At 29.3% G+C, this 56,175-nt stretch carries 66 protein-coding genes (2 of these 66 only partly in view); 24 read left to right on the forward strand and 42 right to left on the reverse strand.

The window, feature by feature from the left end; all coding sequences use genetic code 11:
• The 3 genes in view from DAD81_RS09770 to DAD81_RS09780 are tightly spaced (at most 20 nt apart) and all read left to right on the forward strand, a layout consistent with a single transcriptional unit that may run on beyond the window.
• Positions 1 to 348: the 3' portion of a phosphatidylserine decarboxylase family protein gene (locus DAD81_RS09770; RefSeq protein ID WP_111708080.1), read on the forward strand. The gene continues 303 nt to the left of window position 1, outside the view; 348 of the gene's 651 nt are visible here — the last part of the coding sequence; its start codon lies off the left edge, out of view; its stop codon occupies positions 346 to 348.
• A gap of 20 nt (positions 349 to 368) precedes the next feature.
• Positions 369 to 641 (forward strand): acyl-CoA-binding protein, encoded by a 273-nt coding sequence (locus DAD81_RS09775; protein WP_111708081.1) that lies wholly within the window; start codon positions 369 to 371, stop codon positions 639 to 641.
• A gap of 1 nt (position 642) precedes the next feature.
• Positions 643 to 1,263: a YceI family protein gene (locus DAD81_RS09780; protein WP_111708082.1), complete on the forward strand. Its 621-nt coding sequence runs from the start codon at positions 643 to 645 to the stop codon at positions 1,261 to 1,263.
• Positions 1,264 to 1,315: 52 nt separating this feature from the next.
• Here DAD81_RS09780 and DAD81_RS09785 read toward each other — a convergent pair whose 3' ends face one another.
• The 5 genes from DAD81_RS09785 to DAD81_RS09805 all read right to left on the reverse strand — a co-directional run bounded on the left by DAD81_RS09785 (position 1,316) and on the right by DAD81_RS09805 (position 7,529).
• On the reverse strand, positions 1,316 to 3,277 hold the full coding sequence (locus DAD81_RS09785) for a DUF349 domain-containing protein (RefSeq protein WP_111708083.1): 1,962 nt from the start codon (positions 3,275 to 3,277) through the stop codon (positions 1,316 to 1,318).
• Positions 3,278 to 3,386: 109 nt separating this feature from the next.
• Complete coding sequence (locus DAD81_RS09790; RefSeq protein ID WP_111708084.1) at positions 3,387 to 4,145, reverse strand: shikimate dehydrogenase family protein; 759 nt, start codon at positions 4,143 to 4,145, stop codon at positions 3,387 to 3,389.
• Positions 4,138 to 5,160 (reverse strand): DUF368 domain-containing protein, encoded by a 1,023-nt coding sequence (locus DAD81_RS09795; protein WP_111708085.1) that lies wholly within the window; start codon positions 5,158 to 5,160, stop codon positions 4,138 to 4,140. The genes DAD81_RS09790 and DAD81_RS09795 overlap by 8 nt, the downstream gene beginning before the upstream one ends.
• Before the next feature lie 6 nt (positions 5,161 to 5,166).
• Positions 5,167 to 6,096, reverse strand: coding sequence for a DUF368 domain-containing protein (locus DAD81_RS09800; RefSeq protein ID WP_111708086.1), 930 nt, complete (start codon positions 6,094 to 6,096; stop codon positions 5,167 to 5,169).
• Between the two features lie 35 nt (positions 6,097 to 6,131).
• On the reverse strand, positions 6,132 to 7,529 hold the full coding sequence (locus DAD81_RS09805) for a tetratricopeptide repeat protein (RefSeq protein WP_111708087.1): 1,398 nt from the start codon (positions 7,527 to 7,529) through the stop codon (positions 6,132 to 6,134).
• 136 nt (positions 7,530 to 7,665) lie between these two features.
• Here DAD81_RS09805 and pyrR point away from each other — a divergent pair, with 136 nt between their 5' ends.
• Genes pyrR through DAD81_RS09830 form a run of 5 tightly spaced genes read left to right on the forward strand, consistent with a single transcriptional unit; the run spans position 7,666 to position 10,768 of the window.
• Entirely contained in the window at positions 7,666 to 8,205 is a 540-nt protein-coding gene (gene pyrR, locus DAD81_RS09810) for a bifunctional pyr operon transcriptional regulator/uracil phosphoribosyltransferase PyrR (RefSeq protein WP_111708321.1), read from the forward strand.
• Between the two features lie 4 nt (positions 8,206 to 8,209).
• Positions 8,210 to 9,145: an aspartate carbamoyltransferase catalytic subunit gene (locus DAD81_RS09815; protein ID WP_111708088.1), complete on the forward strand. Its 936-nt coding sequence runs from the start codon at positions 8,210 to 8,212 to the stop codon at positions 9,143 to 9,145.
• Positions 9,146 to 9,478 carry a ribonuclease Z gene (locus tag DAD81_RS09820; protein WP_111708089.1) on the forward strand — a complete coding sequence of 111 codons (333 nt, stop codon included), beginning with the start codon at positions 9,146 to 9,148 and terminating at the stop codon, positions 9,476 to 9,478.
• 16 nt (positions 9,479 to 9,494) lie between these two features.
• Positions 9,495 to 9,854 (forward strand): T9SS type A sorting domain-containing protein, encoded by a 360-nt coding sequence (locus DAD81_RS09825; RefSeq protein ID WP_111708090.1) that lies wholly within the window; start codon positions 9,495 to 9,497, stop codon positions 9,852 to 9,854.
• Positions 9,851 to 10,768: a ribonuclease Z gene (locus DAD81_RS09830; protein WP_111708091.1), complete on the forward strand. Its 918-nt coding sequence runs from the start codon at positions 9,851 to 9,853 to the stop codon at positions 10,766 to 10,768. Before DAD81_RS09825 ends, DAD81_RS09830 begins: the two co-directional genes overlap by 4 nt.
• A 2-nt stretch (positions 10,769 to 10,770) precedes the next feature.
• On the opposite strand, the gene DAD81_RS09835 is transcribed toward DAD81_RS09830, so the two are convergent.
• The 3 genes from DAD81_RS09835 to DAD81_RS09845 form a co-directional block, all read right to left on the reverse strand.
• A complete protein-coding gene (locus DAD81_RS09835) occupies positions 10,771 to 11,133 on the reverse strand; it encodes a CoA-binding protein (protein WP_111708092.1) in 363 nt (120 codons plus the stop codon).
• A gap of 266 nt (positions 11,134 to 11,399) precedes the next feature.
• Complete coding sequence (locus DAD81_RS09840) at positions 11,400 to 12,407, reverse strand: 3-oxoacyl-ACP synthase III family protein (RefSeq protein WP_111708093.1); 1,008 nt, start codon at positions 12,405 to 12,407, stop codon at positions 11,400 to 11,402.
• Positions 12,408 to 12,907: 500 nt separating this feature from the next.
• Positions 12,908 to 13,597: a nitroreductase family protein gene (locus DAD81_RS09845; RefSeq protein ID WP_111708094.1), complete on the reverse strand. Its 690-nt coding sequence runs from the start codon at positions 13,595 to 13,597 to the stop codon at positions 12,908 to 12,910.
• Positions 13,598 to 13,734: 137 nt separating this feature from the next.
• Here DAD81_RS09845 and htpG point away from each other — a divergent pair, with 137 nt between their 5' ends.
• The 4 genes from htpG to DAD81_RS09865 all read left to right on the forward strand — a co-directional run bounded on the left by htpG (position 13,735) and on the right by DAD81_RS09865 (position 17,815).
• Positions 13,735 to 15,624, forward strand: a complete 1,890-nt coding sequence (gene htpG / locus DAD81_RS09850) for a molecular chaperone HtpG (RefSeq protein ID WP_111708095.1) — start codon at positions 13,735 to 13,737, stop codon at positions 15,622 to 15,624.
• Between the two features lie 125 nt (positions 15,625 to 15,749).
• Positions 15,750 to 16,433 carry a hypothetical protein gene (locus DAD81_RS09855; protein WP_111708096.1) on the forward strand — a complete coding sequence of 228 codons (684 nt, stop codon included), beginning with the start codon at positions 15,750 to 15,752 and terminating at the stop codon, positions 16,431 to 16,433.
• An 8-nt stretch (positions 16,434 to 16,441) separates the two neighbouring features.
• A complete protein-coding gene (locus tag DAD81_RS09860; RefSeq protein ID WP_111708097.1) occupies positions 16,442 to 16,825 on the forward strand; it encodes an NUDIX hydrolase in 384 nt (127 codons plus the stop codon).
• Positions 16,826 to 17,026: 201 nt separating this feature from the next.
• Positions 17,027 to 17,815, forward strand: a complete 789-nt coding sequence (locus tag DAD81_RS09865; protein WP_262511273.1) for an RluA family pseudouridine synthase — start codon at positions 17,027 to 17,029, stop codon at positions 17,813 to 17,815.
• Positions 17,816 to 17,898: 83 nt separating this feature from the next.
• Here DAD81_RS09865 and DAD81_RS09870 read toward each other — a convergent pair whose 3' ends face one another.
• Positions 17,899 to 18,687 (reverse strand): S1/P1 nuclease, encoded by a 789-nt coding sequence (locus tag DAD81_RS09870; RefSeq protein WP_111708099.1) that lies wholly within the window; start codon positions 18,685 to 18,687, stop codon positions 17,899 to 17,901.
• Positions 18,688 to 18,842: 155 nt separating this feature from the next.
• Between DAD81_RS09870 and DAD81_RS09875 the strand changes: the two genes are divergently transcribed.
• The 3 genes from DAD81_RS09875 (at position 18,843) to DAD81_RS09885 (ending at position 20,908) form a co-directional block, all read left to right on the forward strand.
• The gene (locus DAD81_RS09875; RefSeq protein WP_394340162.1) at positions 18,843 to 19,661 is read left to right on the forward strand and encodes an SPFH domain-containing protein; all 819 of its coding nucleotides are present in this window, start codon (positions 18,843 to 18,845) and stop codon (positions 19,659 to 19,661) included.
• 163 nt (positions 19,662 to 19,824) lie between these two features.
• Positions 19,825 to 20,001 carry an Arc family DNA binding domain-containing protein gene (locus tag DAD81_RS09880; protein ID WP_111708101.1) on the forward strand — a complete coding sequence of 59 codons (177 nt, stop codon included), beginning with the start codon at positions 19,825 to 19,827 and terminating at the stop codon, positions 19,999 to 20,001.
• The gene (locus DAD81_RS09885; protein ID WP_111708102.1) at positions 19,994 to 20,908 is read left to right on the forward strand and encodes an aldose 1-epimerase; all 915 of its coding nucleotides are present in this window, start codon (positions 19,994 to 19,996) and stop codon (positions 20,906 to 20,908) included. The genes DAD81_RS09880 and DAD81_RS09885 overlap by 8 nt, the downstream gene beginning before the upstream one ends.
• Before the next feature lie 83 nt (positions 20,909 to 20,991).
• Here DAD81_RS09885 and DAD81_RS09890 read toward each other — a convergent pair whose 3' ends face one another.
• Together DAD81_RS09890 and DAD81_RS09895 are read right to left on the reverse strand one after the other, a co-directional pair.
• Positions 20,992 to 23,157, reverse strand: coding sequence for a S46 family peptidase (locus tag DAD81_RS09890; protein ID WP_111708103.1), 2,166 nt, complete (start codon positions 23,155 to 23,157; stop codon positions 20,992 to 20,994).
• Positions 23,158 to 23,182: 25 nt separating this feature from the next.
• On the reverse strand, positions 23,183 to 25,384 hold the full coding sequence (locus tag DAD81_RS09895; RefSeq protein WP_111708104.1) for a S46 family peptidase: 2,202 nt from the start codon (positions 25,382 to 25,384) through the stop codon (positions 23,183 to 23,185).
• Between the two features lie 101 nt (positions 25,385 to 25,485).
• Here DAD81_RS09895 and DAD81_RS09900 point away from each other — a divergent pair, with 101 nt between their 5' ends.
• The 4 genes from DAD81_RS09900 to DAD81_RS09915 all read left to right on the forward strand — a co-directional run bounded on the left by DAD81_RS09900 (position 25,486) and on the right by DAD81_RS09915 (position 28,904).
• Positions 25,486 to 26,787: a DUF819 family protein gene (locus DAD81_RS09900; RefSeq protein ID WP_111708105.1), complete on the forward strand. Its 1,302-nt coding sequence runs from the start codon at positions 25,486 to 25,488 to the stop codon at positions 26,785 to 26,787.
• A gap of 53 nt (positions 26,788 to 26,840) precedes the next feature.
• Entirely contained in the window at positions 26,841 to 27,539 is a 699-nt protein-coding gene (locus tag DAD81_RS09905) for a DUF4369 domain-containing protein (protein ID WP_111708106.1), read from the forward strand.
• 225 nt (positions 27,540 to 27,764) lie between these two features.
• Positions 27,765 to 28,259: an RNA polymerase sigma factor gene (locus DAD81_RS09910; RefSeq protein WP_111708107.1), complete on the forward strand. Its 495-nt coding sequence runs from the start codon at positions 27,765 to 27,767 to the stop codon at positions 28,257 to 28,259.
• 3 nt (positions 28,260 to 28,262) lie between these two features.
• On the forward strand, positions 28,263 to 28,904 hold the full coding sequence (locus tag DAD81_RS09915) for a hypothetical protein (protein ID WP_111708108.1): 642 nt from the start codon (positions 28,263 to 28,265) through the stop codon (positions 28,902 to 28,904).
• A 63-nt stretch (positions 28,905 to 28,967) separates the two neighbouring features.
• Here DAD81_RS09915 and DAD81_RS09920 read toward each other — a convergent pair whose 3' ends face one another.
• From DAD81_RS09920 to DAD81_RS09935, 4 genes are all read right to left on the reverse strand, one after another.
• Positions 28,968 to 29,768 (reverse strand): TIGR00266 family protein, encoded by an 801-nt coding sequence (locus tag DAD81_RS09920; protein WP_111708109.1) that lies wholly within the window; start codon positions 29,766 to 29,768, stop codon positions 28,968 to 28,970.
• 11 nt (positions 29,769 to 29,779) lie between these two features.
• The gene (locus DAD81_RS09925; RefSeq protein WP_111708110.1) at positions 29,780 to 30,244 is read right to left on the reverse strand and encodes a DUF4442 domain-containing protein; all 465 of its coding nucleotides are present in this window, start codon (positions 30,242 to 30,244) and stop codon (positions 29,780 to 29,782) included.
• A gap of 70 nt (positions 30,245 to 30,314) precedes the next feature.
• Positions 30,315 to 31,418, reverse strand: a complete 1,104-nt coding sequence (locus DAD81_RS09930) for a hybrid sensor histidine kinase/response regulator (protein WP_111708111.1) — start codon at positions 31,416 to 31,418, stop codon at positions 30,315 to 30,317.
• Between the two features lie 13 nt (positions 31,419 to 31,431).
• Positions 31,432 to 34,512 (reverse strand): PAS domain S-box protein, encoded by a 3,081-nt coding sequence (locus DAD81_RS09935; RefSeq protein WP_111708112.1) that lies wholly within the window; start codon positions 34,510 to 34,512, stop codon positions 31,432 to 31,434.
• A gap of 248 nt (positions 34,513 to 34,760) precedes the next feature.
• On the opposite strand from DAD81_RS09935, the gene DAD81_RS09940 reads away from it, so the two are divergent.
• The 5 genes from DAD81_RS09940 to DAD81_RS09960 all read left to right on the forward strand — a co-directional run bounded on the left by DAD81_RS09940 (position 34,761) and on the right by DAD81_RS09960 (position 40,035).
• Entirely contained in the window at positions 34,761 to 35,132 is a 372-nt protein-coding gene (locus tag DAD81_RS09940) for a DUF4870 domain-containing protein (RefSeq protein ID WP_111708113.1), read from the forward strand.
• Between the two features lie 32 nt (positions 35,133 to 35,164).
• Entirely contained in the window at positions 35,165 to 35,506 is a 342-nt protein-coding gene (locus tag DAD81_RS09945; RefSeq protein WP_111708114.1) for a PadR family transcriptional regulator, read from the forward strand.
• Positions 35,503 to 37,254 carry a PspC domain-containing protein gene (locus DAD81_RS09950; RefSeq protein ID WP_111708115.1) on the forward strand — a complete coding sequence of 584 codons (1,752 nt, stop codon included), beginning with the start codon at positions 35,503 to 35,505 and terminating at the stop codon, positions 37,252 to 37,254. Before DAD81_RS09945 ends, DAD81_RS09950 begins: the two co-directional genes overlap by 4 nt.
• Before the next feature lie 94 nt (positions 37,255 to 37,348).
• Positions 37,349 to 38,062: a head GIN domain-containing protein gene (locus DAD81_RS09955; RefSeq protein WP_111708116.1), complete on the forward strand. Its 714-nt coding sequence runs from the start codon at positions 37,349 to 37,351 to the stop codon at positions 38,060 to 38,062.
• 167 nt (positions 38,063 to 38,229) lie between these two features.
• The gene (locus DAD81_RS09960) at positions 38,230 to 40,035 is read left to right on the forward strand and encodes a hypothetical protein (protein ID WP_111708117.1); all 1,806 of its coding nucleotides are present in this window, start codon (positions 38,230 to 38,232) and stop codon (positions 40,033 to 40,035) included.
• Positions 40,036 to 40,086: 51 nt separating this feature from the next.
• On the opposite strand, the gene DAD81_RS09965 is transcribed toward DAD81_RS09960, so the two are convergent.
• From DAD81_RS09965 to rplP, 27 genes are all read right to left on the reverse strand, one after another.
• The gene (locus DAD81_RS09965; protein ID WP_111708322.1) at positions 40,087 to 40,506 is read right to left on the reverse strand and encodes an RrF2 family transcriptional regulator; all 420 of its coding nucleotides are present in this window, start codon (positions 40,504 to 40,506) and stop codon (positions 40,087 to 40,089) included.
• Between the two features lie 29 nt (positions 40,507 to 40,535).
• A complete protein-coding gene (gene ctlX, locus DAD81_RS09970; protein ID WP_111708118.1) occupies positions 40,536 to 41,468 on the reverse strand; it encodes a citrulline utilization hydrolase CtlX in 933 nt (310 codons plus the stop codon).
• 2 nt (positions 41,469 to 41,470) lie between these two features.
• Entirely contained in the window at positions 41,471 to 42,385 is a 915-nt protein-coding gene (locus DAD81_RS09975; RefSeq protein ID WP_111708119.1) for a dimethylarginine dimethylaminohydrolase family protein, read from the reverse strand.
• 81 nt (positions 42,386 to 42,466) lie between these two features.
• A complete protein-coding gene (locus DAD81_RS09980; RefSeq protein WP_111708120.1) occupies positions 42,467 to 43,753 on the reverse strand; it encodes a citrate synthase in 1,287 nt (428 codons plus the stop codon).
• Between the two features lie 177 nt (positions 43,754 to 43,930).
• The gene (gene eno, locus DAD81_RS09985; RefSeq protein ID WP_111708121.1) at positions 43,931 to 45,223 is read right to left on the reverse strand and encodes a phosphopyruvate hydratase; all 1,293 of its coding nucleotides are present in this window, start codon (positions 45,221 to 45,223) and stop codon (positions 43,931 to 43,933) included.
• A 163-nt stretch (positions 45,224 to 45,386) separates the two neighbouring features.
• Positions 45,387 to 46,493 (reverse strand): glutamine-hydrolyzing carbamoyl-phosphate synthase small subunit, encoded by a 1,107-nt coding sequence (carA, locus tag DAD81_RS09990; protein WP_111708122.1) that lies wholly within the window; start codon positions 46,491 to 46,493, stop codon positions 45,387 to 45,389.
• A 104-nt stretch (positions 46,494 to 46,597) separates the two neighbouring features.
• Positions 46,598 to 47,068, reverse strand: coding sequence for a 50S ribosomal protein L17 (gene rplQ, locus DAD81_RS09995; protein ID WP_111708123.1), 471 nt, complete (start codon positions 47,066 to 47,068; stop codon positions 46,598 to 46,600).
• A gap of 40 nt (positions 47,069 to 47,108) precedes the next feature.
• Positions 47,109 to 48,101, reverse strand: coding sequence for a DNA-directed RNA polymerase subunit alpha (locus DAD81_RS10000; protein WP_111708124.1), 993 nt, complete (start codon positions 48,099 to 48,101; stop codon positions 47,109 to 47,111).
• Between the two features lie 22 nt (positions 48,102 to 48,123).
• Positions 48,124 to 48,729 carry a 30S ribosomal protein S4 gene (gene rpsD, locus DAD81_RS10005; protein WP_111708125.1) on the reverse strand — a complete coding sequence of 202 codons (606 nt, stop codon included), beginning with the start codon at positions 48,727 to 48,729 and terminating at the stop codon, positions 48,124 to 48,126.
• A 79-nt stretch (positions 48,730 to 48,808) separates the two neighbouring features.
• On the reverse strand, positions 48,809 to 49,192 hold the full coding sequence (gene rpsK / locus DAD81_RS10010; RefSeq protein ID WP_111708126.1) for a 30S ribosomal protein S11: 384 nt from the start codon (positions 49,190 to 49,192) through the stop codon (positions 48,809 to 48,811).
• An 11-nt stretch (positions 49,193 to 49,203) separates the two neighbouring features.
• Positions 49,204 to 49,578: a 30S ribosomal protein S13 gene (gene rpsM, locus DAD81_RS10015; protein WP_111708127.1), complete on the reverse strand. Its 375-nt coding sequence runs from the start codon at positions 49,576 to 49,578 to the stop codon at positions 49,204 to 49,206.
• Between the two features lie 2 nt (positions 49,579 to 49,580).
• The gene (gene ykgO / locus DAD81_RS10020) at positions 49,581 to 49,697 is read right to left on the reverse strand and encodes a type B 50S ribosomal protein L36 (RefSeq protein ID WP_081932050.1); all 117 of its coding nucleotides are present in this window, start codon (positions 49,695 to 49,697) and stop codon (positions 49,581 to 49,583) included.
• An 11-nt stretch (positions 49,698 to 49,708) separates the two neighbouring features.
• A complete protein-coding gene (infA, locus tag DAD81_RS10025) occupies positions 49,709 to 49,924 on the reverse strand; it encodes a translation initiation factor IF-1 (RefSeq protein ID WP_068206835.1) in 216 nt (71 codons plus the stop codon).
• The gene (gene secY / locus DAD81_RS10030) at positions 49,924 to 51,258 is read right to left on the reverse strand and encodes a preprotein translocase subunit SecY (protein ID WP_111708128.1); all 1,335 of its coding nucleotides are present in this window, start codon (positions 51,256 to 51,258) and stop codon (positions 49,924 to 49,926) included. The genes infA and secY overlap by 1 nt, the downstream gene beginning before the upstream one ends.
• A gap of 12 nt (positions 51,259 to 51,270) precedes the next feature.
• Positions 51,271 to 51,723 (reverse strand): 50S ribosomal protein L15, encoded by a 453-nt coding sequence (rplO, locus tag DAD81_RS10035; RefSeq protein WP_111708129.1) that lies wholly within the window; start codon positions 51,721 to 51,723, stop codon positions 51,271 to 51,273.
• 14 nt (positions 51,724 to 51,737) lie between these two features.
• Positions 51,738 to 51,920, reverse strand: a complete 183-nt coding sequence (gene rpmD, locus DAD81_RS10040) for a 50S ribosomal protein L30 (RefSeq protein WP_111708130.1) — start codon at positions 51,918 to 51,920, stop codon at positions 51,738 to 51,740.
• Between the two features lie 10 nt (positions 51,921 to 51,930).
• On the reverse strand, positions 51,931 to 52,455 hold the full coding sequence (gene rpsE / locus DAD81_RS10045; protein ID WP_111708131.1) for a 30S ribosomal protein S5: 525 nt from the start codon (positions 52,453 to 52,455) through the stop codon (positions 51,931 to 51,933).
• 6 nt (positions 52,456 to 52,461) lie between these two features.
• Positions 52,462 to 52,815 (reverse strand): 50S ribosomal protein L18, encoded by a 354-nt coding sequence (gene rplR / locus DAD81_RS10050; RefSeq protein WP_111708132.1) that lies wholly within the window; start codon positions 52,813 to 52,815, stop codon positions 52,462 to 52,464.
• 14 nt (positions 52,816 to 52,829) lie between these two features.
• Complete coding sequence (gene rplF, locus DAD81_RS10055) at positions 52,830 to 53,375, reverse strand: 50S ribosomal protein L6 (protein ID WP_111708133.1); 546 nt, start codon at positions 53,373 to 53,375, stop codon at positions 52,830 to 52,832.
• A gap of 17 nt (positions 53,376 to 53,392) precedes the next feature.
• Entirely contained in the window at positions 53,393 to 53,791 is a 399-nt protein-coding gene (rpsH, locus tag DAD81_RS10060) for a 30S ribosomal protein S8 (protein ID WP_111708134.1), read from the reverse strand.
• Positions 53,792 to 53,859: 68 nt separating this feature from the next.
• A complete protein-coding gene (rpsN, locus tag DAD81_RS10065) occupies positions 53,860 to 54,129 on the reverse strand; it encodes a 30S ribosomal protein S14 (protein WP_111708135.1) in 270 nt (89 codons plus the stop codon).
• A gap of 3 nt (positions 54,130 to 54,132) precedes the next feature.
• Positions 54,133 to 54,684, reverse strand: a complete 552-nt coding sequence (rplE, locus tag DAD81_RS10070) for a 50S ribosomal protein L5 (RefSeq protein ID WP_111708136.1) — start codon at positions 54,682 to 54,684, stop codon at positions 54,133 to 54,135.
• 2 nt (positions 54,685 to 54,686) lie between these two features.
• Positions 54,687 to 54,992: a 50S ribosomal protein L24 gene (gene rplX / locus DAD81_RS10075; RefSeq protein ID WP_111708137.1), complete on the reverse strand. Its 306-nt coding sequence runs from the start codon at positions 54,990 to 54,992 to the stop codon at positions 54,687 to 54,689.
• Positions 54,993 to 55,007: 15 nt separating this feature from the next.
• A complete protein-coding gene (rplN, locus tag DAD81_RS10080; RefSeq protein ID WP_111708138.1) occupies positions 55,008 to 55,379 on the reverse strand; it encodes a 50S ribosomal protein L14 in 372 nt (123 codons plus the stop codon).
• A 1-nt stretch (position 55,380) separates the two neighbouring features.
• A complete protein-coding gene (gene rpsQ / locus DAD81_RS10085) occupies positions 55,381 to 55,638 on the reverse strand; it encodes a 30S ribosomal protein S17 (protein ID WP_111708139.1) in 258 nt (85 codons plus the stop codon).
• A gap of 20 nt (positions 55,639 to 55,658) precedes the next feature.
• Positions 55,659 to 55,850, reverse strand: coding sequence for a 50S ribosomal protein L29 (gene rpmC, locus DAD81_RS10090; protein ID WP_111708140.1), 192 nt, complete (start codon positions 55,848 to 55,850; stop codon positions 55,659 to 55,661).
• 15 nt (positions 55,851 to 55,865) lie between these two features.
• On the reverse strand, positions 55,866 to 56,175 hold the 3' portion of the coding sequence (rplP, locus tag DAD81_RS10095) for a 50S ribosomal protein L16 (protein WP_111708141.1). 119 nt of this gene lie beyond the right edge of the window; only the last 310 of its 429 coding nucleotides appear in the window; the start codon falls outside the window, past its right edge; its stop codon occupies positions 55,866 to 55,868.

Consider the following 56,175-nt stretch of genomic DNA (forward strand, 5'->3'; position numbering starts at 1 on the left):
GTTCACGTAACTAGATATCCAATAGGTGGAAACATACAGTTTAGTAAATATCACCCAGGAAAGTTTTTGGTTGCTTGGCACCCTAAATCTTCAGAAGAAAATGAAAGAACTTCTGTTGTTATTAAAAATAATACTTTTGGAGAAGTTCTTTATAGACAAATTGCTGGAGCCCTTGCTAAGCGAATTGTAAATTATGCAAAACCAGAACTACAAGTAGTGCAAGGAACTGATGCTGGGTTTATTAAATTTGGTTCTAGAATAGATGTTTTTCTACCGTTAAACTCTAAAATTGAAGTTAATATAAATGATAAGGTTAAAGGCGGTGAGCAAATTATTGCCAGAATCTAATCTATGTAATAAGTTAATCAATGACTAAAGAATTATACAAAGAACTAGACAAAGAATTTGAAGAAGCATATTTTAAAGCTTCCAATACAAATACAAAGCTTCCTCAGGACGTAATGCTCCAATTTTACGCATACTATAAGCAAGCTACTAAAGGAAACAATTACGAAGAATCCTCTTCAGGTGGAGTACAATTGAGAAATGCTTTTAAACTAAACGCATGGATCCAGTTGAATCATCTTACTGAGGATAAAGCTAAACTAGAATATATTAAACTTGTAAATAAACATCTATAAAATGAAAAAGCATAACATTCTTATTTTACTAATTGTTGTAATTGCAATTACAATTTCTTGTAAAGAAAACCCAAAGAAAAAGGAAATAAGTACAGAAGAAAAAGGATATACTGTTGAGCCAAAAACTACAACAATAAATTGGATTGCCTATAAAACTACAGGAAAGGTTCCCGTTAAAGGACAATTTACAAAACTAAAAATAGAGGAAGCTAATACAAAAGCTAAAACAGCATTAGAAGCTCTTAACAATTTAAAGTTTTCCATTCCAGTAAATAGTTTATTTACTAAGGATACAATTAGAGACGGAAAACTTAAAAAGTTCTTTTTTGGTTCTATGGTAGATACTCAAAATATAAAAGGAACAATTCACATTAATAATGAAACTTCAGGAACGGTTGAAATTGTTATGAATGGAATATCACAAGATTTACCTATTACATTTGTAATGAGTGATCAAATGGTAACTATTGAAGCAATTATGAATTTAGATAATTGGCAAGCTCAAGCTGCTATAGCTGCTTTAAATAAAGTTTGTTATGGTTTACATTCTGGTGAAGATGGTATTTCTAAGACCTGGAGTGAGGTTAAAATTGAAATCGCCACCTATTTAAAACATGAATAAAATATTTAATATATGAATAAAAAAAAGCCTGCATTAGCAGGCTTTTTTTTATCTAATTATCTAGTTGTTTTAAATAATCAAGTTTGGATTTCCAAACATCTAATTTTTCTTTATAAGCATTTATTTGCCCTCTTACATTTTGCACTAAAGGATTATCTTCTGTAACGTTTGAAATAAACCCTAAGTTATTTTCTAACTGTTGAATTTCTCTAACTGTTTCATCAATTTTCTTTCTAATAAACAATTGTTCAGAATCTAATTTTCTATAGTTTTTTTGTTCAAGATAATTATTTACTAAGTTTTCAAACTTAAGCATTTCAATATCTTTTTTCTCTAAATCACTATTCTCAACTATTCTATCAAGTAACTTATTAAACTTACCCTCAATATGACGCATTTCGTAAGGAACGCTTCCCATTGCTCTCCATTCACTCACATACTCATTTATGTTAGCAATAGTAATTTTTTTCTTTTCTTCAATTATAGTTTTTAACTCTTTTAGATAGTCTTTCTTCTTATTAAGAACTTCAATTTGTTCTTTATTACCTTCATCTTGTTTATCATGTAATCTATCAAAGAAATGATTACAAGCTGCTTTAAAATCTTTCCAAAGTTTATCTGAATATTTTCTTGGTACATGACCAATTTTTTTCCAATCAGATTGAATCTTTTTCATAACCTCAGTAGTCATTTCCCAATCATCACTATCCTTAAGAGATTCCGCTTGTTCAATTAATAATTTCTTTTTATTTAAATTATCAAAGTGGTCTTTTTTAACATTTTTGAAAAATTTATTTTTCTCCACATTAAATTTTCTTGTAGCATCTTTAAATTTTGCCCAAACCTCATCACTTTTAGCTCTTGGAACTTGGCCCATAGCAAAAAATTTATTCCTAAGTGCATCAATTTCCTTTATACTTTTTTGCCAATCTACACGACTTTCATTTTTAGAAACGTCAACTGCCTCAATAGCTGAAATCACTTCTAATTTTTTATCTATATTACCTTCAAACTTAGAACGCATATCTCTAAAAAACTCATGTCTTTTATCATGTACTAATTTAGTTGCTTCACTAAATCTATCCCACACAGCTTCTCTTTCATCTCTTGCAACTGGGCCAACATCTTCTTTCCACAATTTATGTAAAACCTGCAACTCTTTAAAAGCAACATTTATATCTTCAATTTTAGTTAACTCTTCAGCTCGTTCTACAAGTTTTAATTTTTCATCTAAATTGTGTTTAAAATCAAGATCTCGTAAATCATTACTAAGGTGAAGCAAATCATAAAAACGTTCAACATGGTGATGGTATGTGCGCCAAGTATCGTTGTATTTTGCTCTTGGAATTGGTCCTATTTCAACCCATCTTTTTTGAATATCCTTAAATATTTTATACATAGATGATCCTTCAGCATTATCAATTAAACGCTTTAAATCTTCTATTAATTGAAGTTTATCCTCTAAATTAGTTTTTAACTTGGCATCTTGATTTGCATAAAACTCATTTCGTTTAGTTTTAAAATCATAAAGAATACTATTGTAAGTGGATTTTATAGGGTTGTTATATTGAAAATCAATAACATTACCTCCTTCAGCTAAAAATTTCTCTTTTTCTGCTTTTAATAATGTTCCAAATTTTAGATTAAAAACATCCTTTATTTTGTTAACATTATTATTAATACTTTGAACCTGACCTTCTTTTACCAGTTTACCTAGAGCTTCAACTAACTCCTCTAAAGTTAAATTGTTAAAATCAGCAACTTCATCTTCTGGGTAATCTGTGTTTTCAGATAATTCAGCTAATTTATCGTCAATTTCATCAACAGCTTTATTTGAAACTACATTACTCTTTTCTGTTTCAAGCTTCTCTTCTACTGGTTCAATTACTTCTTTCGATTCAATTGGTTCTTTGGATTCAATTGGGTCATTCGATTCTGTTAATTCTGTTGATTCTGTTTCTTTTGGAGTTAAATTGTTTTCTTGTACTGGTACTTTCTTTTCTTCGTCTAACATATCAAAATGTTTAAGGTTCAATAATTATATTCATTAATAATTTAAAATAGCATTACCTAAAACACCATTTAATAATAGATTCAAAATAAGGCTTTAAGTTGCGTTAAATTTACTCTTTTTTATTGGCATTCCATATTTCCCAAGATTTTTCTGCTTGAAGTTCTAACATTTCTAATCCGTTTTTAATAGTTGCTCCATTATTTTTTCCTAATCGCAAAAATTTTGTTTCTGATGGATTGTAAATTAAATCGAATAATAAATGCTTGTCTGATATAAACTCAAATGGAATATTAGGAGCATCTTCTATATTTGGATATGTACCTACAGGTGAACAATTAATAATTACAGTGTATTCTTCAAGTATTTGTTCATTTAAAGCGCTATATAAAAATACATTATCTGAAAGGCGTCTTGATACAAACTTGTATTCAATTCCTAATTTTTTCAAGCCAAATGCAATTGCTTTTGAAGCGCCACCAGTTCCTAAAATAAGTGCTTTTTTATGATGTTCTTTTAATAATGGTTTAATAGAATTTTGAAAACCATAAACATCCGTATTATAACCTATTAATTTATTCTCATTTGTAATATTAATCGTATTAACTGCTCCTATTTCTTTAGCATCTTCATCAATTTCATCTAAATAACGCATAACAGATTGCTTGTAAGGAATAGTAACATTTATACCTTTATATTCATGTTCTTTATGATATAATAAAAAAGGGAATTCTTCAATTTCAGGGATGTCAAAATTCAAATACTTTAAGTTGTCTAATCCAAGTTTCTCAAATTTTTCAGAAAAATACTTTCTTGAAAAAGAATAGGAAATATCCTTTCCTAAAAGTCCAAATTTAGTTCTATTATTCATCTATATAATCTTTTCGTTCTGTTCCATATTTATCAATAAGTAAAATAATACTTGCTCCCAATAAAATAAAAAATATTGCTATCCAAGTTTCTTGACTTGATAAATTCGGCAAAAATCTTTTAAAATTTTCAACTATTTTATTCCCTTGAGCATCAAATAAATTTACTCCGTTTTCAACTTTATAAACCTCTTTTTTCCATGGCCAAACCATTCCTAAAGAACCAGTAATAAAACCAATTATAAGCGCTGTAACTATCTGATGCCAGTATTTTAACACGTAACCTAGTATGTGAGAAGTAACTATAAGCCCAAATGCTGAACCTCCAGTAAAACTAGCGATTACTTTTAAATACTTCATTCTTTCCAAATTGTCTACAAAGCTAAAATCACCTGTAAAAACTTCTGTTATTGTTTTAAATAACATTGCAACAGAATCAACAAGTAACAGCACATAATTCCCCATTAAAATAAGAATGAATGAACCTGACAATCCTGGAAGTGTCATCCCTGAAACTCCAATTATTCCACAGGCAAATACAAACCATAAGTTATCGTTTTCTTTTGCAGGGCTCATAAAGCTTAGTGCTATTCCAATAATAGCTCCTATTATCATGGAAACTATATTTCTTGTTCTCCAATCATTAAAATCTTTTGATATATAATATATTGAACCCAATATCATCCCAAAAAAAGAACTCCAAACATATAATTCATAATGCCTTAATAAATAGTCTAGTGCTAAAGAAACAGTAAAATAGCTAAAAGTACTCCCTCCAAAAACCAACAATAAAAATGTGGCATTTGTATATTCATAAAAACTTTTAAACCTACCATTTATTAATAGTAAAAATGCCTTGTAATTTATTTTTCTAAATGAATAAATCATTTCTTCATAAAAACCCAAAACAAAAGACACTGTTCCTCCAGACACCCCAGGAACTTTATTTGCTGCGCCCATGGATAAACCTTTTAAAAAAAGGAAGAATTTATCTAATAAATTACGTTCTCTAGCCATTTTTAATTAGTTTTCAGAAATCTGAGCTACTTTTTCTAAAATGATAATTATTGCGAACCCTATTAAAGCTAATATAATTGCCATTAAAATTTGTGAATCTCCTTCAAAAGAAAGCGGAGAAATACTTTGCTCATTAAATGGCACTTTAACTCCATGTGAATTTGTTCTCCAGGTTAACGTTTCCTTCCAAGGCCAAATTTTGTTCAAAGACCCCAATATAAAACCTGTTAATAGTGCCAATGTTAAATCTTTATAATGGGTAAAAAGCCATTTTAAGATTTTAGAAAAAGTTAGTAATCCTACAATTGCACCGGCTGCTAAAATACCTAACAACTGATAATTTCTATTATGAATTGCGTCTAAAACTGGTTTATACGCTCCCAATAATACCAATATAAAAGAACCCGAAATACCAGGAAGTATCATTGCACAAATTGCCAATGCACCAGCTAAAAACAGAAAATAAGGTGATGTGTTTTCAGAAATTAATGGTTGTAAAGTTGTAATGTAGTATGCGAGTGCAGCTCCTAATAAAAAAATTAAAACTGTTGAAATATTCCATTTTGAAATTTGCTTACCAATAAATAAAATACTAGCTAAAACTAATCCAAAAAAGAAGGACCATACCAAAACTGGTTTATTTTCAAGTAACCAAGATATTAATTTTGCAAGTGAAATAATACTTACAAAAACTCCACTAAGCAGCGTTGCTAAAAAGTTCCCATTAATAGCATTCCAAAATGCCTTAACCCCATGCTCTTTTAATAATTTTAAAGTTGAAAAATTAATAGAACTTATTGAAGTTAAAAGTTCTTCATAAATACCAGAAATAAAAGCAATAGTACCACCTGATACGCCAGGAACAACATCTGCTGCTCCCATTGCCATTCCCTTAAGAGCAATTATTAAATAATTAATGAAATTTCTTTGTTGCATTTGTCTTATTTTCTATAAAAGACAAATGTAGTATTTTAAAGTGAAGAATTTTTAAATTCAGATATGATATCCATTACTTCTTTCTTATTATACACTTCAGGAAATAGTTCTTTTATCATAAGGTGATAATCAAAATCTATGGATAAAGCATTTCTTAGGTATTTCTCCCCTTTTGCCATCTCATTAAATTTAAAATAAATAGAACAAAGTCTATATTCAATTTCAGAAAAATCTTTAAAATATTTTTGGGCTTTTAATAAGTTTATTAACGCATCTTCATAATCGCCTAAATAACATAAAACATCACTCAATCCAACCCAGATTTCAATATTACAATCTTTAAGAGCTATACAATTTTGAAATGCTTCAACTGATTCTTCAAATTTGTTCAATTTTAAATTAATTTCAGCATATTTTCTCCAATAGAGACTGTTTTTATCATCTATTTCAATAGCTTTATTAATATAATATAAGGCTTTATTATAGTCTTTATTTTTTACCTTCAACTCCATAATTGCCAACCAAGCCTTATCTAATAAAGGATCTTCATGAACTGCATTTTTATAATTCTTAAGAGCCAATGTATATTTTTTAAGGTTTTCATAACACTCTCCTATTCTTAAATATACAAAAGCGGTTGGATCATCTAAATCTAAAGTTGCTTTATAGTTTTCAATTGCTTCTTGGTACTTCTCAAGCTTCTCTAAAGTTTTAGCTTTTTCTAAATATGCTCCTACAAACCTCTCATCAATTAATACGGCATAATCAAAAGCTCTAAGTGCTTGTCTGTAGTTTTCAATTACAAAATATTGTCTACCTAATTGGTGCCACGCTACTTCACTATAGGGGTCTTTCTCTATATAATTAATTAAATATTCAATAGCATCTTCATGCTGGTTTTGCATATCAAAACAATAAATAACATTGTATAGCGATGAATAATCATCAAAATCAACTTCTAAACATTTCGCAAAACTTAATCTAGCTTCATCAAATTTATCAAGAAATAAATATTCCATTCCTATCATTGATAAAATATCTGCTTCATCATCCGTATAATCCAAAGCAATTTTTAATGAATTAATTGCATTTTCGTGATCATCAATTTTTGAATAGATACTTGCTTGCTGCACATAAACTTCTTCATTTGTAGGTTCAATTGCTTGAATTTCTTTTAATAAATTTGAGGCAAGCTCTAATTCCCCATCAAATATTAATAATTCTGCTTTTAATAATTTCATTAAAACAGAATTTGGATGTTGAGTTAAACCCAGTTTAATAGCTTTTTTAGCCAAAGATATTTTACCTGTGTCTATATAATAATGTATAATCTCCTCAAACTCAACAGAATCAAAAAAATAAACACTGTTAGTTTTTAACATTGATTCAAATTTGGAAAGCGATAAACTATTTTCTTTTGGAGTTAAAGGCATAAGCAAAAAACAATATTTAGTTTGAAATAAAAATACAAGAACAAAAGCCTTCTTTAAAAATAACTTCTAAATGTTTTTAACAAATTAATTAACAAAATGGTTTATATTTGTATTCCAAACAATGTTTGGTATTGCAATGAGCAAAAAAATTCTACTTAACTCAAAAGAAATTCACATAATTCTTCATCGATTGGCTTGTCAGCTAATTGAGAATCATAATAATTTTGAAAATACTGTTCTTATAGGTATACAGCCTCGTGGAATTTATTTAGCAGAAAGATTGGTTTCTATTTTGAAAAACGATTACAACATTCCTAATATAGATTTGGGAAAATTAGATATTACATTTTACAGAGATGATTTTAGAAGACGAGGCGAACCTCTTGAAGCTAATAAAACCAAAATTAATTTTGTAGTTGAAGATAAAAATGTAGTTTTTATAGATGATGTTTTATATTCCGGTAGAAGTATTAGAGCTGCTTTAACTGCAATTCAATCATTTGGCAGACCTTCAGATATTGAACTTTTAGTTTTAATAGATAGAAGATTTAGCAGACATTTACCTATTCAACCAGATTATAGAGGTAGACAAGTTGATGTTATAAATGAAGAAAGAGTAACGGTAAATTGGAAAGAAAAAGACGGAGATGATACCGTTTATATAATAAATAATTAATTACATGAGTCAGTTAAGCGTACAACATCTTTTAGGAATAAAGCATTTAAAAAAAGCTGATATTGATTTAATTTTTAAAACAGCTGATCATTTTAAAGAAGTAATTAATCGTCCCATAAAAAAAGTTCCTTCATTAAGAGATATTACAATAGCAAATTTATTTTTTGAAAACAGTACTAGAACAAAATTATCTTTTGAATTAGCTGAAAAAAGATTATCTGCCGATGTAATTAACTTTTCAGCAAGTCAATCTTCAGTAAAAAAAGGAGAAACATTAATAGACACAGCTAACAATATTCTATCAATGAAAGTTGATTTAATAGTTATGAGACATCCAAATGTTGGTGCTTGCGACTTTTTATCGAAACACGTAGATGCAAAAATTGTAAATGCTGGTGACGGAACCCATGAACATCCAACACAAGCCTTGTTAGATTCATATTCTATTAGAGAAAAACTGGGTACAGTAGAAGGAAAAAAGATTGTTATTGTTGGAGATATTTTACACTCAAGAGTTGCACTTTCAAATATATATGCTTTAAAATTACAAGGTGCAGAAGTAAAAGTTTGTGGACCAAAAACTCTAATTCCTAAATTTATTGAAGAATTAGGTGTTAGCGTTGAATACAACATAAAAAAAGCTTTAGAATGGTGTGACGTGGCTAATGTTTTAAGAGTTCAAAATGAAAGAATGGCCATTAATTATTTCCCTTCAACTAGAGAATACGCACAACTTTTTGGAATTAATAAAAAACTTTTAGATTCTCTTGGCAAGAAAATTGTAATAATGCATCCCGGACCAATAAATAGAGGTGTAGAATTAACAAGTGATGTTGCAGATGCTGATCAATCAATTATTTTACATCAAGTAGAAAATGGTGTTGCAGTTAGAATGGCTGTTATTTATTTATTAGCTGAGCAAATACAAAGACATAATTAAATGAAAATAATAAAAGAAAATAAATACACACTTATAAAACCTTTGAATAATTCTTTAGAGAATTTTTTAAAAAATATAGAAAATGAGCTATCTAAATTTAAAGATGAACATTTAATTTTAGATATTTCTGAAATAATTAACACGAAACTTGAAGAATTATTATTATTTTTGAATATCAGTAAATTACATAAAGAAAATGGCACAAGTTTTGTGATTATTTTTGACGGTATTGATATTGATGAAGTACCAGACGAATTAAATATAGTTCCTACATTTACAGAAGCTATAGATATTTTAGAAATGGATAGCATTGAACGAGAATTAGGATTTTAAAACATTAGGCTTATTGATGAAAAAACTACTTTTAATAACATTTTTATTGTCATTGTCTTTTTCTTTTGCGCAGCAAAAAGAAAGAGTTGATACTGTTATTAAAAAAAATAAGCCAACAACTACTTTACTTTCAGTATCTGCTTATCCAAATCCTTTAACCATTAGTACAAAAGTTAATTTCTATTCAACAAAACAACAGTTGATAGAGTTTTCTGTTAAAAATTTAGTTGGCAAAACAGTATATAATGAAAGAATAAATGCAAAAAGCGGAAAAAATTCAATTCTCTTTGATCGTAATGATTTATCAAATGGAATGTACATTTATTCCGTACAATCAGATTCCGAAATTGTATCAAAAAGATTAGTTATTAGATGAGTTTAAAACTCACAATTTTAGGTTGTCATTCAGCCACTCCACGAGTAAACGCAAACCCTACCGCGCAATTTTTAGAAATTAAAAATCATAATTTCTTAATTGATTGTGGTGAAGGAACTCAAGTTCAATTGAGACGTTTTAGCATTAAATTTTCCAAAATAAAAAACATTTTTATTTCACATTTACATGGCGATCATTTTTTTGGATTGGTTGGTTTAATTTCTACTTTTAGGTTATTAAATAGAGAGTCTGAATTACATATTTATGGTCCTGTAGGTATACAAGAAATTATCACTTTACAACTTAAAATTTCTAAATCTTGGACGCAATACCCTCTTATTTTTCATGAACTATCATCAAATGAAAGTGAATTAATATTTGAGGATTCTAAAGTTGAAGTTTATACAATACCATTAAAACACAGAGTTTATACCAATGGTTTTCTTTTTAAAGAAAAAGTTGGAGAACGAAAACTAAATATGAACGCAATTTCTAATTTTTCAGAAATTGAAATTTGTGACTATCAAAATTTAAAGAACGGAAGAGATTTTTCACTAAAGAATGGGGAAACAATTAAAAATGAAGACCTTACTTTTAATCCTACAGAACCTAAAAGTTATGCCTTTTGTAGTGACACAGTATATTTACCGTCTATTATTGATATTGTAAAGGGTGTTAATTGTTTATATCACGAAGCTACATTTTTAAAGGACAAAGAAGAACTTGCATTTTCAACAAAACATTCAACTGCATCTCAAGCCGCTAGTATTGCTAAACAAGCAAATGTTAAACAATTAATTCTTGGTCACTATAGTGGTCGTTATAAAAATATTCAAGAATTTAAAACTGAAGCTCAAGAAATTTTTGAAAACACTTTATTAGCCGAAGCAGGAAAAGTATTTGAAATAAATTAAAATTAGTATTGGTCTAAGCTCAAAAGCACCAAAGTACAGCTATGTTCAAAAGAAATCTTATTCTCTCTTAACAAATTTTCTAATTCTTTATTTTCTGTCCCTGGGTTAAAAATAACTCTTTCAGGCTGTAATTTTAAAATATAATTATAATATTCAACTTGATTATTTTTATTTAAATATAAGGTTATTGTATGAATATTTTTAAAGTCTTCTTTTGAAGTAAAAATTGAAATCCCAGAAACCACCCCTTTTCTATTTCCAACAGCACAAACCTCAACCGCATTGTCTACCAGCCTTTTAATTGCTATATTTGAATATCTATTGGGGTTTATTGAAGCTCCTAAGACTAAAGTTTTCTTTTCCATTTATTAAAAATAATTATAGTTCATCTACATAGGTAATTACCTATTTTTTGAATAGTCTTTTAAAAGTGGCAAACATTACAAAATGAAAAATTGTGAATCAGGTTCTAAAAAAAATAGACCATCTAAAAAGTGAGTCTTGTATAATTCTAAAATTATTTAAGATTCTAATGATTACTAGTTAACCTTAGTTTAAGAATCTTAAATAATTTCAGAATAACATTTCCCAATAGTTTTCAGACTACCTATTTACTTTTAATTTTTTTTTACTACCATCTAATTATAACACTACCCCAAGTAAATCCGCTACCAAAGGCTGCTAAAACTACCAAATCACCATCTTTTATTTTTCCTAACTCCCATGCTTCAGTAAGTGCAATTATTACAGATGCCGCAGTAGTATTTCCATATTTTTGAATATTACTATGAACCTGATCATCTGATAATTTAAATTTCTTTTGAATAAATTGAGTAATTCGCAAATTAGCTTGGTGTGGAATTAGCATATTAATATCAGACACATCTAAATTATTAGCTTTTAATCCTTCATCAATAGCTTGTGAAAAACGTACTACCGCATGTTTAAAAACAAATGTACCATTCATATAAGGGAAATATGACTCATCATTTTCATCATTTTCTTCTAATAATTTTGGTACCCAATGTCTAATACTTGGTGCTAAAACCGTTAATTCTTCTGCATGTTTTCCTTCGGAATGTAAATGCGTAGACAAAATCCCTTTTGAATTATCTTCTGTTCTAGATAAAACTGCTGCTCCTGCTCCATCTCCAAAAATAACAGATACACCTCTACCTCTAGTTGTTTTATCCAACCCTCCAGAATGAAATTCAGAACCTATCACTAATACATTTTTATACATTCCAGTTTTAATAAACTGATCTGCAACAGACATTGCATATACAAACCCAGAACATTGATTTCTTATATCAAGAGCTCCAACAGTTCTTAAACCTAACATTTCTTGAATTTGAACACCACAACCAGGAAAATAATAATCTGGGCTTAATGTTGCAAAAACTATAAAATCTATATCTTTTGGCTGTAATCCTGCTCTTTCTATTGCAATTCTACTTGCCTTTGCACCCATTACTGCAGAAGTATCTTCACTTCCTTCCTTAATCCATCTTCGTTCTTTTATTCCTGTTCGTTCTTGAATCCATTCATCATTGGTATCCATAAACTTTGACAAATCATTATTTGTAACAATGTTATCTGGAACATAATATCCAAGACCCGTTATTTTAGAATTATACATATTTCAACTTTTATATTATCACTTTCCCAAACTTACACAAAACTTCAAGTTTATACAATTAATTTTTTCAAATTCGTGATAATACAATAATGTAAAACTTCTTAAAAATTCGCTTATTGATTTAACTTATAATAAGTAAATATAATTTCTGTAATTTTGATTTGCTACTAATGTTTCTGTAAGTGAAATGGCTAAAAAGCTCAAAATAGAACCTACCAAGATTTATTAAAAAACCCTACTGATGAATTTAACTTTGAACAGTTAACTTTTTCTGAAATATATTAAATCTATTTAAACGGAGGTACTTCTATCTGGAAAGAAAGTGATATGTATAAAAGTTTAACAATTTCTCCTAATGGATCATAAGTTAATGTAACTACAATTTAAAAACCATTTCAAAAGCATACAAAATGTACACAAAGAAGTTTTTGAATATCAACATGAAGATGAATATATAAATTCAAAATAACGGGTTTTTATTATTTTTTAAAAAATCAATTTTAATATACCTTTATAACCTCATCAATGTTTTTTCGTTTAATGTCTGGTACAAATGTTTTTTCAGCTGCATAACCAACTGGCAATAATAAAAACGCACGTTCATTATCTGGACGTTTAAGTATTTTTTCTAAAAATCGCATTGGACTTGGAGTATGCGTTAAAGTAGCCAAACCAGCATTATGAATTGCAGAAATTAAAAACCCACATGCCAAACCAACTGACTCATTAACATAATAATTTTGATGCTTTTTCCCTTCATTATCATATTCAAATGGCCGCTTAAAAACTACAATTAAATAAGGTGCTTTTTCTAAAAAGGGTTTATTAGCATCTGTCCCTAAATGCTTTAAATCATCTAGCCATTCATCACTCATTCTTTCGCTATAACTCTTACGTTCTTCTTTTTCCGCAGCCAATCTAATTTCCTTTTTTAATTCTAAGTTTTTAACAACACAAAAAGTCCAAGGTTGCTTATTTGCTCCAGAAGGCGCTGTTGACGCAGTTTTAATAATATTTTCTATTACTCCCATAGGAATTTCCTTATCCGAAAAATGTCTTATTGAACGTCTCTTATTATTAAAGTCAAAATAGTTTTGAGAACGTTTAATCATTTCATCTTCAAAAAAAGATTCTCCTTCGTATTTAATATGTTTAAATCCATTTATTATTGTAAAATCGTCTGCAATCATAAGTTATAATTAAAAGATAAAAATAGTAAAAAGATTCACAAATTACGTTTCAATATGTCATAATGTCACAGTTACAAGTTTGGTATTCTATTTGACTAACTAAAACCATAATTATAAATTAAAAAAAATACACACATATGGCAACTGGAAATATTAATGTAACTGCTGAAAATATTTTTCCTATTATAAAGAAATTCTTGTATTCAGATCACGAAATATTTTTACGTGAGTTAATTTCGAATGCAACTGATGCAACTTTAAAATTAAAACACCTTTCTACTTTAGGTGAAATAAAAGGCGATATTGGAACTCCAATGTTGGAAATTAAAGTTGATAAAGATAAAAAAGAAATTAGAATTATTGACCAAGGAATTGGTATGACTGGTGAAGAAGTTGAAAAATACATTAATCAAGTAGCCTTTTCTGGAGCTGAAGAATTTGTTGAAAAATATAAAGACAAAGTTGAAGATTCAGGAATTATTGGTCACTTTGGTTTAGGTTTTTATTCTTCTTTTATGGTAGCTGAGAGAGTTGAAATTTTTTCAAAATCATTTCAAGAAGGCTCAAAAGCTGTTCGTTGGGAATGTGACGGAAGTCCACAATATACTTTAGAAGAAACTGATAGAACTGAAAGAGGGACTGAAATAGTTTTACACGTTGATGATGAATCTTTAGAGTTTTTAGAAGAAAGTAGAATTAACGAACTTTTAAACAAATACAACAAGTTTATGCCTATTCCAATTAAATTTGGAACTAAGGAAGAAACTTTACCATTACCAGAAGGTGCTGCTGAAGATGCTGTAGCTGAAAAAATTACAGTAGACAATATTGTAAACAACCCAAACCCAGCTTGGACAAAAAGCCCTACTGAATTAAAGGATGAAGATTACAAATCTTTTTATAGAGAATTGTATCCAATGCAATTTGAAGAACCTTTATTTAACATTCACTTAAATGTTGATTATCCTTTTAACTTAACTGGTATTTTATATTTTCCAAAATTAAGTAAAAGTGTAGATCCTAGTAAAGATAAAATTCAACTATACCAAAATCAAGTTTTTGTAACAGATAATGTTGAAGGTATTGTACCAGACTTTTTACAAATGTTAAGAGGTGTTATAGATTCTCCAGACATTCCTTTAAATGTTTCTCGTTCTTACTTGCAAGCTGATGGAGCTGTTAAAAAAATATCTAGCTATATTACTCGTAAAGTAGCAGATAAATTAATTAGCTTATTTAAAAATGACCGTGAAGGTTTTGAAGCTAAGTGGGATGATATTAAAGTTATTATTGAATATGGAATGCTTTCTGAAGAGAAATTCTTCGAAAAATCTGACAAGTTTGCTTTATTTCCTACAGTAGATAATAAATATTATACGTTTGCTGAGTTAGAAGAAAAAATTAAGCCAGCACAAACAGACAAAGACGATAAAACAATAATTTTATATGCTTCTGACGCTAAAGCTCAACATAGTTATATTGATGCTGCTAAAGAAAAAGGTTACGAAGTTTTATTATTAGATTCTCCAATTGTTTCTCACTTAATTCAAAAATTAGAAGGTACTAAAGAGAACGTTCAATTTGTACGTGTAGATTCTGATCATATTGATAACTTAATCAAGAAAGACGAAGAAAAAATAAGTAAACTTTCTGATGAAGAAAAAGAAACTTTAAAACCTATTATTGAAGAAGTAATTCCAAAAGAAACTTACACTGTTCAATTAGAAGCTATGGATTCTAATGCAAATCCTTTTATGATTACGCAGCCAGAATTTATGCGTAGAATGAAAGAAATGCAAGCTACAGGTGGTGGTGGAATGATGGGAATGGGTAATTTCCCTGATATGTATAACTTAGTTGTAAATACTAATAATGAATTAGTAGGTGAAATTTTAAACACTAAAACTAAAAAGAAACAAGAACGTTTAATTCAACAAGCTTTTGACTTGGCAAAACTATCTCAGGGATTGTTGCAAGGTGAAGAACTAACAGAATTTATTAAACGTAGCTACCAAATGGTTAAATAAACCATTTATATAAAACTTTAAAAAAGCCTTAACAATTGTTAAGGCTTTTTTTTATTATTTTTACCCTAAAATATACATTCCGATTGTATGGCATTTTTTTTGATAGTATTTGTAAAATATAATAAATGAAACTTTTAGCGAAAAATATTCTTGGTTTACTTTTTTTTGGAATTATGGCTGTTAATTGCTATTCGCAAAACGACATTTCTAAAGTCAGGAAAATTGAAAGTGAAATAAACTCAATAAAAAGTACCAACCAATTACAAGCTAAAAAGATAAATCTTGCTTCAAGCACAAATTTAGATAACAGTTTAAAAATTGAAAAAAAATTAGATATAGAAGCTATTAATAAAAACATAAATGATAATAAACAAAACACCAATCACAATTTTTTAATGGAAAACTTGCCAGAAGATAGAGATATTATTGGTAAAAAATATTGGAAAGGTAAAGATGTTACACACGCTAAACTAAGAAGTGATTTTAGTTTGGGTACTGTTACAAGTAGCACAAAGTCTGTTAAAATTGAATGTAGAGATTACAGTGCTATTGATGGCGATAGAATAAGAATTTATTTAAATGAAAAAATAGTAAGTGATAATATTTCATTAAAATCTAATTATTACGTTTATTATATAGATTTAGAAAAAGGTTACAATCGTATAGATTTTCAAGCGTTAAACCAAGGATTATCCGGGCCAAATACAGCTGAACTTTCAGTTTACGATGCAAATGGTAACCTAATCTCTTCTAAAGAATGGAATCTTACTACTGGACAAACAGCTACCTTTGGTGTTATTCAACAATAAATTAATTTATGATTCTTGCAGCATCTGGAATAATTTTACAAAGCAACAAAATACTATTACTACAGCGCTCTAATTATACAGATCGATTCCCAGGCTTTTGGGGATGTCCAGGTGGAAGGGCTGAAAATGGCGAAACTGCAGAAGAAAATGTAATAAGAGAAGTAAAAGAGGAATGCAATCTTAATTTTTCACCAACTAAAATTATAAAAACAGGACTATGGCAAGAAAGAAAATATTATAGATTTCTGGGTAATTGGACTGGTGAAATAAAAATTCAGGAAGAAGAAGTAAATGATTATAATTGGTTTACTTACAACCAAGCTGTAAAACTTCAACTATCTTTTGATTATGAAGAAATTATTAAAATTTTACATCATAAAAAATTAATCTAAATCTGCTTTCAAAAACTCTAAACAATAACATGGTAGTGTTAATGCTACTTTTTTAAAAAGTCTTTAACTAAATACTACCAACCAACAAATTATATAATTAAAACAATTCACTCACATACCGTCCCTAATAATATAGGAAAAATAAGAATTCAAGAATATGCTCCAAAAGTTTTTGAAATTTACATCCCATCTAAAAGTGGAATAAAAAAAGCAATAAAAGCTGGAAGATTAATAGTAAATGGAGAAAAAACTACCACAGCTACTTGGATTACTCCGGGTCAAATATTAGAATTAGTAGTTGACCCAACCAACAAACCAAAAGTCTTTGAATTTAATTTAGAGGTTATTTTTGAAGATGAACATATTGCCGCAATTAATAAACCTGCAGGAATTACGGTTAGCGGAAATTCATTTAAAACTATTGCTAATGCACTGGCCTATAACTTAAAGGAAAGCAACGAACTTGATGCGCTTCTAAAACCAACACCTGTACATCGTTTGGACAACCAAACATCAGGAATTTTATTAATTGCTAAAACAAAAACCGCCCAAATTGAACTTGGAAAACAGTTTAATAACCAATCTATTCAAAAAAAATATTCAACAATTGTAATTGGAGAGGTTCTTAATAATAGCATTATAAATTCACCCATTGAAAACAAACCTTCTGAAACAAGTTTTGAAATAGCGCAAGTTATTAAATCATTAACTTACAGAGAATTATCTTATTTACAAGTCTCCCCAAAAACGGGAAGAACACACCAAATAAGAATTCATATGGCTTCTATTGGGCATCCTATATTGGGTGATAAATTATATGGAAATAAAGAAACTATTCATCAAGGCAAAGGTTTATTTTTATGTGCTTCTGAAATTAAACTACTACATCCAAAAACATTTAAACCTCTTGTTCTAAAAATTCAAATTCCAAATAAATTTACATCGTTATTAGCAAGAGAAAAAAGACGTTGGAATACTTATAATGTTTAGCTAGGGTATAGAAAATTGAGAATCAAAGACAAATATATAGATCTAAACTAACAACTTTGAAGCTCTCAAATTATCTAACTTTATTAAGAAAATAAGTCATTTAAAACCTTCGCTAAACGAATTCCTCCCTTTTGCAATTGAGAACGCACCAATTCAAAGTTTTCATACATATAACTATATCCTAATTTTTCGCCAATTTTAGCAGTACCATAAACCTTAATTGCTAATTTCTGAGTTTCATTTGCCCAGTCTTCAATACTTCCTTTTTGCAAATATTTAACCTGATCTTTTGTGATGCTATTTGTGTTATTTGCCAATTCCGTATAAGTCATATTATAGTGATTTATCATATCTGAATCCCATACTCTATGCAAATTAGTCCCATTATTAAACCACCTTACCTGAATATCATTTCCTCCCTTATCTTCAGTTCTTCCAACATGCATTGGTTGGTGTAAATCACCTATTAAATGAACCAGCATTTTTAAATAAAAATTTTTATCTTCTTCACTCGCTGTTTTACTTAAAAGTATTTCTTTACATTTTTTAATACCTGTAACTAAATCTCCTTTAGGATTTTTTTTAGAATCTTCATATTTAACTCCAAAAGGCATATTCACATAATGCCAAGTATAGAACTCATTATATCGTTTATCTGATTTTATATCATCTCCAAATGTTGATACAAATGCCAAACTATGACCATTTAATAAATCATTAATTTTTCTTTTCGTTTTGCTACTTAAATAATCCTCTGCTATTTTTCCTACTGTGCGATGCCCTGTTGGTCCCCATTCTGGATTACCGCTATATATTATTGAAACAGTAAATAATAATGTTCCAAATATTGCTAATTTCTTAAAATAGTTCATTCTCAAAAATTTTAAGCAAAGTTATAAAAATTAATCTGTGTAATATTTAGAATATTAAAATAAAAAAATATATCTTTATGATATCATATTAATATCACATTAATAAATATATTATGACGCAAGAAAAAATAATAAAAGTTTCAAATGGATACATTATGGCATTCCTAATAATTATATTTTTAGCTGGAATGTTTACTGGGATTTTCAACAAAATAGTATGGCTTATTTTTATGAGTATATTACTTATTATAATAACCGTGCCAGGCTTCTTTTTAGTAAATCCAAATACATCAAAAGTTCTGTTACTTTTTGGAAAATATATTGGAACGGTGAAAGAAAATGGATTTTACTGGGCAAACCCACTTTATAAAAAAAGAGATATTTCATTAAGAGCAAGTAATTTTGATAGCGAAAGAGTTAAGGTTAATGACAAACTTGGAAACCCAATTATGATTAGTACAATTTTAGTTTGGAAAGTAAAAGATACCTTTAAGGCTGCATTTGATGTAGATAATTATGAGAATTTTGTTAGAGTGCAATCAGACGCTGCTGTTAGAAAATTGGCTAGTTTATATCCTTACGACAATTTTGAAGATGATGGAGAAGATGAAGAAATAACACTTCGTGCAAGCGTAAATGAAGTAAGTGAAGCACTTGAAAAAGAACTTTCAGAAAGGTTAGATATGGCTGGAATTGAAGTTTTAGAAGCGAGAATTGGTTATTTAGCTTATGCACAAGAAATAGCAAATGCAATGTTAAAACGTCAACAAGCAACAGCAATTATTGCTGCAAGACATAAAATTGTTGAAGGTGCTGTAAGTATGGTTGAAATGGCTTTAGATAAACTTAGCAAGAATAATGTTATTGAGTTAGATGAAGAACGAAAAGCGGCAATGGTTAGTAACTTAATGGTAGTTCTTTGTTCAGATAAAGACACTACACCAATTGTAAATACTGGCACTTTAAATCATTAAAATGATTAATTTTCTAATTTGAAACTTATAATCAAAATGAATCATATTTTTTTAAGTAATAAAAGTTAAATTAAAATATGAGATTTTACAACAATCCTGATTTACCAATTATGAAGGATTTTTCAAATATAATTACGACATTTGTAAACGATCTAAAATAATTATGTCAAAGAAAAAAGCATTTGCATTAAGGATAAATGAAGATATGCTAAAAGCTATTGAAAAATGGGCTACAGATGAATTTCGCTCAACTAACGGGCAATTAGAATGGATGCTTAATAAATGCTTAAAAGACGCAAAACGTTTACCGAAAAAAACAAATTCAAAAGATAATGTATAGTATTAAAACTACAAAAAACGAGAATTCACTATTAAACCAAGTAACAATTATTAATGAAACACTAAACTTTAAAAGTGTAATTTTCCCTAATTTAGGCGCAGCACTTCAAGAACTTTCAGTAAATAATGTTTCAATAATTGATGGTATTACAGGAGATCAAACGGGATTAGATCTTTACAAAACAAAATTTAATTCTGCCTTTTTATTTCCGTTTCCTAACAGAGTAAAAGATGGGAAATATTCTTTCGAGAATTCTAATTATGAATTAGAGATAAATGAAACTAATTTAAATAACAGACTTCATGGTCATATTTTTAATAAAAGTTTTGCTTTAAAATCACAAAATGCAACTAAAGATAATGCTACTGTAACATTTAGTTATTCAGATAGTGGAATCGCAAAGGGGTTTCCATTTCCTTATGAAATAGAAATTATTTATTCTTTTTCTAAATCATCTATGTCAATAGATTTTAATGTTTTAAATTCTGGAGAATCTTCTTTTCCTTTTGGTCTTGGATGGCATCCTTATTTTAACGCTAAAAATTTAAATAAAAGTATTATAAATTTTAAAGCTGACAAACAATATTTGGTTGATGATCAAATGATACCAAAAGAACAAGTTGCACTAAAATTTAAAACTCCATTAGTTATGGGAGATGCTTTTTTAGATGATTGCTTTATTACAAATAAATCTCAAGTTTCTTTTAAAACTGATGAGTATGCTATTGATATGGATTTCTCTTCTGAAACACCAAATAGTTTTTTACAAAGCTATACTCCAGACACTAGAGATTGTATTGCTATTGAACCAATGACTTGCGCGCCAAATAGCGTTAATAATAAAGATGGTTTATTAACTTTAGCACCTAACAAAACTTACAATTGGAAAGTAAATTTAAAATTCTAAATTATTTTCAATTTTGAATATAAAAAAAAGGCTGACTAAAAAATTAATTTTAGTCAGCCCTTTTTATTGCTTTAAACTTTTCTCTATTTTTTTGGATGTACTAAATCCAATTCATCAATAAGATTTGTTGCTCCTGCATATTTATCAATAATAAATAATACATAACGAATATCTACTGCAATACTACGTACAATATCAGCATCAAAATATAAATCACTCATTGTACCTTCCCAAGTTGTGTCAAACGCTAAACCAGTCATATTTCCTTCTGCATCAACAATAGGACTTCCTGAGTTACCTCCTGTCATATGATTAGTTGATAAATAATTTACTGGCATTTTACCATCTTCACCATACTGCCCATAATCTTTAGTTTCGTATAAATCACGTAATTTTTTAGGTGTATCAAATTCATAATCTCCAGGCTTGTATTTTTCCAAAACTCCTTTTAAAGTAGTTGAAGTTGTATAAAAAACACCATCTTTTGGCTCATATCCTTCTACTCTACCATAATTTACACGCAAAGTACTATTTGCATCTGGAAAGAATCTTTTATTAGGAAACACCTCCATTAAGGCTTTCATATATTTTTTCTGAACTGCTGCAATTTTTAAATTTATAGCTTGGTATGTTGGTTCAATCTTAGTATAAAAAACGGTATGTAATTCCTTACCAAAAGCATATCCTTTATCCGCATTAAGCTTCTCTATAACTTCTTTTCCAGTACCTCTTAATAATCCTTCAACTCCACTTAAGCTAGTAAATTTAGTAGTAGCAAAAATATCTTTTGTTAACGCAGAAAAATCTACGTTTATCATATTTTCTGGGACAAACTCTTTAGGGGCTTTCTCCGCATACAATTCAACTAAACTTTCAAAAACAGATTCATCAACTTTAGCGTTATAATCTTTATAGATTCCTTTATAACTTTCCAATATTGAAGTTCTAGTTTTTTCAAAAGCTTCTTCTCCTCCTCTTTTAAATGCTTGCTCCAGTTGAAATGCTTTAAATGAAGCTGCTAATAATTCTACGTTTCTGTAGGCAACCTCAATCCAATAATCTCTCGCTAAAGAAACATCTTCAATTTCTTTATATAAAGATTCAAAATCAGACAATATAGTTTTATAATCTGTCAACTCTTTTTGTTCAACAATGTTAGTGAAATCGTCTTCTAATTCTCTTTTTATTTCAATAGCATTTGTTTTATGAATACCTTGACTTTCTCCTATCCATTTTTTCCAATAATTTGCAATTGAAGCAAATTTAGATGCATATTGAATATTTATTTCAGGGTCTTGTTTCATATAAGCTCCAACAATTTTCAAAGCCTTATCTCTAATCTCAATTTTAGCTGGATTTATTTTATTTACAATTTGATCAACCCCAATGGCTGGTAAGTATTCATTTGTTCTTCCTGGAAACCCAAACACCATAGAAAAATCATACTTTTCAACACCATCTAAAGAAATTGGTAAATGATGAGCAGGCTTATAAGGCACATTGTCTTTTGAATATTCTGCTGGTCTGTTATTCGCATCAGCATAAACTCTAAACATTGAAAAATCACCAGTATGACGTGGCCACATCCAGTTATCTGTATCTCTACCATATTTACCTATTGAAGAAGGTGGAGCGCCAACTAAACGAACATCTTTAAAAGTTTCAACAACAAATAACATGTATTGATTTCCTTTAAAAAATTCTTTTGTATAAGCACTTTGCCATGCTTCTTTTTCAACATTTTTAGTAACTTTTTGAATATTACTATTAACTAACCTTGCTTTCTCTGTCTCATCCATAGAATCTGTAACACCAGCCATTACTTGGCTAGTAACATCATCTATTCTCTTAATAAAAGTTACTGTTAAACCTTCATTTGGTAATTCTTCTTCCATAGACATTGCCCAAAAACCATCTTCTAAATAGTCATGTTCAACACTAGAATGAGATTGAATTCTACTAAACCCACAATGGTGATTTGTTAGTAATAACCCTTTAGATGAAATTAATTCTGAGGTACAACCATTTCCAAAATGCCCAATAGCATCTTTTAAACTTGATTTGTTTACAGAATAAATATCTTCTGCAGTCATTTTACTACCTAACAACTGCATCTCATTTTCATTCATTCCCTCCAACAGTGAAGGAACCCACATTCCTCCCTGGATTTTTTTTGTATCTACTTGTGCAAAAGTATTAATTGAAATAAATGCAATTGCTAGTAACAAATACGACTTAAAATTTCTCATTTGTATATAATTAATTGTTTAAATTCTATTTTTTTGGATGTACTAAAGTCATCTCTTTAATTAAGTTTGTTGCACCTGCATATTTATCTACAATAAATAAAACATAACGCACATCTACCATAATATTTCTGCAAATATCGGCATCATAATTATAGTCACTCATTGTTCCTTCCCAAACTCTATCAAAATTCAAACCAATTAAATTTCCATTAGCATCAATTGCTGGGCTTCCTGAGTTTCCTCCAGTTGTATGATTTGTACCAATAAAACAAACTGGCATTTTACCATTGTCTGCATATTGTCCGTAATCTTTAGTGTTATACAACTCTAAAAGTTTTTTAGGTACATCAAACTCATAATCACCAGGAACATACTTTTCTATAACACCTTTTAAATATGTTGTGTTTCCATAACGCATACCATCTTTTGGTGCATAACCTTTAACTTGACCGTAAGTTACACGAAGAGTACTGTTTGCATCTGGAAAAAATCTTTTAGATGGAAAAACTTCCATTAAAGCTTTCATATACTTTTTTTGAACCGCTCCAATTTTTAAATTTAACTCCTGAAATTTTGGTTCAATTTTAAAATAAAAAGTACTGTGTAAATCTTTTCCAAACCTATACCCCGGATCTGCATTTAATTTTTCAATTACTTCTTTGGCTGAACCGTTTAATAATTCTTCAGCTCCAGCCAAACTAGTTAATTTAGAATTATTAAAAATATTTTTAGTCAATGTAGAGTAATCAACATTTTGCATTGCAGCAGGCACATATTCTTTTGGTGCTTTTTCAGCATATAAACTTACTAATTTTTCAAAAACAGGTTTATCTACTTTAGCACTATAATTTTTATAGTATCCTTTATATCTATTTAACAATGATGTCCTAGAACTTTCAAAAGCTTGCTCTCCACCACGTAAAAAAGCCTGTTCTAGTTGAAATGCTCTGAAGGAAGCGTTCAACAATTCTGTATTTCTATAAGCCACTTCAATCCAATAATCTCTAGCCAAAGAAACGTCTTCAAATTCTTTATAAAGCGTTTCAAAATCAGATAATAATGTTTTGTAACCAACTAATTCTTTTTCATTTACAATTTTAGAAAACTTAGCTTCTAAATCTCTTTTCTTCTGAATTGCATTTGATTTCTCTATTCCTTGATTTTCACCAATCCATTTTTTCCAATAATTAGCAATTGAGGCATATTTTGAAGCATATTTAATTTTAATTTCTTGATCTGCTCTCATAAAACCATCAACAATTTTTAAAGCATTTTCACGTACTTCAATTTTTGCTGGGTTTAATGTATTTACAATTTGATCAACTGCTACAGCAGGTAAATACTCATCTGTACTACCTGGAAACCCAAATACTAACGTAAAATCATTTTCTTCAACACCATCTAATGAAATTGGTAAATGATGTGCTGGTTTATAAGGCACATTATCTTTAGAGTATTCAGCTGGTTTGTTATCTTTATTTGCATAAATTCTAAACATAGAAAAATCTCCAGTATGGCGAGGCCACATCCAGTTATCTGTATCTGAACCAAATTTACCAATAGCTGTTGGTGGAGCTCCTACTAAACGAACATCAGTAAACTCTTCAGTAACAAATAACAAATATTGATTTCCTTTATAAAACTCTTTTACATTTGCATCTTGCCAAGCTTCTTTTTTAGCCGATTTAGTTACTTTATTTATGTTTTGGCTAATTATTTTTTGTTTAGCTGTTTCATCCATTCCTTCAGTAACACCAACAAAAACGGCATCCGTTACATCATCTATTCTTTTAATAAAGGTTACTGAAAAGTTTTTATTTGGTAATTCTTCAGCATAACTTTTTGCCCAAAAACCATCTTTTAAGTAATCGTGATCCACACTAGAATGTGATTGAATTACACCATAACCACAGTGATGATTTGTAAGTAATAACCCATTTGGTGAAATTACTTCAGAAGTACAACCGCCATTAAAATGTACAATTGCATCTTTTAAACTTGAATTATTTACTGAATAAATATCTTCGGCAGTCATTTTACTACCTAATAATTTCATTTCTTCCTCGTTCATTCCTTTCAATAATGAAGGAACCCACATTCCTCCTTGAATTTCTCGAGTATCAAAAGCTTTGGAAGTTATACTTTCCTGAACCTTAGTTGTTTGTTTAATAGTATTACAAGAAACCACTAAAAATGCAACTAAAAAATAACGTAATATATATCTCATTTTTAATTTATTTATTCTGCCAAAGATAATAAACCGAAAACTCATATTTTATGAATAACAAAATAAAATATATTAAGTTTGTCAAAATTCAAAATTTTAATATGGATACTACACCTTTTTTTACACAAGATACAATTGCCTTTGGGATTTTAATGTTAACCTTAGGATTTGTTTTTTACACCTCATCAAGTAAAAACAAAGGTTGGGTAAAATTTTATAAATATGTTCCTGCACTTTTAATGGCTTATTTATTACCAGCCATTTTTACTTCAGCCGGATTAATAGCTCCAGAATGGGAAACTGTAAATGAAGTTGGAGAAAAAACGGCTCATAGCTCTCAATTATATTATGTTGCTAGTAGGTTTTTACTACCCGCAGCGTTGGTTTTAATGACTTTAAGTATTGATTTAAAAGCTGTATTTAACTTGGGTCCAAAAGCCTTAATAATGTTTATAACAGGAACAATTGGTATTATTATTGGCGGTCCAATTGCTGTTATGTTAATTTCTGCTATTTCACCCGAAACTGTTGGTGGAGCAGGTACAGATGCCGTTTGGAGAGGACTTGCAACTTTAGCTGGAAGTTGGATTGGAGGTGGAGCTAACCAAGCTGCAATGCTAGAAATTTACGAATATAACCCTAGAAAATATGGAGGGATGGTTTTGGTAGATATAGTTGTTGCTAATTTATGGATGGCAATTGTTTTAATTGGAATTGGAAAATCTGAAAAAATTGACAAATGGTTAAAATCAGACACTTCTGCTATTGAAAAATTAAAAGAAAAAGTTTCAACATATTCTTCAAAAATATCAAGAAACCCATCTCTTTCTGATTTAATTATTATACTATCTATTGCTTTTACCATTGTTAGTTTTTCTCATTTTGGAGCAGATACGATTTCTTCATTTTTAAAAGAAAATTTTGAAGCTGTAAGTGATAAAAGTTCTGCGCTTTCTTCATTTGGTTCTCAGTTTTTCTGGATGATAAGTATTGCAACAATTTTAGGAATTTTAGCTTCTTTTACAAAACTAAAAAACTATGAAGGTGCTGGAGCAAGTAAAATTGGAAGTGTCTTTATTTATATTTTAGTTGCAACCATTGGTATGAAAATGGATTTAAGCAAAATACTGGAAAATCCTGGGCTTATTGTTATAGGACTTGTTTGGATGACAATTCACGCTGTTTTATTAATAATTGTTGCTAAACTTATTAAAGCCCCTTATTTTTTCCTTGCTGTTGGTAGTCAAGCAAATGTTGGCGGAGCTGCCTCTGCACCCGTTGTTGCTGCTGCATTTCATCCATCTCTAGCTTCTGTAGGTGTTTTATTAGCTGTTTTTGGCTATGTTGTTGGTACTTATGGCGCTATGTTAACTGCCGAATTAATGCGAATAGTTGCTCCTTAATAATTGTAATTATTCAAATAAAAATTAGATATTTGTTTTATAAATTTAATTAAATGAAAAAAATAATTAGCTGCTTATTTATTGTCGCGCTTTTAGCTTCCTGTGGAAAAAATAAAACAGGAAATATGATGGTAAATTGCAATATTGAAGGACTTAAAAAAGGAACTATTTATCTACAAAAACTATCTGACACCGCATTAGTATCAGTTGATTCAGTAAAAATAAATGGAATAAGCAATTTCATTTTATATGACAATGTTGAAAGTCCTGAAATTTATTATATTATGTTAAATAATATAGATGAAGAAAAAATTCCTTTTTTTGGAGAAAAAGGTAAAATTACGTTAAACACAAAATTAGATAAGTTTGCAACTTCAGCAAAAATAACGGGATCTAAAAATCAAGATATTTTAACTGAGTATAAAAATATGATGCAAAAATTTACTGGAAAAGAATTAGATTTAATAAAAGCACGATTTGAAGCTCAAAAAGAAGATGACCAAGATCTATTTTTAGAAATTCAAAAAGAAGAGAAAAATCTAATTAAAAGAAAGTACTACTATACTACAAATTTTGCCATTCAAAATAAGAACAAAGAAGTTGCTCCGTATTTGGCTTTAACTGAATTATATTATGCTAATATTAGATTATTAGATACTGTAAACAATTCGTTAACAAAAAAAATTAAGTCTTCAAAATACGGTAAAGAACTTAATAAATTTGTAACTGAAATAAAAAGCAAAGAAAAATAATTTATTTTTCTTTTACCTTAAAAAAGGCTGATTAAAAAATGAAATCTTCATCAACCTGAACTTAATTCAGGTTATCATACTAATTAATTTGTAGTATGATGAAATTCTGAAATAAATTTAGAATGATGAGTTTTTATTACTTTTTAACCAGCCTCTTTTTATTTTCACATAATTGTGTAACAAATTTATCTTATTAGCTACCTATTAATTGAAAATAAGTAACCTGTGAATAAAGAACTTGAACATAAATTTATTTCTGAATTTCAAAAAAATCAGAATATAATTCATAAAGTGTGTAGAATTTACACTAATAATCAGGACGCTCATAATGATTTATTTCAGGAGATAACCATACAACTTTGGAAGGCCTACCCGAAGTTTAGGGGAGATTCAAAACTTAGTACTTGGATGTACAGAATTGGTTTAAATACCGCAATAACATTATATAGAAAATCGAAGCGAACTATAAAAACACAAGATTTTGAAACTGTTCTTTACAAAATAAAATCAACAGAATATGATAATACTGAAGAGGAACAATTAAAATTAATGTATAAGGCAATACATCAATTATCAGATATTGATAAAGGTTTAATTTTCTTGTATTTAGAAGACAAGAATTATAGAGAAATATCAGAAACATTAGGTATTTCAGAAGTAAATGCGCGAGTGAAAATGAATAGAATAAAGAAGCGCTTAAAAACAATATTAAATCCGTAAATCATGGATGAATTAGATTTATTAAAAAAAGACTGGAAAAAGCAGGATGCAAATTTCCCAAAATTATCTTATAATGAGATATATAAAATAATACATAAAAAATCCTCATCTATAGTAAAGTGGATTTTATTTATATGTATAGCAGAACTATTATTTTGGAGTTCTTTAAACTTATTAGTTCCAGAAAAGTATTTAGAAATATATGAAAAGTTTAATTTAAGAACTTTTTTATACATCACTCAAACAGTTCACTATTTAATTGTATTAATTTTTATTTACTTGTTTTATAAAAATTATAAAGCAATTTCAGTTACTGAAACAACCAATAATTTAATGCATAAAATAATTAAAACACGAAAAACAGTTAATTATTACGTGTATTATAATATTGCATTATATATTATATTATCTGTAATTGTTAATTTCATTATGTTTTCAAATCCTGAAACAATGATTGAAACACTTAACCCTAATAATGAAATTGATGTTTCAGGTGATAAGTTCCTAAATATTATGCTTATTGGGCAAATAATTACATTCGTAGTTATTATTGGGCTTTTATGGGTATACTACCAAATTATATATGGAATTTTACTTAAACGACTAAATAAAAATTATAAAGAATTAGAAACACTTGAAATTTAGTGTTAGTATAAAAAAAAGGTTCAATTAAAAATTGAACCTTTTTTTTATGGCTATTTTTCAGTTTTAAATTCTATTATCTCCATCTAAAATATCTCCAATCCCACCAAGAAGACTTCCTTCTCCTCTTGTTTTACCACCCGTTCTTGGCGCTAATGCCAACACCCTTCCTGCAAGTCTACTAAACGGTAAAGATTGAATATAAACAGTCCCTGGACCTTGTAAAGTAGCAAAAAACAATCCTTCACCTCCAAAAACCGTATTTTTTACACCTCCAACAAATTCTATATCATAATTAACATCTTTGGTAAATCCCACAACACAACCAGTATCTACTTTTAATGTTTCTCCTTGTTTTAATTCTTTCTTACACATATTTCCTCCAGCATGTACAAAAGTCATTCCATCTCCCTCAAGTTTTTGCATAATAAAGCCTTCTCCACCAAAAAGTCCACGTCCCAATTTTTTTGAAAATTCTATTCCAACAGTAACTCCTTTAGCTGCACATAAAAATGCATCTTTTTGGCATACAAACTTCCCTCCTAATTCACTTAAATCAATTGGAATTATTTGACCTGGATATGGGGCCGCAAAAGAAACATGCTTTTTATCTTGAGCTATATTTGAAAAAACCGTCATAAATAGACTCTCTCCTGTTAATAATCGCTTTCCTGCCGAAAAAAGCTTTCCCAATATTCCTTCTTCTTGATTTGACCCATCACCAAATATTGTATCCATTTTAATCCCATCATTCATCATCATAAAACTCCCAGACTCAGCTACAACACCCTCTTGAGGATCCAACTCAATTTCAACAAATTGCATTTCTTCACCATAAATTTTATAATCTATTTCATGTGCATTCATATATATTTTTTTTAAGATTTATCAGATTTTAATTTTACACTCCATTCAAATTCATATTCTGAAACTACATCTCCTTGTTCATCTACACCAATAGATTTCATAATAATTGTTTGTCCATCTCCAGTTTTAACGGTTTTGCTTAAGGCTTCATCTATTAATTCACCATCATTACATGTAAAGGAAATTTTACCAATAGCTTTCTTTGTAAAGTTACCATTATGATTGGTAACTAACATTGAAATTTTCTTGCCAGATTCTTTAATTTTCTTAATAACAATAGCACCTGTAGTAAGTTCGGCCGCCATTGATTGCACTGCAAAATACATTGAATTAAATGGATTTTGATTAATCCACCTATACTTAACTGTCGCTATAGCCTTCTTTTCATCAAGTTTTTTAAGCCTTACTCCACAGATAAATGCAGCAGGTAATTTAAACATCAAAAACCTATTCATATTTTTAACTGTAACCTCCATATAAAGTAATTTGAGGTTAAATTAAAAAAAAGAAGTAATTAATAAGTTGTTTTAGTAATTTATTTACGGTTTAATTAACACATTCTAGATTAAAAGTAAATTTACTACCAATATTAGGTTTACTTTCAACTCTAATATCTCCATCATTTTCAGTAATAAACTCTTTACAAAGTATTAATCCAAGTCCAGTTCCTCTTTCATTATTAGTCCCTTTGGAAATAAAATTACTTTCAATTTTAAAAATTTTGTTTAATTCTTCAAGTGTCATTCCAATTCCTGTATCTTGAATTTCAGTTTCAATAAACTTTTTATTATTTACAACAACTTCTTTTGAAGTTATAAAAATCCCACCACCATTTGGAGTAAACTTTACTGCATTTGATATTAGGTTTCTTACAACTGTTGAAATCATTTTTTCATCTGCTCTAATTAGCATATTTTCTTCAAAATCAGCTTTAAATTTAATTTCTTTAGCTAAAGCTTGTGGTACATGCCCTTCTATATTTCTATTTAATAAATTACTTAGATTAAAATTAATCTTTTCCGATTTTAAATGTCCACTTTTAATTCTTGCCCAACTCATTAAATTCTCAAGTATTTCTAATGAAAATTTAGATGATTCATTTATATACTTAATAAATACTTTAACTTTTTCACTATCAAAATCATCAAAATTATCCTTTAATATATTTGAAAACCCTATAATATTTGCAATTGGATTTTTTAAATCATGAGAGATTATTGAAAAAAACTTGTCCTTAGTTGCGTTTTCACGTTCCAACTCTTCAGATTGGCTTTTTAATTTGATATGTGTAGAAATACGAACTAGAAGTTCTTCACTATTAAATGGTTTAGTTATAAAATCTACACCTCCAACTTTAAAAGCTTTAGTTACACTTTTAGAATCTGTATTTGCTGTTAAAAATATTACAGGAATTTTACTGTTTTCAGTATTTTCTTTAATTTTTTTACACGTTTCATAACCATCCATTTCTGGCATTTGAATATCTAAAAGAATTAAATCGGGTTTTGTTTTTTCCAAAATACTTAATGCAGACTTACCGCTTTTAGCCATTCTAAAATCGTAATTACTACCCATTAATACATTTGCAATTAATTTTAAATTATTTGCGTTATCATCTACTATTAAGATTATTTTTTTCGGGACGATCATAATATAATTTTTATTACTGAAACCAATTAATTATTTCTTCAAATTCCATTTCATTTATTGAGTCTTCAATAATCTTAAATGATAAATTAGTTTCTTTTTCTAGATTAACCAACAACTCTTGTAAAAACTTAAAATCACCTTGTTCCGCTGCCTTTAATAAATCTAATTTAAAAGCTTCCGGTACATCTGATGGTTTTGCTGCTACTTTTAATTCTAAATTTTCATTCTTTTTTTGAAAAATAAATTTAACACCTGCTCTATTCTGTAATTCTTCAATTAATGAATTAAAAATTACTGGTTTTTTTATAAAGACAGTTGCACCTAATTCCATTATCTCAATTTGTTCAGACTCCATTGCACTGGCGCTTATTACAAATATCATTACATCATGATTACCTTTTACATCTAAAATTTGCCTTGTTGCTTCAACACCATTTAAAATTGGCATTACTACATCCATAAAAATAATATCGGGTTTCCATTCCTTATATATTTCAACAGCTTCCAATCCATTTTCGGCCATTTTTATATCAAAACCTAATGGACTAAATTTCTTATATAAAATATCTCTATTTTCAAACCTATCATCAACAATTACAAGTTTTAACCCTTTCATTTCAGGACTTAATGATACTAATTTTAATTCCTCTCTATCTTCTTTTATAATAGATTCTTTTCCTTTTTTGAATTTAAAATTAAATATGAATTCAGATCCAACTCCAAATTCACTTTTCATTAAAATATCACCATTCATTAAATTTGCAATTTTTTTACAAATTGCTAATCCTAACCCAGTTCCTCCTGAAACAGAATTCCCTTTTTGAGCCTGCTCAAATGGTTTAAATATTCTGCTCTGCTCTTCTTTTAGAATACCACAACCAGTATCCTTCACCTTCACTTCAAGCATATTTTGTTTGTTAATTTCAATTGAAACTTTTATGCTACCTTTTGATGTGAATTTTAATGAATTTCCTATTAAATTAATTATAACTTGTTTAATTTTAGCCTCATCACCTTCAATGGCTTTTGGGACTTCTTTTCCAATTACAAATGATAAGTCTATATTTTTTTGTTGTGCACTAATTTTAAAAAGTTGCTCAACTTCTTTTAATAATTCAATAAAATTAAAATCTAAAAAGGTTAAAGTTAACCTACCAGCTTCTATTTTAGACATATCTAAAATATCATTAATTAATATTAGTAAATGTTCTCCACTTTTATTAATTGTTTTTAGATTATTTTGTTGATTTTTAGTTAAATTATCATCTTCTTGAAGTAACTGAGAATAACCAAGAATCGCGTTCATTGGTGTTCTAATTTCGTGACTCATATTAGACAAGAAAGTAGACTTTGAAAGGTTAGCTGAAATTGCTTCTTCCGTTGCTTTTTTTAACTTAATTTCATTTTCAATTCGCTCAGTTATATCTTCAGAAGTACCAACAACCCCAATAACCTCATTATTTTCATCAAAAAAAGGTAATTTACTTGTTGTAACCCATCTTTTTTTTCCATTTATAATAAAAGTTTCTTGATAATTTAAATTAGGCTTACCACTTAACATAGTAACTACATCATCAGCTCTAAATTTTTCAGCATCTTTTCTATTAGTAAAATCAAAATCTGACTTTCCTATTATTTCATCTTCATTTTTAAGTGAATTTTCTTTTAAAAAGGCTGTATTACAACCTAAAAATTTTGATTCTCTATTTTTCCAAAATACCTTTACGGGAATATTATCAAGCACATTTCTCAACACTTCTTTAGAAAGTGTAGCTTCATAAGTCACTTTTTTTAATTTTTCTTCGGTTTTCTTTTGTAAGGTAATTTCCTCTTTAACCGCCATATAATTTGTAATAACACCTTCAGCATTTTTAATTGGGGTAATAGAGGCTCGCTCCCAATAAAGTCTACCACTTTTAGATTTATTTTGAAATTCACCCAACCACTCTTTTCCAGAAGAAATTAGCTCCCACATATTGCAAAAATATGCTTTATCTTGATTTCCAGAATTTAAAATTCGAGGATTAATACCTAAAGCCTCTTCTTTTGTGTAGCCACTGGTTTCGGTAAATTTTGCGTTTACATACTCTATTTCGCCTTTTGTATTTGTAATAACAATTGTATTTGCACTTTGTTCAACAGCTAAGGAAAATTTTCTAAGTTCAAATCTTTTTCTACTTCTTAATATTGCAGAACTAATATAAGATGACACAAACTCAAGTAAATCTAAATCCTGTTGTCCATATGCGTTTAAATCGGTGTAGCTTTGAATTACTATTGCCCCTATTACTTTAGAGTCAATTATTAATGGAGCTCCCATCCAAACTTTTGGAAAAACCCCAAGTAATTCGATTTTTCCTGTATCTATTAGTTCTCTGTATCTCTCGGATTGAACTAATAAGGGTACTTTCCCTTTCATTAAATAACCTGTCATTGATTTTCCTACAGGAAATTCTCTTTCAGATACTTCCCCTCTTATAAAAGGGATATTAATAGTTTCCTTTTCTTCATTATAAAAAGCAATATAGGCGTTAGAAACATCTAACAAACCTGACAATTGTTCAAGTATAAACTTATTATACTCCTCAAAACTATTAATTTCGTAACCTTGTTGTGATATTTTAAGTAATACCTTTTGAATATCTATTGCTCTTTTAAAATCCGTTACATTTCTAATAATACCTTCGTAATAAAGAAAGTTCCCGAAATCATCATAAATTTTTTCTCCAAAGTCTTTAATCCAAATTTTTGAACCATCCTTTTTACTAATTTGGTGCATCTCTTTGCTATCACCCTCTATTTTTTCAATAGCACCATTTTCTTTTGCGGTATTCAAACACAATTGCTTCATTCCAATTGCCCCCATCAATTCTTCTTTTGATGAATAACCTAACAATGTTACCAGAGCTCTATTTACATCTATAAATTTACCTTCCGGGGTACTTTTATAAATTCCATCTAAAGAATTATTAAAAAGATTATCATACTTTCTATCATCATGTTTTAAAGAATAAATAATTTTCTCTTGTTTTTTAACAAGAGATATTAATTCTTCTTTAGATAAACTTTCTTCAATTTTATTTTCAATTCCCATCACCAAATAAATAAAGACCAATACTGAACAACCATTTATTTAGCCACTCTAACCATTTAAGCCTATTTAGGCGCCAAATATACAACATTTCAAACTATTACTACTATTTGTAAAAATTAAAGAATAAAATCATCTCATCTTTACATACTTCTATTTTGTTAAAAAAATGTTAATTTACAGTACTATGTCTTGCATACTACTATCTTTTATATATATATTTGCATAAGAAACTAATAAAAACACCAATTATGATAACCCAAAACGATAAAAACTACAGTACATTAACACATTTAAGCGGTTTTGCTGGTTGGTTTATTCCATTCGGTAATATATTGGCTCCGCTTGTTTTATGGTCAGCTAAAAAAAATGAAAGCTCTTATATAGATGCTCATGGAAAATCTGCTGTAAACTTTCAATTAAGTTTAATTGTTTATGGATTTTTATTAGCATTGTTAATTGTACCAGTTGCTATTTTAACCTTAGGCCTAGGCTTAATAGCAATTCTTTTAGGAATCATACCAGCATTAATTTTAAAAGTAATTTTAATAATTACAGCTAGTATAAAAGCAAATAATGGAGAAGAATATCAATACCCTTTCACCATAGATTTTATAAAATAGCAATTAGCTTTTAATTTAATAAATCTTAACAAATGAAGATAGAAAACACAAAAGCACAAATGAGAAAAGGAGTTTTAGAATTTTGCATTCTATCCATATTACAGCATGGAGATGCTTATACTTCTGAAATACTTTCTCAGCTAAAAGACGCAAAATTATTGGTGGTAGAAGGCACTATTTATCCTTTATTAACTAGGTTAAAAAATGCCGGTTTACTCAGTTACAGATGGGAAGAATCAACATCTGGACCACCAAGAAAATATTACGCCTTAACTGAAACAGGAAAATTATTTTTAAAAGAATTAAACACAACTTGGAGTGCACTTGTTGAAGCTGTAGACTTAGTAACTTCAAAAAAACCAACTGAAAAATGAACAAAACAATAAATATAAATTTAGGAGGTATCTTCTTTCATATTGATGAAATCGCTTATCAAAAACTGAAACGTTATTTAGATGCCATAAGAAGATCTTTAAGTGACGATCCGCAAGGAAGAGATGAAATTTTAAATGATATTGAACATAGAATTGGTGAATTACTTTCAGAAAGAGTTAAAGATACTCGGCAGGTTATTAATGAAAACGACATTGACCAAGTAACCAAAATAATGGGAAAACCAGAAGATTATTTGGTAGATGAAGAAATTTTTGAAGATCAACCAAAATATCGCTCTAAAACACCAACAAAAAAACTATTTAGAGATAGTGAGGATAAATTTCTTGGAGGTGTTTGTTCAGGTTTAGGGCATTATTTTGGAATAGACTCTATTTGGATGCGTATTATTTGGATTGTGCTAACTTTTCCTTCTGGTGGAGCAACAATACTTATTTACATATTACTATGGATTTTACTTCCTCAAGCCAATTCAACTGCAGAAAAACTACAAATGAAAGGTGAGCCAGTAAATATTAGTAACATTGAAAAAAAAATTAGAGAGGAATTTAACGAAGTTTCTTCACGCGTAAAAGATGGTGTAAATGACGTATCAGAAAAAATGAAAAATTCTGAGTTTAAAAAAAAAGTAAATAGCAATTCAAAATCTGGATTTGAAGAAATTATAGACACTTTAGGTACTATTTTAATTACACTATTTAAAGTTTTTGGAAAACTAATTGGAGCATTACTAATTTTTATTGCTGCAGCAACACTAATAGGACTAATTATTGGAGCATTTTCTTTAGGAAGTTTTGAAATACTAGGTTTTGGTGAAGAATTTGTACACTATCCAAACTTCTTTTTAAATTCTGTTTTACCACATTGGTTACTTGCAATATTTGTTTTTATAGCTATAGGAATTCCTTTTGTAATATTATTTATACTAGGGTTAAAAATATTAACTAGTAACACCAAATCTATAAGTTCAACCACAAAACTCTCTTTATTAGGTGTTTGGATAATTTCAATTTTAGGTTTAGGATTTGCTGGTATTAATTTTGCAGCTCAAAATTCTTCTAATGGAGTTTTTAAACATACCGAAGAACTTCCATTTGTTACTAACGATACTCTAAGAGTTAAAATGATTGATGATGAAAACTTATCTAATAATGATGAACTCAGAAGACGTCATGATTTTGAAACAGTATATGACAATAATGTTAAGAAATTATACTCCTCAAGTATTAATGTAGATATAAAATCTACTGATAAACCTAATGCGTTTGTAAAAATTAGAAAAGAATCTTCTGGTAAAACCAGATTAACAGCAAACAATGATGCTGAGTCTATTGAATATGAATTTAATCTATCAAATAAAGATTTACTTTTAAATGGATATTTTCTTTCTGATTTTAAAAATTTAGTTAAAGAACAAGAAATTGATATTACAATTTATTTACCAATAAATACAGTAATTTATTTAGATAAATCTACAAGAACATTTTTAGATGATGTTGATAATATACAAGATGTTCATGATAATGATATGCCTAAAAATCATTTTAAAATGACTGAAGACGGGTTGGAATGTTTAGACTGTGATCCAACTATTATAAGCGATAAGTATAAAAAGAAAAAAGATAATTTTAAACTTAATATTGATAGAAACGGAGTTGAAATTAAAGTTAATGATGGTGAAAACAATGCTGAAATTAAAATTGATGAAAATGGAATGAAAATTCAATAATCACAATTCAGAAGGAAATAATAACAGTTCGTCCTATTTATTTATAAAATCAAATCATATCAATTTAAATTTGAATAAACAAAATCATCTAACTATGAAAGCATTAACTAAATTAACGGCAATCGCTATTTTATTAATAACAACTACATCTTGTTTTATTGATGGTATTAAAGGAAATAGAAATGTTGTATCTGAAGACAGATCAATCAGTTCAAATTTTGATCAAATAAAAGTAGAACAAGGAATTCAGTTATTTATTACGCAAGACAATTTAACCGAATTAAAAGTTGAAGCTGATGAAAATATTATTGATTTATTAAAAACTGAAGTTGAGGGTAATGAACTAAAAATATATTTTGAAAAGAATATATATAGAGCTAAATCAAGAAATGTATATTTAAGTACTAAAGATATTTCAAAAATTAGAGCTTCTAGTGGTTCTTCAGTAAAATCAGAAAATACTATTCAAGTAAATTCTTTAGAATTAGATGCAAGCAGCGGCAGTTCAATAAAAATACAAACAAATGCAAACAAAATTTCTTCAGAATCATCAAGCGGCGCTCACATAAATGTTTTAGGAAAATCAAAATCTCTTTATTGCACTGCAAGTAGTGGAAGTTCTATAAATGCTAATAAATTAAAAACAACAGACGCTACAGCTAAAGCAAGTAGTGGAGCAAACATAAAGGTTTACGTAACAAAAAAATTAACCGCTAGAGCCAGTAGTGGCGGGGATATTGATTATAAAGGAAACCCTAAAAATGTTAATAAAGATACCTCTTCAGGAGGTAGTGTATCAAGAAGCTAATTCCAATTTATATATTAAATTGTTAAAGTCAGTTCTTTTTTTAGAGCTGGCTTTTTTTTATATTAGGTTCAAATTTTTCATTAAATGTTGACAACTATCAGTATTATTAGCAATTAGTTACCTATTTTTGCAATCACTAATAAATATAAATTAAAAATATATAAATTATGTCCAACAAAAATAATTCTCATACTTTTCACATACCAGTTATGGGATTGTCTTTTACATTAGATAGTCCAATTAAGGTTGCTAAGTATGGTATTTCTTCTGTTGTTTCAATTGTTGATGATGTTATTATTGAAAAAATGAATGAGTATTACTCATCTAAATTTGAGCTGCCATTTAAAGCTATTTCAAACAAAGCTGATGATTACAGAGCAAAAAGAATAACATCTTATTTAAACACGGTAGATACTATTGTAAAACAAAAATTTGAAAACCTTAAAAAAAGTTTTGAAGATAAAAGTAGTGAGTTTGAAAAATACATGGAAATGCTTCCTGATTTTTCTGAACTTAAACAAAATTTTACTCATACTTTTCAGAACAATAAAATTAAGGAAGAAGTTCATCAATGGATTGAGAGCAACCTAAAACCTGGTAGTATTGATGTTAACATCATGACCAAGCTTGATAAAGCTAATTTTAAAGGAAAAGAAAAACTTTCTTCAGAATATAATGATGCACATGCTGCATTAAGAGGTTTTGCTAATAGTAATTTAGAATCCTCTATTATACTATCTGCAGGAATGAACCCTAGATTATATAGCTATTTTGAAAAATTTGAAGATTTTTTTCCAAATGAAGATGGCTACTTAAGAAAGAAAATAATTCTAAAAGTTAGTGATTATAGATCTGCAATAATTCAGGGTAAATTTTTAGCAAAAAAAGGTTTATGGGTTTCTGAATACAGAATTGAATCTGGGTTAAATTGTGGAGGCCATGCTTTTGCTTCTGATGGATATTTAATAGGTCCTATTCTAGAAGAATTTAAAAACAATAAAGAAACATTAAAAAAAGATGTTTTCGATATTCTTAAAAATGCATTAGAAAAATCAGAAAAATCAATTCCTAAGGATTTAGATTTAAATATTACCGTTCAAGGTGGAGTAGGTAATTGGAAAGAGCATTCTTTTTTAATGGATAATTACAAGGTAGATTCTATAGGCTGGGGAACCCCATTTTTATTAGTTCCCGAAGCTACTACAGTTGAACCTGATACACTTCAAACATTAATTAAAGCTAAAGAAAAAGATTTATTTTTAAGTAATGTTTCTCCATTAGGGGTTCCTTTTAATAGCTTAAAAGGTAGTTCTAATGACAATATTAGAAATGCAAAAATTAAAGCAGGTAAACCAGGAAGTCCTTGTCCTAAAAAATTCTTAGCATTAAGTCTTGATGAAAAAGGAATGCCAATTTGTACTGCTTCTAAAAAAATGCAAACTCAAAGAATTGAAGAGTTAAAAGAAGAAAACCTAGACGAGGAAAGCTTTAATAAAAAATATAAACTAATTACAGATAAAACTTGTTTATGTGAAGGATTATCAAACTCTTCCTTAATTGCTTATGGTATTGAAAGAAAAGGTGAAGATCAAGGAGTTGCAATTTGTCCCGGACCAAATATGGCTTATTATACCAAAGAAGTATCTTTAAAAGAAATGGTTGGGCATATTTATGGTAAAAACAATGTTATTGAGGTAGACAACAGACCTCATATGTTTATTAAAGAGCTTTCTATGTATATAGATTATTTTTCAAATAAAGTAGATGAATTTAAAGATACACTTACTTTTAAAAATGAAAAATACTTAAAGACATTTAAAAGTAATTTAAATGATGGAATTGCTTATTACGAAGAAATGTTTTCAAGCACAAAAAATTATTTTGAAGTTACAAATTCTACTTTAAATACAGAATTAGAAAAACTAAAGAACGATTTGCTAAATATTCAAATACCTATATTTGAAAAAGCTTAAATAAAAAAACACTGCCAATTGGCAGTGTTTTTTTTATATCATTACTTTACGTTAAACATCACCGCAGTGAAAATTTTCTAAAGTCTTGTTTTCTAAAATTTTCAAGGTACTATCTCTAACTTCAGCCATTAATCTATTTAAACTACAGGCTTCTTCACTTGAGCAGTCATCACACCTTTCATAGTAATTTAAGCTAACACAAGGCAACATTGCAATAGGACCTTCTAGTACCCTAATAACAGATGAAATTTTAATTTCATGTGGAGATTTTAATAAATAATACCCACCTCCTTTACCTTTCTTTGAAGCTAAAAATCCATTCTTTTTAAGAATTAATAAAATACTTTCTAAAAATTTTTTTGAAATATTCTCAGATTCCGAAATATCTGATATTAAAACAGGTTTATTATGTTCTTGTTTAGCCAAGTAACTTAAGGCTTTAAGACCATATTTTGTTTTCATTGATAGCATATATAAAAATACTAATTCTTTAACAATTATTACTTCTTTGGAAGAAAAACTTCTGCCATCATGCAACGTGCACTTCCCCCGCCACAGGCTTCTATAGTATCTAAAGAGCTATATACTATTTTACAATGTTTTTCTAACTTTGAAATTTGATCTTTTCTTAAACTTTCATAGGCAGATTTTGACATAACTAAAAAAGCTTCTCCATCTTTTCCTGCTACCTGTATCATATTACCGGCAAAACAATTTACTTGTTTTTCTGTAATTGCTATTACCTCTTTCCTATCTTCCTTTAAATGCTTTAATACATTTTTTCTTTCTTTCTTATCATCAATACTGTCCAAACAAATTACTGCAAAAGTTTCTGCAATAGCCATCATTACGTTTGTATGATAAATAGGTAAACGCTCATCATTTACAGTTTGATATGAAATAAATGGCACTGGCGTATATTCAAAATCTTCACAAAACTCAATTAATAAATCTTCATCTGCTCTAGGAGATAAAGAACAGTAAGCCTTTCCATTTATTCTATCTAAAATTAAACTACCCGTTCCTTCTAAAAACAATTCTTCCTCTTCTGCTGAAGTATAATCAATAAAATTTTTAATTTCATATCCTTTTTCTTCTAGAATATTAAAAATATCATCTCTTCTCTCTAACCTTCTATTCTCAGCAAACATAGGATATATTCCAATTGTACCATCTTCATGAAAACTCATCCAATTATTAGGAAAAATTGAATCTGGCGTGTCTTTATCTTTGTTATCACTTACAACAACAACATTCACTCCTACTTCTCTTAGTTTTTCTACAAAAGTATCAAACTCCTGCAATGCCCTAAATTGAACTGTTTCAGGGGTTACATCTAAGTTTTTTTGATAATAGTTATTTACCGCAGTTTGTTCATTCATTCTGAAAGAAACAGGGCGAACCATTAAAATGGTATTTGTAATTTGCTTCATCTTTAATCTCTAATTAATGGCATTGTTGAACATCTTAATAAGCCTTCTTGTTTTCCAATTTCAGCATATGGAACTTTTTCAACAACAAATCCTTTTGCTGCTAACCAATTATTTAATCTTGTAAAATTCTTTTCTGAGACCACTACCTTTTCAGAAATTGAAAAAACATTTGAAAACATTTGATACATTTCATCTTTTGAAATATGAAAAAGGTTTTCCTCTCCAAATAGATTAACTAAATACTGATAATCTTCAATATTTTTAAATCCATCTTTATGAATAATTGCCATGTTTTTACCCACGGGTTGAAAACAACAATCCAAATGAAGTGAATTATCTCGTGCAATTGTGTTTGATTTATTTAAATCAAATTCCTTAACTATTCTATTAGGAAATAAATTTTTAATAAAATTTACTCCTTTCATATTTGTTCTTGCTGTTATCATATTCTTATAATCATCACCCTTATATGTCCCTATAAAAATATAATTTCCCCAAGGCATAATATCTCCTCCTTCAAAATGTACATCATCTGATGTCGAAATTATTTTTTCAGGGTCAATCTGATCTAAAACGTATTGTATTGCTTCAATTTCTTTTTCTCTATTTGGTAAGATGTTAGATTTAATTAAAATGTCATCTAACACAAAAGCAATATCTCTAGCAAATATTTGATTATAATCTGCAATTACTTTTGGCCTATAAACCTTTACATCATATTTTTTAAATATCTTATTTAAAGATTCCATTTCAGCAATCATATCAATTTCTTTAGGATATGTTCCTGCTTTTATATGTTCAATAGACTTTGGGTCATATGCTTCTTCTATTTTTGGAATTGGGCCAATACTATTAGCAATACCCAGAACAACAGCTCTTAGTCTAGAAGTTTCATTTTGAACATTTAATTTTATCATCCTCTTATTTTTTTGCGTAAAAATAGAAAAACCTCATAAATTAATATGAGGTTTTAATAATCAACTTGTATACTATTTTATCTACCTTTTGTTTTCTTCAATAAATTTACGTTCTGTTGCACCAACATATAATTGTCTTGGTCTACCAATAGGTTCTTTATTCAATCTCATTTCTCTCCATTGTGCAATCCAACCTGGTAATCTACCTAATGCAAACATTACAGTAAACATAGGTACCGGAATTCCAAGTGCTCTATAAATAATTCCTGAATAAAAATCTACATTTGGATATAAATTTCTAGATTTAAAGTATTCATCATTTAAAGCAACTTCAGCCAATCCTCTTGCAATATCCAAAACTGGATCTTCAATTCCTAAATCTGCAAGTACTTCATCCGCAGCACTTTTTATTATTTTAGCTCTTGGATCGAAATTTTTATAAACTCTATGACCAAATCCCATTAAACGGAATGGATCATTTTTATCTTTTGCTTTTTCAATATATTTTTGATAACCACCACCATCTGCTTTAATTTCTTCAAGCATTTCAATAACTGCTTGATTTGCTCCACCATGCAATGGTCCCCATAATGCAGAAATTCCTGCAGAAATAGATGCAAATAAACCAGCCTGAGATGAACCTGCAATTCTTACTGTAGAAGTAGAACAGTTTTGTTCGTGATCTGCATGTAAGATTAATAATTTATCTAAAGCTTTAACAACTACAGGATGTGATACGTATTTTTCATTTGGTAAGTCGAACATCATTTTTAATAAATTCTCAACATATCCTAATGAATTATCCCCATATTCTAAAGGTAAACCTTCTTCTTTTCTATAAGCCCAAGCAGCCAAAACAGGTAATTTTGCTAAAATTTTCACAATAGCATTATACATTTCCTCTTCAGAATCTACATTTACACTTTTTGGATTAAAAGCAGTTAATGCACTAGTTAAAGCAGAAACTACTCCCATTGGATGAGCAGTCTTAGGAAATCCATCTAAAATCTTTTGAACATCAGTGTCTACTAATGATTTTTTTTGAATATCTCTATGAAATTTATCATTTTGTTCCTTAGTTGGTAATTCACCAAAAATTAGTAAATATGCCACTTCTAAGAAGTCAGATTTTTCAGCTAATTCTTCAATAGCATAACCTCTATAACGTAAAATTCCTTTTTCACCATCTAAAAAGGTTACAGCACTTTTACAAGAACTTGTATTTTTAAAACCTGGATCAATTGTAGTAACACCACCTGTTACACTTCTTAGTGTGCTAATATCAATGGCTACTTCATTTTCGGTCCCTAATAATACAGGAAATTCATACTTTTTCCCATCTATTTCTAATATTGCTGTTTTCGACATAGTTAATTCTGAAAATTTTTAGGTTAATTGTTTACTTTTTTAGCTTAAGCGAATTTAATGAATTTTAACATATCATAAAAAAAAAAGCGCCTTTCATTTGCTAATTTTAAATATATTATTATAAATGCAAAAAAGCCGAGTTAAAACTCGGCTTTTTCGAAAAAAATATACTTTTTTTTATAAAACTTTAAAAGCTTTTTCTTGTGGATAGTAAGCAACGCTTCCTAATTCCTCTTCAATTCTTAATAATTGGTTATATTTCGCCATTCTATCAGAACGAGAAGCAGAACCAGTTTTAATTTGACCACAATTTAATGCAACAGCTAAATCAGCAATTGTATTATCTTCTGTTTCACCAGAACGGTGAGACATTATAGAAGTATAACCAGCATTGTGTGCCATATTTACAGCTGCAATAGTTTCAGTTAAAGAACCAATTTGGTTAACTTTAATTAAAATTGAATTTGCAATTCCTTCTTTAATTCCTCTTTCTAAACGTTCAACGTTAGTAACAAATAAATCATCACCAACTAATTGTACTCTATCACCAATTAACTCAGTAAGATATTTAGTTCCTTCCCAGTCATTTTCATCCATTCCATCTTCAATTGAGATAATTGGATATTTACTAGATAAATCAGCTAAATATTCTGCTTGTTCTTTTGAATTACGAATTGTTCCTTTGTCTCCTTCAAATTTAGTATAGTCATACTTACCATCTTCAAAGAATTCAGCAGAAGCACAATCTAAAGCAATTTTCACATCAGTACCAAAACCATAACCTGCATTCTCAACTGCAACTTTTATTGAATCTAAAGCTTCTTCAGTTCCACCAGCCAAATTAGGAGCAAATCCTCCTTCATCACCTACAGCAGTACTTAAACCTTTATCGTGTAATACTTTTTTTAAGTTATGGAAAATCTCAGTTCCCATTTTAATAGCTTCAGTAAAGTTTTTAGCTTTAATAGGCATTATCATAAACTCTTGGAATGCGATAGGAGCATCAGAGTGAGATCCACCATTAATGATATTCATCATTGGTACTGGTAAAGTGTTTCCACTTACTCCACCAACGTAACGGTATAATGGCATTTCTAATTCATTAGCAGCAGCTTTTGCAGCAGCTAAAGAAACTCCTAGAATAGCATTAGCACCTAATTTAGATTTGTTTTTAGTACCATCTAATTCAATCATTGTTTGATCAATTAAATTTTGTTCAAAAACAGACATACCAATTAATTCCTCAGCAATTATGTCATTAACATTTTTTACAGCTGTTAATACACCTCTTCCCATGTAATCTTTACCACCATCACGTAACTCTACAGCTTCGTGTTCTCCAGTTGAAGCTCCAGATGGAACTGCAGCTCTACCTAAAACACCATTTTCAGTAATTACATCAACTTCTACAGTTGGATTTCCTCTTGAATCGAATATTTGACGTGCGTGAACACCTAAAATCATACTCATCTTTCTATTATTTTATTAAGTTATTATTCTTCTAATTTTTCTATTCCAAAGTTACGAAATATAAGACAAAAAGCTATTTTATTTCACTCCTTTTATACGATAACGTTTTCGTTTTTGGTTAAAAAAAAAGCCACTAACTTGTTTATTTAGTGGCTTTTATAATTTATTTTTTTGACAGCTTAATATTTTCAATAAATTGATCAAATAAATAAGCAGAATCGTGTGGTCCTGGGCTAGCTTCTGGATGATATTGTACCGAAAAACAATTCTTATCTTTCATTCTCATTCCTGCTAATGTATCATCATTTAGATGAATATGCGTTACTTCAAGATCACTATGATTTTCAACTTCATCACGTTTTACAACAAATCCATGGTTTTGAGATGTAACTTCACCCTTTCCTGAAATTAAATTTTTAACAGGGTGATTAATTCCTCTATGCCCATTATGCATTTTATATGTAGAAATTCCATTTGCTATTGCAATAATTTGATGCCCTAAACAAATTCCAAATAATGGATGATCTCTTTTTATAATTTCTTTTGCAAGTTCTTGTGCTTCTTTTAATGGATTTGGATCTCCTGGTCCATTAGATAAAAAGAATCCATCTGGATTAAATGAATTTAACTCTTCATAAGAAGAATTGTATGGAAATACTTTAATATAGCATCCCCTTTTAGCTAAATTTCTTAATATGTTTCTTTTAATTCCTATATCTAATGCTGAAATTTTATAAGGAGCAGTTTCTTCTCCAAAGAAGTAAGGCTCCTTTGTTGAAACTTTTGATGCCAATTCTAAACCATCCATTGCTGGTACAGCTTTTAACTGGTCTTTTAATTCTTCTATATTTGTATTTGTAGAAATAATAGCATTCATGGCTCCTTTATCTCTAATATAACTTACTACTGCTCTAGTATCAATATCAGAAATAGCCATAACATTTTCCTTTTCAAAATAATCTTCAAGTGAACCTTGAGCATCATCTCTAGAATAATTAAAGCTAAAATTTTTACAAACCAAACCAGCTATTTTAACTGAGTCTGACTCTACCTCATTTTCATTAACACCATAATTACCAATATGAGCATTGGTTGTTAGCATAATTTGTCCGAAATATGAAGGATCAGTAAAAACTTCTTGATATCCTGTCATTCCAGTATTATAACAGATCTCTCCGTATGCTGTTCCGTCTCTTCCTATAGATTTCCCTTCGAAAACTGTTCCATCAGCTAATAATAAAATAGCCTTTTTACGTTGTGTGTACTTCATTAGTTGTAGATTCCAATATTAATTTTATTTTCGGTTCAAATATAAAAAAAAGGATAAACTATAAATAGCTTATCCTTTTAATATTATTAATGATTTATTATCATTTAATTATCTTCCTTTGTTTCTTCAACAGAATCAACAGATTGTGCTTCAACAGCTTTAGACTTTCCTCTACGAGTAGATTTCTTTTTCTTTTTGCTATTAGGGTTGTAAGTTGTATTATAATCAACTAATTCAACCATTGCCATTGGTGCATTATCACCTTGACGGTTACCTAATTTAATAATACGTACATAACCTCCTGGTCTATCAGCAACTTTAACAGAAACTTCTTTAAACAATTCAGTTACCGCAAATTTATTTCTTAAATAACTAAATACAACTCTACGGTTATGAGTAGTATCGTCTTTTGATTTTGTAATTAAAGGTTCTACAAATTGTCTAATAGCTTTCGCTTTAGCAACTGTAGTATTAATACGTTTGTGCTCAATTAAAGAACAAGCCATATTAGCAAACATTGCTTTTCTATGCGCTGTTTGTCTTCCTAAGTGATTAAATTTCTTTCCGTGTCTCATCTCTCTTATATCTTATCTTAATTAAAACCTAAGTTTTAAACTAATCTTTGTCTAATTTATATTTACTTAAGTCCATTCCAAAGCTTAAACCTTTATTATGAACCAGTTCATCTAATTCAGTTAAAGATTTTTTACCGAAATTACGGAATTTCATTAAATCATTTTTATTAAAAGATACTAAATCTCCTAATGTATCAACTTCAGCTGCTTTTAAACAGTTTAGTGCTCTTACAGATAAATCCATATCCACTAATTTAGTCTTCAATAACTGACGCATATGTAATGATTCCTCATCATATGTTTCCGTTTGAGCTATTTCATCAGCTTCTAACGTAATGCGCTCATCAGAGAACAACATAAAGTGGTGTATTAATATCTTAGCTGCTTCTGTTAATGCATCTTTTGGATTTATAGAACCATCAGTTGTTATGTCAAATACTAATTTTTCATAATCTGTTTTTTGTTCTACACGAAAATTCTCTATTCCATATTTTACATTTTTAATAGGAGTAAAAATAGAATCTGTAAATATTGTTCCAAGAGCAACACCCGATTTTTTATTCTCATCAGCAGGTACAAACCCACGACCTTTTTCTATTGAAATTTCAAAATCTAATGAAACAGATTTTTCCATATTACAAATTACTAAATCGTGATTTAATACTTGAAAACCTGAAATATATTTCTGTAAATCACCAGCAGTTAATTGCTCTTGATTTGTTATAGAAACATTTACAGTTTCTCTATCAGTATCTTCAATCTGCTTTTTAAAACGAACTTGTTTTAAGTTTAAAATAATTTCAGTAACATCCTCTACAACACCTTTAATTGTTGAAAATTCATGTTCAATACCTTCAATACGAAGTGAAGTTATTGCAAAACCTTCCAAAGAAGATAAAAGCACTCTTCTTAAAGCATTACCTACAGTTAAACCAAATCCTGGTTCTAAAGGTCTGAATTCAAATCTACCTTCAAAATCTGTAGAATTGATCATTATTACTTTATCGGGCTTTTGAAAATTTAAAATTGCCATAATTGAATTGGTATCTTTAAAATTATTTAGAGTATAACTCTACTATTAATTGTTCCTTAATGTTTTCTGGAATTTGAATTCTTTCTGGAACACTTACAAAATTCCCTTGTTTTGTATCAGAATTCCAAGTAAGCCATTCATAAACATCATTTCTATTAGCTAAAGCATCATCTATAGTTACTAAAGATTTTGATTTTTCTCTCACAGCAACAACATCACCAGCTTTAAGAGAATATGATGGTACGTTAACTAATTCTCCATTCACAGTTATGTGACGGTGAGAAACTAATTGACGTGCTCCACTACGGCTAGGTGCAATACCTAATCTATAAACAACGTTATCTAAACGAGATTCACATAATTGTAGTAAAATTTCACCAGTTACTCCAGTAGAAGCAGACGCTTTCTTAAATAAGTTAGAAAATTGTTTTTCTAAAATACCATAAGTATATTTAGCTTTTTGTTTTTCAGCTAACTGGATTGCGTATTCAGATTTTTTCCCTCTACGTCTATTGTTTCCATGTTGCCCTGGAGGATAATTTCTTTTTTCGAAAGATTTATCTTCTCCAAAAATTGCTTCACCAAATTTACGAGCAATTTTAGTTTTTGGTCCTGTATATCTTGCCATCTTTTTTTATTTATGATAGGGATTATGAATTAAGGCTTATCCTTCGATAATCTAATTCCCATCGGTTAAAAATTATTAATTATACTCTTCTTCTTTTTGGAGGTCTACATCCATTATGTGGAGCTGGAGTAACGTCGATTATTTCTGTAACTTCAATTCCTAAATTGTGAATTGATCTAATTGCAGATTCTCTACCATTACCTGGTCCTTTTACATAAACCTTCACTTTTCTCATCCCAGCTTCATGTGCAACTTTTCCACAATCTTCTGCAGCTAATTGAGCAGCATAAGGAGTATTCTTTTTAGAACCTCTAAATCCCATTTTCCCAGCTGAAGACCAAGAAATTACATCACCTCTCTTATTGGTAAGTGATATAATAATATTGTTAAATGAAGCCGTGATGTGTGCTTCACCAACTGCCTCAACAATAACTTTACGTTTTTTTGAACTTACTTTCGCCATATTCTTAGTTATTATTTAGTTGCTTTTTTCTTGTTAGCTACAGTTTTACGTTTACCTTTTCTAGTCCTAGAATTATTCTTAGTTCTTTGACCTCTTAAAGGTAATCCACTTCTGTGACGAATTCCACGATAACATCCAATATCCATTAAACGTTTAATGTTTATCTGAATTTCTGAACGCAACTCTCCTTCAATCGTTAGAGAACCAACAGCCTCACGAATCTCGTGAATCTCCTCATCCGTCCAATCTTGAACTTTTGTACTTTCGTCAACTTTTGCAGTAGCTAAAATTTCTTTTGCTCTGCTTCTACCGATCCCAAAAATATACGTTAAGGCAATAACACCTCTTTTATTTTTTGGAATATCAATACCTGCTATTCTTGCCATAACTATCCTTGTCTTTGTTTAAATCTAGGATTCTTTTTATTGATTACATATAATCTGCCTTTTCTACGCACAATCTTGCACTCGGCACTTCTCTTTTTTACTGATGTTCTAACTTTCATCGTATGATCCTTTAATATCTGTAAGTAATTCTTGCTTTTGTTAAATCATACGGACTCATTTCTAACTTTACTTTATCTCCAGGTAATAATTTAATATAATGCATTCGCATTTTTCCTGAAATATGAGCTGTTACAATATGTCCGTTTTCCAACTCTACACGAAACATTGCATTAGACAATGCTTCCGTAATTGTTCCGTCTTGTTGTATTGCTGGTTGTTTTGCCATTATGCTACTGATTTTCTTTTAGTTCCTTTTTTCATTAAACCATCATAATGACGATTTAATAAATGAGAGTTAATCTGCTGAATAGTGTCGATTGCAACACCAACCATAATTAGCAAAGATGTACCTCCATAAAATAATGCCCAAGATTGAGTTAATCCTAATTTAACAACAAATGCAGGTAAAATAGCCACTAATGCTAAAAATAATGAACCTGGAAAAGTTATTAAAGATAAAACTCTATCTAACATATCTCCCGTATCTTTTCCTGGTCTAATTCCAGGAATAAATCCACCACTTCTTTTTAAATCATCAGCCATTTTATTTGTAGGTATAGTTATCGCCGTGTAAAAGTAACTAAAAATAATTATTAAAACAGCAAACAATAAATTATACCAAAAACCAAACATATTTCCAAATTCAATTCCTATTGATTTAATCGTATCATTATTAGACCTTGCTAATAAACCTGGTGCAAACATAATTGCTTGAGCAAATATAATTGGCATAACCCCAGAAGAATTCAATTTTAATGGTAAGTAATCTCTTGCTCCAGCAACATTTTTAATATTACCAGCAACAGTTTTTCTAGCATATTGAACAGCTATTTTTCTAACCGCCGTAACTAAATAAACACAAACTAAAATTACTAAAAACCATATTATTAGTTCAATCAAAATCATAATCAAACCACCATTTGATGCCGTAATTTTTGAAACAGCTTCTTGAATAAATGCTCCAGGAAATCTAGCAATAATACCAATCATTATTAATAATGATATACCATTACCTATTCCTTTATCAGTTATTTTTTCTCCAAGCCACATTGCAAAAACAGTTCCAGCAGTTAAAATAACCATTGAACTTATCCAAAACATACTACCACTTATATAAAAAGCAGAAGAAGGAATTAATTGATAAATATTAGTAATATAAGCTGGTCCTTGAACCATAGTAATAGCAATAGTTAACCAACGCGTAATTTGATTGATCTTTTTTCTACCACTTTCACCATCTTTTTGTAATTTTTGTAAATATGGAACTGCAATACCCATTAATTGAACAACAATAGAAGCTGATATATAAGGCATAATACCCAACGCTACAACTGACGCTCTTGCAAAAGCACCTCCTGTAAACATGTCAAGTAATCCTAATATTCCACCACCACTTGTTTGACTTTTAAGAGCTGCTTGAGCAGCAGTAATATCAATTCCTGGAAGTGGAACTTGAGCTGCAAATCGATAAATAGCCATAAATCCAAGAGTCAAAAGAATTTTATTTCTAAGTTCTTCTATTGTCCAAATGTCTTTAATGGTTTGAATAAATTTTTTCATCTATATATCAATTTATATCGTTTCAGCAGTACCACCAGTAGCTTCAATCGCTGCTTTCGCTGTTGCTGTAAATTTATGAACAGTTATATTTAATTTTGCTTTTAATTCACCATTACCTAGTATTTTAACTAAGTCATTCTTACCCGCCAATCTATTCTCAATTAAAAGATCTAAAGTTACTGTATCTTTAATTCTTCCATTATCAACCAATTCTTGAAGTTTATGTAAGTTAATACCTACATATTCTTTACGGTTCATATTAGTAAAACCAAATTTAGGTACACGTCTTTGCAAAGGCATTTGCCCTCCTTCAAATCCAACTTTTCTTGAATATCCAGAACGAGACTTAGCTCCTTTGTGACCTCTAGTAGCTGTACCACCTTTTCCTGATCCTTGTCCTCGACCTATACGCTTACCTTGCGTTTTAACTGATCCTTTAGCAGGTTTTAAGTTATTTAATGTCATCTCTTTATAAAATGTTATTTAACTTCTTCAACAGAAATTAAGTGTTTAACTGTATTTACCATTCCAAGGATAGTTGGTGTAGCTTCATGCTCAACAACTTGATCAATCTTACGTAAACCTAGAGCTTCCAAAGTTCTTTTTTGGTTCTGAGGACGTCTAATTTTACTTTTTACTTGTGTTACTCTTATTTTTGCCATCGTCCTTGTTTTATCCTTTAAATACTTTTTCCAAAGAAATTCCTCTTTCTTTAGCAATCATACCAGCACTACGTAATTGTAATAAAGCATCAAAAGTTGCTTTAACTACGTTATGAGGATTTGAAGATCCTTGTGATTTTGAAAGTACATCATGCACACCTACAGAATCAAGTACCGCACGTACTGCACCACCTGCTATAACTCCTGTACCATGTGAAGCTGGTTTCAAAAACACTCTTGCTCCTCCAAATTTACCTTTTTGTTCGTGAGGTAATGTTTGATTAATAATTGGAATTCTTACTAAATTTTTCTTTGCATCTTCAATTGCTTTTGCAATTGCAGATGCAACATCTTTAGATTTACCTAATCCGTGTCCTACTACTCCACTTCCATCTCCAACTACAACTATAGCTGAAAATCCAAATGCTCTACCACCCTTTGTTACTTTAGTAACTCTTTGTACACCAACTAAATGATCTTGAAGTTCTAACCCGCTAGGTTTTACTCTTTCTACGTTATTGTATTTATGATACATAATTTCCTAAAATTTTAAACCTGCTTCTCTTGCAGCGTCTGCTAGAGCCTTTACTCTACCGTGATACAAAAATCCATTTCTATCAAATGCAACAGCGTCAATACCTACTTTAGTAGCTTTTTCTGCAATATTCTTTCCAACTGCTTTAGCAACTTCTAATTTCGAACCTGTAGCTTCAATTCCTTTATCTCTTGATGAAACTGATACTAAAGTTGTACCCGCGTTGTCATCTACTAATTGAGCATAAATCTCTTTATTACTTCTAAAAACTGACAATCTTGGTGTAGTTGCCGTTCCAAAAACAATTTTTCTAATTCTGTGCTTAATTCTTTGTCTTCTCTCAAGCTTTGATAATGCCATAATACTATATATTATTATGCAGATTTACCTGCTTTTCTTCTTAATTCTTCTCCTACAAATTTAACTCCTTTTCCTTTGTATGGTTCTGGCTTACGCATAGAACGAATCTTAGCGGCAACAGCTCCTACAAGTTGTTTATCAAATGAAGTTAATTTTACGATAGGGTTTTTACCCTTTTCTGATACTGTTTCAACTTTTACTTCAGGAGCAATATCTAAAACAATGTTGTGAGAATACCCTAAAGACAAATCTAACACTTGTCCTTGGTTACTAGCTCTATATCCAACACCTACTAATTCTAGTTGTTTACTCCATCCTTTTGAAACACCTTCAATCATATTATTTAATAAAGCTCTATATAAACCATGTTTTGCTTTATGGTCTTTACTATCAGAAGGGCGACTAACAATAATCGATCCTTCTTCAACTTTAACAGTAATATCATCTTTAATTTCTTGAGATAACTCTCCCAATTTACCTTTAATAGTAACTACATTATCTTTAATATCAAATGTAATTCCTTCTGGTAACGTAATCGGATTATTTCCTATTCTTGACATCTTTGCTTAGTTCTTTATTAATATACGTAACATAAAACTTCTCCTCCAACATGCTCTACACGAGCTTGCTTATTAGTCATTACACCCTTAGATGTAGAAACTATAGCAATTCCTAACCCGTTCAATACACGTGGCATATCATTTGCACCTACATATTTACGTAATCCTGGAGTACTAATACGTTGTAATTTCTTTATAACAGAAGCTTTTGTAGCTCTATCATATTTTAAGGCAATTTTAATAGTTCCTTGAAAACCTTCAACTTCAAACTTATAACTTAAAATATAACCTTGATCAAATAAAATCTTTGTTATTTCTTTAGTAATTTTTGAAGCCGGAATTTCAACGACTCTGTGATTTGCCATAATTGCATTTCTAACTCTTGTTAGATAATCTGCGATTGGATCTGTAATCATATTTATTAATTTGCGGTATCGGTTTTCACTACTTCGTGCAATGAACCTAAAACCAATTATTTAAAATTTTACCAACTAGCTTTTTTAACTCCTGGTATTAATCCTTGATTTGCCATTTCACGAAATGTAACACGTGATATACCAAATTGTCTCATATACCCTTTAGGTCTTCCAGTTAGTTTACAACGATTGTGCACACGAATAGGTGATGCATTTTTCGGTAACTTTTGTAATGCTTCGTAATCACCAGCTTCTTTTAAAGCTTTGCGTTTTTCAGCATACTTAGCAACTGTTTTTTTTCTCTTAACCTCACGGGCTTTCATTGATTCCTTAGCCATTCCTTAGTTTTTTTTGAAAGGTAAACCTAATTCAGTTAATAATGATTTTGCTTCTTTATCTGTAGGTGCAGAAGTTACAAAAGTAATATCCATACCTCCAATTTTATTTACTTTATCAATATCAATTTCCGGGAAAATGATTTGTTCAGTAATTCCTAAATTGTAGTTTCCTCTACCATCAAAACCATTTGCTTTGATTCCGTTGAAATCTCTTACACGAGGTAAAGATGCAGTAACTAATCTATCTAAAAATTCGTACATTTTAACACCTCTTAAGGTTACTTTTGCACCAATTGCAACACCTTTACGTAATTTAAAGGCTGCAACATCTTTTTTAGATACAGTTGACACAGCTTTTTGACCAGAAATTGTAGTCAATTCTTCTAGTGCATAGTCAATCAATTTCTTATCTGCTACAGCTGCACCAACTCCCTTACTAATTACAATTTTTTGTAATTGAGGAACTTGCATAATGCTTTTGTAACTAAATTCTTTCATAAGAGCATCAATAACTCTACTCTTATACTCTTCTTTAAGTCTTGGTATATAAGCCATAATTAAATTGCTTTATCAGATTTTTTAGAGAACCTAACTTTTTTGTCACCTTCTACTCTATATCCTACTTTTGTTGCAACGTTACCTTCAAGTAACATTAAGTTTGATATATTTATAGAAGCTTCCTTTTTCACAATACCTCCTTGTGGATTCTGTGCGCTAGGTTTTGAATGTTTAGATATCATATTAACACCTTCAACAATCGCTCTGTTTTTACTTGGAAAAATTGTAACAACTTTTCCTTCTTCTCCTTTATGGTCTCCTGCCATTACTCTAACAGTATCTCCTGATTTTATCTTTAATTTCATCTTTTAAATAATTTATTAAAGCACTTCAGGTGCTAATGATACAATTTTCATAAATTGTTTTTCACGAAGTTCTCTAGCAACCGGTCCAAAAACACGAGTTCCTTTCATTTCTCCAGAAGTACTATCTAACAATACACAAGCATTATCATCAAAACGGATATAAGATCCATCTTTTCTTCTGATTTCTTTTTTCGTTCTAACAACTACTGCTTTCGCAACTTGTCCTTTTTTTACGGATCCATTTGGAGTAGCATCTTTAATACTAACTACAATTTTATCACCGATAGACGCATAACGTTTTTTAGTTCCTCCTAAAACACGAATTACTAAAACCTCTTTAGCTCCAGTATTATCTGCTACTCTAATTCTTGATTCTGTCTGTAACATATTATTTAGCTCTTTCTAGGATTTCTACTAATCTCCAACGTTTTGATTTACTCATTGGACGTGTTTCCATTATTCTAACAGTATCTCCAATATTGCAATCATTTTGCTCATCGTGTGCAACATATTTCTTTGTGCTTAACACGAATTTTCCGTACATAGGGTGTTTTACTTTTTTTACTTCAGCAACAACAATAGATTTCTCCATTTTATTACTTGAAACAACACCTATTCTCTCTTTTCTAAGATTTCTTTTTTCCATCTTTATAATACTGAATACAATTATTGTAATTCTCTTTTAGTTAATTCTGTAGCTATACGCGCCACAGTTCTTCTAAGCGTTCTCAATTGTAATGGAGTTTCCAATGGTGAAATTGAGTGAGCCATTTTAAGATCAGTATAACTTTTCTTTGAACTTCCAAGTCTTTCTTGTAACTCTTCAGTTGATAATTCTATAATTTCTGATTGTTTCATTTTCTTAATCGGTTATTAAGCGTTATCAAAATCTCTAGCTACAACAAACTTTGTTTTCACAGGTAATTTTTGAGCTGCTAAACGTAAAGCTTCTTTAGCTACGTGAGCAGGCACACCACCAACTTCAAACATAATTCTTCCAGGTTTAATAACGGCTACAAAATATTCCGGTGCACCTTTACCTTTACCCATACGTACTTCTAATGGTTTTTTAGTAATTGGCTTGTCCGGAAAAACTTTTATCCATAATTGCCCCTCTCTCTTCATATGACGTGTTGCTGCAATACGAGCTGCTTCAATTTGACGAGATGTTAGTAAATCCTGT

This window comes from Lutibacter citreus (assembly GCF_003260195.1).
Classification (GTDB): Bacteria; Bacteroidota; Bacteroidia; order Flavobacteriales; family Flavobacteriaceae; genus Lutibacter; species Lutibacter citreus.

What these genes read in the sequence shown, in the direction of transcription:
- DAD81_RS09775 (WP_111708081.1), top strand. Translation starts at nt 369, where the DNA reads ATGACTAAAGAATTATACAAAGAACTAGACAAAGAATTTGAAGAAGCA.
- DAD81_RS09780 (WP_111708082.1), top strand. Translation starts at nt 643, where the DNA reads ATGAAAAAGCATAACATTCTTATTTTACTAATTGTTGTAATTGCAATT.
- DAD81_RS09785 (WP_111708083.1), bottom strand. Translation starts at nt 3,277, where the DNA reads ATGTTAGACGAAGAAAAGAAAGTACCAGTACAAGAAAACAATTTAACT.
- DAD81_RS09790 (WP_111708084.1), bottom strand. Translation starts at nt 4,145, where the DNA reads ATGAATAATAGAACTAAATTTGGACTTTTAGGAAAGGATATTTCCTAT.
- DAD81_RS09795 (WP_111708085.1), bottom strand. Translation starts at nt 5,160, where the DNA reads ATGGCTAGAGAACGTAATTTATTAGATAAATTCTTCCTTTTTTTAAAA.
- DAD81_RS09800 (WP_111708086.1), bottom strand. Translation starts at nt 6,096, where the DNA reads ATGCAACAAAGAAATTTCATTAATTATTTAATAATTGCTCTTAAGGGA.
- DAD81_RS09805 (WP_111708087.1), bottom strand. Translation starts at nt 7,529, where the DNA reads ATGCCTTTAACTCCAAAAGAAAATAGTTTATCGCTTTCCAAATTTGAA.
- pyrR (WP_111708321.1), top strand. Translation starts at nt 7,666, where the DNA reads ATGAGCAAAAAAATTCTACTTAACTCAAAAGAAATTCACATAATTCTT.
- DAD81_RS09815 (WP_111708088.1), top strand. Translation starts at nt 8,210, where the DNA reads ATGAGTCAGTTAAGCGTACAACATCTTTTAGGAATAAAGCATTTAAAA.
- DAD81_RS09820 (WP_111708089.1), top strand. Translation starts at nt 9,146, where the DNA reads ATGAAAATAATAAAAGAAAATAAATACACACTTATAAAACCTTTGAAT.
- DAD81_RS09825 (WP_111708090.1), top strand. Translation starts at nt 9,495, where the DNA reads ATGAAAAAACTACTTTTAATAACATTTTTATTGTCATTGTCTTTTTCT.
- DAD81_RS09830 (WP_111708091.1), top strand. Translation starts at nt 9,851, where the DNA reads ATGAGTTTAAAACTCACAATTTTAGGTTGTCATTCAGCCACTCCACGA.
- DAD81_RS09835 (WP_111708092.1), bottom strand. Translation starts at nt 11,133, where the DNA reads ATGGAAAAGAAAACTTTAGTCTTAGGAGCTTCAATAAACCCCAATAGA.
- DAD81_RS09840 (WP_111708093.1), bottom strand. Translation starts at nt 12,407, where the DNA reads ATGTATAATTCTAAAATAACGGGTCTTGGATATTATGTTCCAGATAAC.
- DAD81_RS09845 (WP_111708094.1), bottom strand. Translation starts at nt 13,597, where the DNA reads ATGATTGCAGACGATTTTACAATAATAAATGGATTTAAACATATTAAA.
- htpG (WP_111708095.1), top strand. Translation starts at nt 13,735, where the DNA reads ATGGCAACTGGAAATATTAATGTAACTGCTGAAAATATTTTTCCTATT.
- DAD81_RS09855 (WP_111708096.1), top strand. Translation starts at nt 15,750, where the DNA reads ATGAAACTTTTAGCGAAAAATATTCTTGGTTTACTTTTTTTTGGAATT.
- DAD81_RS09860 (WP_111708097.1), top strand. Translation starts at nt 16,442, where the DNA reads ATGATTCTTGCAGCATCTGGAATAATTTTACAAAGCAACAAAATACTA.
- DAD81_RS09870 (WP_111708099.1), bottom strand. Translation starts at nt 18,687, where the DNA reads ATGAACTATTTTAAGAAATTAGCAATATTTGGAACATTATTATTTACT.
- DAD81_RS09875 (WP_394340162.1), top strand. Translation starts at nt 18,843, where the DNA reads ATGGCATTCCTAATAATTATATTTTTAGCTGGAATGTTTACTGGGATT.
- DAD81_RS09880 (WP_111708101.1), top strand. Translation starts at nt 19,825, where the DNA reads ATGTCAAAGAAAAAAGCATTTGCATTAAGGATAAATGAAGATATGCTA.
- DAD81_RS09885 (WP_111708102.1), top strand. Translation starts at nt 19,994, where the DNA reads ATGTATAGTATTAAAACTACAAAAAACGAGAATTCACTATTAAACCAA.
- DAD81_RS09890 (WP_111708103.1), bottom strand. Translation starts at nt 23,157, where the DNA reads ATGAGAAATTTTAAGTCGTATTTGTTACTAGCAATTGCATTTATTTCA.
- DAD81_RS09895 (WP_111708104.1), bottom strand. Translation starts at nt 25,384, where the DNA reads ATGAGATATATATTACGTTATTTTTTAGTTGCATTTTTAGTGGTTTCT.
- DAD81_RS09900 (WP_111708105.1), top strand. Translation starts at nt 25,486, where the DNA reads ATGGATACTACACCTTTTTTTACACAAGATACAATTGCCTTTGGGATT.
- DAD81_RS09905 (WP_111708106.1), top strand. Translation starts at nt 26,841, where the DNA reads ATGAAAAAAATAATTAGCTGCTTATTTATTGTCGCGCTTTTAGCTTCC.
- DAD81_RS09915 (WP_111708108.1), top strand. Translation starts at nt 28,263, where the DNA reads ATGGATGAATTAGATTTATTAAAAAAAGACTGGAAAAAGCAGGATGCA.
- DAD81_RS09920 (WP_111708109.1), bottom strand. Translation starts at nt 29,768, where the DNA reads ATGAATGCACATGAAATAGATTATAAAATTTATGGTGAAGAAATGCAA.
- DAD81_RS09925 (WP_111708110.1), bottom strand. Translation starts at nt 30,244, where the DNA reads ATGGAGGTTACAGTTAAAAATATGAATAGGTTTTTGATGTTTAAATTA.
- DAD81_RS09930 (WP_111708111.1), bottom strand. Translation starts at nt 31,418, where the DNA reads ATGATCGTCCCGAAAAAAATAATCTTAATAGTAGATGATAACGCAAAT.
- DAD81_RS09935 (WP_111708112.1), bottom strand. Translation starts at nt 34,512, where the DNA reads ATGGGAATTGAAAATAAAATTGAAGAAAGTTTATCTAAAGAAGAATTA.
- DAD81_RS09940 (WP_111708113.1), top strand. Translation starts at nt 34,761, where the DNA reads ATGATAACCCAAAACGATAAAAACTACAGTACATTAACACATTTAAGC.
- DAD81_RS09945 (WP_111708114.1), top strand. Translation starts at nt 35,165, where the DNA reads ATGAAGATAGAAAACACAAAAGCACAAATGAGAAAAGGAGTTTTAGAA.
- DAD81_RS09950 (WP_111708115.1), top strand. Translation starts at nt 35,503, where the DNA reads ATGAACAAAACAATAAATATAAATTTAGGAGGTATCTTCTTTCATATT.
- DAD81_RS09955 (WP_111708116.1), top strand. Translation starts at nt 37,349, where the DNA reads ATGAAAGCATTAACTAAATTAACGGCAATCGCTATTTTATTAATAACA.
- DAD81_RS09960 (WP_111708117.1), top strand. Translation starts at nt 38,230, where the DNA reads ATGTCCAACAAAAATAATTCTCATACTTTTCACATACCAGTTATGGGA.
- DAD81_RS09965 (WP_111708322.1), bottom strand. Translation starts at nt 40,506, where the DNA reads ATGCTATCAATGAAAACAAAATATGGTCTTAAAGCCTTAAGTTACTTG.
- ctlX (WP_111708118.1), bottom strand. Translation starts at nt 41,468, where the DNA reads ATGAAGCAAATTACAAATACCATTTTAATGGTTCGCCCTGTTTCTTTC.
- DAD81_RS09975 (WP_111708119.1), bottom strand. Translation starts at nt 42,385, where the DNA reads ATGATAAAATTAAATGTTCAAAATGAAACTTCTAGACTAAGAGCTGTT.
- DAD81_RS09980 (WP_111708120.1), bottom strand. Translation starts at nt 43,753, where the DNA reads ATGTCGAAAACAGCAATATTAGAAATAGATGGGAAAAAGTATGAATTT.
- eno (WP_111708121.1), bottom strand. Translation starts at nt 45,223, where the DNA reads ATGAGTATGATTTTAGGTGTTCACGCACGTCAAATATTCGATTCAAGA.
- carA (WP_111708122.1), bottom strand. Translation starts at nt 46,493, where the DNA reads ATGAAGTACACACAACGTAAAAAGGCTATTTTATTATTAGCTGATGGA.
- rplQ (WP_111708123.1), bottom strand. Translation starts at nt 47,068, where the DNA reads ATGAGACACGGAAAGAAATTTAATCACTTAGGAAGACAAACAGCGCAT.
- DAD81_RS10000 (WP_111708124.1), bottom strand. Translation starts at nt 48,101, where the DNA reads ATGGCAATTTTAAATTTTCAAAAGCCCGATAAAGTAATAATGATCAAT.
- rpsD (WP_111708125.1), bottom strand. Translation starts at nt 48,729, where the DNA reads ATGGCAAGATATACAGGACCAAAAACTAAAATTGCTCGTAAATTTGGT.
- rpsK (WP_111708126.1), bottom strand. Translation starts at nt 49,192, where the DNA reads ATGGCGAAAGTAAGTTCAAAAAAACGTAAAGTTATTGTTGAGGCAGTT.
- rpsM (WP_111708127.1), bottom strand. Translation starts at nt 49,578, where the DNA reads ATGGCAAGAATAGCAGGTATTGATATTCCAAAAAATAAAAGAGGTGTT.
- ykgO (WP_081932050.1), bottom strand. Translation starts at nt 49,697, where the DNA reads ATGAAAGTTAGAACATCAGTAAAAAAGAGAAGTGCCGAGTGCAAGATT.
- infA (WP_068206835.1), bottom strand. Translation starts at nt 49,924, where the DNA reads ATGGCAAAACAACCAGCAATACAACAAGACGGAACAATTACGGAAGCA.
- secY (WP_111708128.1), bottom strand. Translation starts at nt 51,258, where the DNA reads ATGAAAAAATTTATTCAAACCATTAAAGACATTTGGACAATAGAAGAA.
- rplO (WP_111708129.1), bottom strand. Translation starts at nt 51,723, where the DNA reads ATGACATTAAATAACTTAAAACCTGCTAAAGGATCAGTTAAAACGCAA.
- rpmD (WP_111708130.1), bottom strand. Translation starts at nt 51,920, where the DNA reads ATGGCAAAAATAAGAGTAACACAAGTAAAAAGTAAAATTAGACGTCCT.
- rpsE (WP_111708131.1), bottom strand. Translation starts at nt 52,455, where the DNA reads ATGTATCATAAATACAATAACGTAGAAAGAGTAAAACCTAGCGGGTTA.
- rplR (WP_111708132.1), bottom strand. Translation starts at nt 52,815, where the DNA reads ATGGCATTATCAAAGCTTGAGAGAAGACAAAGAATTAAGCACAGAATT.
- rplF (WP_111708133.1), bottom strand. Translation starts at nt 53,375, where the DNA reads ATGTCAAGAATAGGAAATAATCCGATTACGTTACCAGAAGGAATTACA.
- rpsH (WP_111708134.1), bottom strand. Translation starts at nt 53,791, where the DNA reads ATGATTACAGATCCAATCGCAGATTATCTAACAAGAGTTAGAAATGCA.
- rpsN (WP_111708135.1), bottom strand. Translation starts at nt 54,129, where the DNA reads ATGGCTAAGGAATCAATGAAAGCCCGTGAGGTTAAGAGAAAAAAAACA.
- rplE (WP_111708136.1), bottom strand. Translation starts at nt 54,684, where the DNA reads ATGGCTTATATACCAAGACTTAAAGAAGAGTATAAGAGTAGAGTTATT.
- rplX (WP_111708137.1), bottom strand. Translation starts at nt 54,992, where the DNA reads ATGAAATTAAAGATAAAATCAGGAGATACTGTTAGAGTAATGGCAGGA.
- rplN (WP_111708138.1), bottom strand. Translation starts at nt 55,379, where the DNA reads ATGTTACAGACAGAATCAAGAATTAGAGTAGCAGATAATACTGGAGCT.
- rpsQ (WP_111708139.1), bottom strand. Translation starts at nt 55,638, where the DNA reads ATGGAAAAAAGAAATCTTAGAAAAGAGAGAATAGGTGTTGTTTCAAGT.
- rpmC (WP_111708140.1), bottom strand. Translation starts at nt 55,850, where the DNA reads ATGAAACAATCAGAAATTATAGAATTATCAACTGAAGAGTTACAAGAA.